The organism is Pauljensenia sp. 20925_1_25 (assembly GCF_041433955.1).
Lineage (GTDB): Bacteria > Actinomycetota > Actinomycetes > Actinomycetales > Actinomycetaceae > Pauljensenia.
The window spans coordinates 1-57,671 of record NZ_JAPWCL010000015.1 but is presented as its reverse complement, the minus strand read 5'-3'; the positions used below and the strand labels follow the sequence as shown (position 1 = coordinate 57,671).

The following is a 57,671-nucleotide window of genomic DNA, read 5'->3' as shown; positions in this document are numbered from 1 at the left end:
CAAGAGGGGCGCTGAGCCGGATCCCTCGCCTGAGCCGAACCCCTCGCCTGAGCCGGATCCCTCGCCTGAGCCGAACCCCTCGCCTGAGCCGGATCCCTCGCCTGAGCCGAACCCCTCGCCTGAGCCGGATCCCTCGCCTGAGCCGAACCCCTCGCCCGCACCGAACCCGAACAACGGTGCGCAGCGGCCCGGCCAGCCCGCGCCCGCTCCGGGCACCTCCCCGTCAACCGGATCACCGTCCACGGGCTCCCCCTCAGCAAGTGCGAGCGCCCCGGCCTCGCCGATCGGGAACCCGACCGCGGCCGCCGCGCGCCTCGCCGAGGGTGCCGGGCAGACCGGAACCCCGGTAACCGGTGGGTCGACCGTATCCGGCTCGCTAGTGTCGTCAAACTCGGCGACTGGCGCGGGGTCAACGAGCTCCGACTCCGGCGTATCGGGCGCTTCCAGCGCCGACGACTCCCAGTCGAGCGGCGTCGCGGGTCTGGACTTCGCGGACTCCTCACAGTCAGGAGCGCCCACGACGCGGGCGCTCACCAAGCCCGCTACCCCCGTGAGCGCCCTGCTCAATCCTGAGCGCGGTTCCGCCTCGTACGGGAGCGGCTCGAACTGGTGGCAGTGGATCCTCGTAGGGATCGGTGGTAGCGGACTCGTCGGGGCGGGCGCCTGGGCGCTTCTCCTGCGCAGGCGGTAAACGGCTGCGCAAGTAGAGTTCGCTGACACGTCTCCCGGATCAGCTACCCAGCCCGTGACTGAGTGAAATGTGAGCGCCGAGCGGCGGCCCGGACCTTCCCGGTTCGAGCCGTCGCTTCGTCGTCTACTTCTTCGTTTGCGCCTCTGTCTACTTCTTCATCCGAACGAGCCGCTGGCGAACTTGACGCTGGCGCCGAGTTTGACTTTGAGTCTGACTTTGGCGCTGACTCTGACTTTGGCACTGGCAAAGCCTCCACCAGCCTCCGTGTTCCCCAAGCAACACCGGCTCTCCTTCGGACGTGCTTCTCCCGAAGCATTTCAGCCGTCGCGCGTGAAATTAAGCCCGTCCCGTAGTGGCCGTGGGCAACGTCCTCCAACATCGCAACCGCTCCATCGGCACCCCAAAGAAAAAGCATGTGCCGTCATAGCGAATGAGGTGCCAACCGAGCCGCTCAGGAGTCGCGAGAGGCGCCAGCGAGCACCACAGCCCGGTGCCTCCTCCCGAACCCGCAAATGCGCACACTGTCTCGGCTCCATCGGCGCTCCGTCCGCAGGCCCCTTTGGAAAACAGGCAGCTCATCGACCTGATGAGTCTGAGGCTTACGAGGAACTGTACGCGTTCTTGCGGGCGAACCGTCCGAGAAGGTCATGCGCGGGCGTCATCGGCTACAACCCCAAATACCAAGACGGATCCCGCCATGGTGGAACGAACACTGCCTCCAACAAGCAATAATAGAAAACAAGGTAAACGGGCTCTTCATAGTTGAGTGTGGGTGGAGGCGTCTAGGCCTCCTGCGATGAGGAGCATTCGGAGTTGGTAGTTGGTGGGGTTGCGGTAGCCTCTGGCGGTGCGTCTGCCTAGTTCGATGATTCCGTTGATGGCTTCTGTTGGCCCGTTGCTGGCTCCGCCGGTATCGAAGTAGGCTAAGAATGCGTCCTTCCACTTGCGTAGGGTCCGGCCCAGGCGAGCGATCTCGGGGATGGGACAGGCTGGTAGGCTCTCGATGAGACGAGCGGCCAGGCGTTGGCCTTGGGCGGGTGTGTCTTGATGGAAGACCTCGCGCACTTGCTGGGTGAGCAGGTAGGCGACTTCAACACTGATATGCGCCTCATCTGCCACGAAGGCCTCACGGAGGCGTTCCTTTTGACGCTTCGTGAGCCGATCACGCGAGGCGCGCAAAAGATTGCGGATCTGATAGAGGGGATCACCCTTGCGCCCGCGGTGACCGGTCGTGTCTTGCTGGACGCGGCGACGCACCTCATCGAGAGCGTCGCCAGCGAGCTTGACAATATGGAAGGCATCGAGGACGCTGGTGGCGTCTTGGAGTTGATCGTCGATGGCGTTCTTGCTGTCCCTGGAAGGGATCCAGTGTCGCGATCTGGATACCGGAGCGAAACTGTTCGCCGCGCTCTTCTAGCCAGTTCTTGTACACAGTGCCAGACCTTCCTGGGACCAGGTCCAACAACCTTGCCGTGGGATGATCCTCCCCGCGTGTCAGGTCCACGATGCCGGTGAGCTCACGGGGCCCTCGTCGGCGTCGGTCCTGGTGATGCCACACATGCTCATCAACCCCCAGCACCTGCACGCCTGCGAAGCGGGCGGGGTCATCAGATGCGGCTTGCAGACACGGCTTGATATGGGACCACACGGTATTCCACGTGGTTGCCAGTTGTCGGGCCAGGCCAGCGATGGTGGCCCCTTCGAAGCGCAGCTGTCGGATCGCCCAGCGGATCGCCCGCACACCCAAACGCGCTCTGGGAGCACACCGAGTGGTTCTGCTCAGTGAAAGTCGCGATCTGGCAGGTGTGTTCGCGGCATATCCATCGGCGCTTGTGCCACCGGATCCTTGTCGGAATCCCGGCCCAGGGCGCGTCAATCACCTCCACCACCACGCGACCGTGGCCTTGTGCGATCACCCCGCAACCAGGGCAGCCCGCCAGCTGGTTGCACGACTCAACATCGAGCACCAGGGCCCCTGGGGTGCGAGCCACGCTCATCAGATGGAAGCCCTCCAAACCGACGAGCAGATCACACCGATCACAACGATCAAGCGACGCACAGCAGCAGCAGGTAGGGTGAGACACCGCCCGAGGTCCCTTGACGACAGCGGGGGTAGAAGTCCGCTCATCATCAAGGACCTCGACCTCTACCCGCAACCCCCGACCAACACCCGGTCACCCACACTCAACTCGGAAGAGCCGTTAAAATTTTGCATCAAACTGAGCGTTCAAGTGGATCCACCTGTGGGAATCGAACCCACGACCTATTCATTACGAGTGAATCGCTCTGCCGACTGAGCTAAGGCGGCGCGCCCACCGTTCCCCGCGAGGGGTGTTCAGACAACGGCGCGAGTCGAATGGCCTCAACGATCCGGGGCAAACTGGTAAGAACGCGCCCTGTCATGGAAAGCCTCACCCCCGAAGCACCCTGGCCACTCCAGAAAGTCCGACCCTTCACACGCACCGAGCAGTCGGCCATACCCGGTTGGCAAGAGCCGATTCCATCGGAGGTAAACTCGGCTCACGGACAGCCTCCCGGTCCGAGAGCGTCCTCTGCCCAAGAGTACCCTCGCTCCGAAGAACGCCCACCCGACCCCACCTTCACTTCCCGCAGGCGAGGCCCGTCTCGGGCACACTTCCCGAGACGAGCCAGCCCTCGACCGCGCCGCCAAGGACGAGGAGGGGCGTTCCCGCAGCATCGGCCGATGCGAATCACCTCGATGAAGTCCTCACACGTCGACGCCTCAATGTAATCGGCGACTGGAGATGGGGGGAATCGAACCCCCGTCCAATAGCCGGCCCCGAATTCTTCTCCGAGCGCAGTCTACGGTTTTATTTCTCGGCCCCCGGCATTGCGTAGACTCACCGCCGGATGGGCTCAGTTGATTGAGTGTCGGAGCCGCCCCACCAACATGGGCGGCACCCAGTGGCTCCCTAGACGACGCCAGACACCGGGCCGGAAGCAACTCCCGGGCTGACGGACTAAAGGTTCAGGCTGCGATATCAGGCAGCGAGAACGTAGTCGGTGCGATTCTGTTCGGCACCTATTGGTTTGCACGCATCGTTTACGAGTTGAGCGTACATTCTCGGCTCGCTTCACTTCGATCGACGACCACTGTCGAAACCGATCATCCCCTTTTGAGTTTTCAACTCCCCGACGCCCCGCGAACACGCGCAAGCCTCGTCCCCACGGGCACCACTGCTCTACAGGAGCTTCGTGGACTCCAGCTTCGCTACCATCCGCCGGTTGCCGCGCACCAGCAGCGGGCGCAGCGCCAGCCCCAGGAACGCCGCAAACAGGATGAAGGAGGCCAGGAGCCACATGGCATCCCCGTACTCGTGGCCCGTATATCCGGCGATTGACGCGCGCAGCGCCGTCATCGCGTGGGTAGCCGGCAGGAACGGCGAAATCGACGAGTAGAAGGATGGCAGGATCGCCAGCGGGAACGCTCCCCCGGCACCTGAAATCTGCAACACCAGCAGCAGCACGCCCAGGGCCTTACCAGCGTTCCCGAACGTCGCGATGAGCGTGTACATGAGGAACGAGAACACGACGGCTGTCAGCCACAGCGTGCCCATGAACTCCAGCGGGTGGACGTGCTGAACCTTCAGGAAATAGAGATCGCCCAGCCCGATCAGCGTCGCCTGTGTCAGTGCAATCGTCCCGAAAATCAGGTAGCGCCCCAGGTACCCGGACGCCAGGCGGATCCGCGAAGCGGTCAACGTAGCGCGCAGCGGATCATCCTCGGGCAAGCCCTCAGCGGCATTCTCGTCGGTCACATCAGAGCGGATGGACACAACCATGAGGACGGAGCCGACCCACAGGGCCAGGATCGAGTACATGGGTGCCATTTGGGAGCCGAAGTTCGCCACCGGATAAACGGGAATCGTATCGACGCCGACGGGTGCGGCAATGGCGGCGGCCAGCGCCTCGGGATTATTCCCGATGATGTCCTTCAGGGTCGTCAGATCGCCGCTGTCCTGGGCCTCCTTGATGGAGGTGTGCAGCGAATCCATTTTCCCGGCGGAATCGCGCATATCCGAGGCCGCCGACGTCAGATTGTCATGCAAGCTCGTGAGCTTATCGCGCACACTGTCGCCGCCATCCGAGGCCGTGGAGACCGAGGAGGACAAGCTAGAACGCGCGGAGGACAGGGATGTTTGCGCCGACGACAGGGTCGAGGCCAGGGAGTCGAGCTTCGGCTTCAGGTCATTGTCGTAGTCGGCTGACAGGTCATCGACAGCCTGGTTTGCGTCGGCAATCAGGGCGGTGATGTTGTCGTGATTGGTTTGCGCGTCCGTGGTCTTCGTGTCGAGGTCGGTCGCAGCGTCACGCAGGTTGGTCGCCAGGGTACGCAGCCGGTCGGCCGCGCTTTGCAGCCTATCCAGGGAGGACTGGGACACGGGCGAGCCTGGCAAGTCCTTGAGCGTCTTCTTGATGTTCTCGTAGGTGGTCGCGTGCGAATCCAGGACATCGGCCTGCGAACGCAGCGACGCTGAGGCGTCGGTTGCACTGGTCGACGCCGTCGAATACACGTTCTCCACGGAGGTGGACAGCGTGCTGAGCTCCGTCTTGGATGAGTCGATGGCGCTGGACACGGAGGCAATCGCACCGGTGGCTGCGGCGGTCAGCCCCGTCGCTCCGGAGTCGGCGCTGCCGACGGCTGACTGCGCGGAGGACTTCGCGGTCCCCACACCGGATACGAGCGTCGTCGTCGAATCGATGAGTGTCAGCGAAGAACTGGCCAGCGCCGCGTACGCGTCCGCGCTGTCGGCGGCGGTACGCAGGCGCGTGGCCACTGACTGCACGCGGTTGTCGAGCGTGGTGACGGCCCCCGTCGCGGTCGTCGAGGACAGTGCGTCCCCCATCGACGAGGCCGTATCCAGCGCAACCTCGGCGAGAGTCTGTGCGAAGGTCTGGTTCACCTGCGCGCTGACAAACTCGGCTCCCTGGCCTGCGAGCTTCGGGCTAATTCCGTTCTTCTTTTCGTTGACGTAGTACGTCATGGGCGCGCTCGAAGCCTCCCCGTCGAAGAAGGTCAGCATGTCCTTCGAAAAGTCTTCGGGGATGACAATGGCCGCGTAGTAGTCGCCCGAGCGTGTCCCTTCGACCGCAGCCTCCTCCGAGGCGATCACCCAGTCGAATTTATCGTTCTTGCGCAGAGCAGAGACGACCTGGTCGCCGATGTTGATATGCAGTGGCACCAGATCGGACTTGTATCCCACATCCGTGTTCGCAATAGCGATACGCAGGGAGCGCGTGTTGCCGAAGGGGTCCCAGGACGCCGCGACGTTGAACCACGTGAACAGCGAGGGAATGACGACGAGTCCAAAGGTCACGACGAGGGCGATGAGTGAGCGGTGCGCCCGGCGCAGGTCCGCGCGGTAGATAGCCCAGATAGTTCTCACTTCGCGTCCTCCTCGTCCTCGGCAGCGTCAGGTTCATCCACGAGGCCGGGGTCCGCCTCGTCGGTCTCGTCGCCTTCCGCTGTCCGTTCCTCACCCACGAGGCCGGGGTCGGCCTCGTCGGTCGTCTTCCCCTGCGCTGAGGACACGGTGTCGGCGGAACCCGTGGAAGCCTCGTCCTCGGTCTCCTCGGAAGCGTGCTCTGCGTCGTACTGTGCGAGCGACGCCGCCAGGGCAGAGGAGATCGACGCGCTCACGGCAGCTGCGCTGAGCGCGATTCGCGAGCGAGCACCCTTGACGCGGCGGGTCAGCAGTGAACGCACGTCGCTCTCTTCCATGGCACCGAGCAGTTGCTGGCGCTCGAGAGCCTCACGCAGGTACTGCAAGCCGATCAGGAACGTGATGACAGCCAGGACCCACACAATCCACGCACCCAGCACGACCGGCACTTCGGCGGCGTTCGTGACCGACAGGACCGCGAGAGCAGCGGGCACGACCACACCCAGCACGATGGCACCGCGCCTCATGCGCGGGTAGCGGCGCTCGAAGCGGGCGGCACGCGCCGACACCGAACGCTGGAAGCCCTCATGGTCAGCCAGGGCCGCCACGATCTGGGTCAGGCGGTAGCGGTTGGAGGGCACACGCGTCGCCTCGGCCACGAACAAGCCCGAGGACGCCAGGTCGCGCGTGATCATCGCGTTGAGGTTGACCAGGAAGGGGCGCAACGCCAGCCCAATGACGAATGCGACCAGCGCGTGAACGCCGAGCGCCCCCAGGGCCAAGAAGTACTCGTGCCGGTAGAAGCCGCCCACCGTCTCGCGCATCGCTTTAATCCCATATGTGAAAGGGAGCACCGGATGCAAGAAACGGAAGAAGGACGGCAGCATCTCAATCGGGTACAGGCCGGCAGAACCGGGAATCTGCATGACCATGATGACGACGCACAGGCCTTTGCCGATGTGCTGGAAGCACGTCGCGAGCATGTAGACGATAGACACGTAGACCATCGAAATAATGATCGACGTCCCCACGAAAGTCGGGCGAGAGACGGTCTGCACGCCAATGATCAGGTCACCGATCGACACGACGAGCGCCTGGATGACGCCGAAGAAAGCGAGCAACATCCACCGGCCCACGTACTTGGTGGCCGAGGAGACGGGGTCTATCCCCTCCTCGTCGACATCGAGCTTGAGGAGAAGAACGAGGGAGAACGCGCCGATCCACAGCGCCAGGTTCGTAAACAGGGGTGCCATCGCCGACCCATAGGCGGCGACCGGGAACACCGTCTGCGTCTGGATCGAGGTCGGCGACGCCATGAAGGAAGCAACCGATTCCGCGTTGGTCCCCAGCGAGGTCGCCAGGTCACGCAGCGTGTTCGACGACGCGATCGACGAGACATCCGTGGACACGCTATCCAGGTCCGTCTTGATGGTGCCCACGTTAGTCGCGCTGTTCGACGTGGCAGTCTTCGCGTCGTCGAGCAGCGAATCCAACTGATCGAGCAGCGTCGACACCTGGTCACGCTGGCCGCGCAGAGTATCGAGCGACGAACGCATCGACGAGGAGGCGCTCGAAAAATCGTCGATAGCCGTCGAGAGTGTAGGAACCTGACCGCTCACGCCCGCTCGCGCGTTCGACACGGCCGTCTGCACGGAGTTGGCGGCGGTCGACGCGGACGTGAGAGCCGTGGAAATCGACGTCGAGGACGCGGACAGGTCCGTGTTCAGAGTCGTCAGGTCGGTAATCGCAGTCGACAGCGACGTGTTGTTGTTCGTCAGATCCGTCAGGGCCGTACCCGCGCCAGGAAGATTCCCGACACCCGCCGTGTCCAGATCACTGAGAATCGTGCCAACCGTCGTGTTGATCGAGTTGCCTTCGACGAGCAGACCATCAAGCCTGCCCGTCGCCCCCTGCACGGCACCGTCGAGGCTGCCCGCGTCTGTCGACAGGTCGGCCAGCGCGTCCGACGTATTGGTCGATAGCCCATCCAGGACCGACCCCATGTCGCCAGAGAAATCAGCCAGCGACGTACGCGCGTCGGTGACGAGTGCGTCGGCCGTGTCCAGTGACGCCGACAGGTCACCCGCCGCAGTATCGAGCTCCCCCAGCGTCGTACGAGCCGAGGCGACGGAGTCCTTCGCGGAGTCAATCGTCTCCCCCATGCTCGACAGGGTATCCGACACGTTCTGCGCCTTCGTCGAAGCCTCCCCAAGCGAGGCCACCGCGTCCGCACGCGCAGTATCAGCCTGATCCGCGATGCCGACCCCGGCCTCGGACGCCTTGTCGGACAGCACTTTGGCGACGGTGGACACGAACGTCGCGTTGATCTTCCGATCCAGCGCCGTCGCACCCGCCCCCGTAATCTTCGGGGCCACCGCGCTATTCTTCTCGTTGACGTAATACTGGATGTTCGGCTTGACGTACGTGCCGTCAACGATGCCCGTCAGATCAGAGGAGAACGAGGCCGGGATGACGAAAGCGGCGTAGGATTCGCCGTGCTCGACCTCAGAGCGAGCCTCGTCCGCGCTCACGAAGTGCCAGCCCAGCTGGTCATTCTGCCGCAGCTGATTCGACAGCAAAGCGCCAACGTTGACGGTGCCCAGTCCGTCCTTCGTCGCCCCCTCGTCCTCGTTGGCCACGGCCACGCGGATCTGCGACGTATGAGCGTAAGGGTCCCAGAACCCCACGATGTTGAACCACGCATAAAGCGCGGGGACGAACGCCATACCGATGATGACGATCCAAGCGGCTGGGACGGTGACCAGCCTCAGAAGATCACGACGAAAAATCCTGACGGAACCTCGCACAGGGTCGCCTTCTTTCCGTTACCGGCGGGCCTGCTTCACGTAGCGGCGCATCGCGCGCTCGGCCTCGCGCTGATCCTGCTTCTCGCGCAGCGCCTGGCGCTTATCCCACTCCTGCTTGCCCTTAGCCAGAGCAACCTCGACCTTGACGCGCCCGCCAATGAAGTACAGCTCCAGGGGCACAATCGTGTAGCCCTTCGCGGCCACGCGATCCTGCATACGGTCGATCTCAGCTCGGTGCAGCAGCAGCTTGCGCTTGCGCGTGGGCGCGTGGTTCGTCCACGAGCCCTGCGAATACAGGGGGATGTTGGCACCGTACAGCCATGCCTCTCCCCCATTGATTTCCACCCACGCATCCACGAGCGAGGCGCGCCCCATCCGCAGCGCCTTCACCTCGGTCCCCATGAGAGCCAGACCGGCCTCCCAGGTGTCCTCAATCGTGTAGTCGTGGCGCGCCTTCTTGTTACGGGCAATCGTCTTCTTCGCGTCGGAGGCAGCCTTGGCACGCTGCCCCTCCGTAGGCTTGGGCTTCTTCCATTCCTTGGGCATGACCTGCCTCCCTCCAGACTCGTTTCCCTGCTCACACAGGAAAGACCCCCGCAGCGAAAACGCTACGAGGGTCCATCCTAACCCGGATTACAGGTAATCCATCGGTTCAACATAGTTTCCGTTCTCAAGAACACCGAAATGCAGGTGGCATCCGGTTGCGTAGCCGGTCGAGCCAACCTCGCCCAGCGCGTCGCCCGCGTTCACGTACTGTCCGGGGGACACGTACTGGGCCTGCATGTGCAGGTATTCCGTGATGACTGAGTTGCCGCCGACAATGCCGTGGTTGATATCCACGTAGTTACCCGCCGACACGTCAGCGGACACCGCGCTGACGTAGCCCGATGCAACAGCGTGGATGATCGTGCCACAGTCGGCCGCCATGTCGGTGCCCGAGTGCCCCTTCATGATGCCCAGCACCGGGTGGTAGCGCATACCGAAGGGGCTGGTGACGACGATCGGGATGTCGAGCGGGTTACGGAAGCCCGAGGACGACGTGTAGGACACGCCCGTGGCCTGGTTCGCCGCATCAATGGCCGCCAGTTCATCGCTGCGCGCCTGGTAGTCGGCCTCAGCCTGGTCGAGGGAGGCCTGGACCTGTCCCTTCTGAGCGTCCCATTCGGTTTGCTTGGCAGACGCCTGATCCTTCAGGTCGTTGAGCTCGGTAAGCTTCGCGTCAGCGTCGTCCTTCGCGGTCTGCGCGTCCGCTTCCGCCTGAGCGGCCTTCTCCTCGAGGTCAGCGATACGATCCGTGATCGCACCCTGGCGCGTGGACTGGGTGCGCTGGGACGAGGACACGTCCAGGGCCGAGGTCATGGTTTGGTTCTCCGTGCGCAGTGCCATGTCGGCCGCTGCGGCGCGCTCCGTAATGGACTCGGTGCCGCCCGAGGTCAGGGCCACCGCGACCGGATCGACGTTGCCATCACGGTACTTGCGGCGCACCAGGTCGGCGATCGCGCGCTGCGAATCGTCGGCCTGCGTGGTCGCGTCGTTCAGCGAATCGTCGATGCGGGTCTGCTCGCCCTTCGCGGCACTCAGCTCACCCAGGATCGTCGTGTGTTCGCGAGACTTCTTGTCGTAGTCGGCCACTGCGTTGTCGTAGGCGGTCTGAGCTTCCGGGATCTGAGCATTGAGGTTCTGCAGGTCGATGTAGACCTGCGCCAGCGATGCGTCGATACCCTCGAGTTGAGACTGCAGGGCATTGACCGTCGCCTGCGCCTCCGCGGCGGCGTTCGCAGCTGCGTCACGGTCGTCGTCCGCGCGCGCGGGCAGCGTCTGGCTCATCGCGATGAACGACGCGAACGCGAGGGCCAGGGCACCTGCGCGGACCACGCCGCGACGGGGACGACGAAGAGAACGGAACATGAGACTCACGCCTTCGTGTACTTGGCCAACGAGAAAGCCGACGCAATAATCGCCAGCGCCACCGCGGCCAGGACGAGGATCGGCGTCATGATTGCCACCTCGCCCATACCAATAAAGTTCGTCCACTTGAAGGCGGGAGCCATCCACCCCTGGACGACGAAGTGCACACCCGCGAACAGGGTGCCGATTGCGAAGGCTGCGCCCACCAGTGCGGCCAGCGCACCCTCGATCATGAAGGGTGCCTGAATGAACAGGTTCGAGGCACCCACGTAGCGCATAATCTGGGTTTCCTGCTCGCGGCTCATCGCGCTCAGGCGGATCGTCGTCGAGATCAGCAGGATCGCCGCGACGACCATGATCGCGCCGAGTCCCAGGGCGGCCGTGCGGGCGGCACCCAACACGCGGAACAGGGGTTCGACGACCTCACGCTGGTCGCGGACCTCGGAGACGCCGGCGGTCCCGGAAAACTCTTCCTTGACCACCGAGTATTGCTCGGGGTTGACCAGCTTGATACGGAACGCGAACTGGAGCATGTCCGGCGTGGTCCACTGCGTGAGCGCGTCGTTGCCGTTGAGGCGCTTGAAGTTCTCGTATGCCTCTTCCTTGGTCTCCTCGTAGACGGTTGCCACGTAGGGCGTCATCTCGGAGGAGGCCAGCTTCTGGCGCACGGCATCGATCTGCGCTTCGGTCGCCTCGGTCGCGTTGCAGTTCGGGGCGGCGTCGTTGATCGCGCACATGTAGACCGTGACCTCGATCTTGTCGTACCACTCCGACTTCATCTTGGACACCTGCATCTGGGTCAGGCCCGCGATGCCGACGAACAGCAGGGACACGAAGGTCACGAGGATGACGGCCACGCTCATCGCGCGGTTACGCGACAAGCCCTTGCCGACCTCGGAGAAAATAAAACGAAGCTTCACTCTCTTTACCTCCCGGCCCCGTAGACGCCGCGGTTCTGGTCGCGGATAACGTCGCCGGCCTCGAGTTCGATGACGCGCTTGCGCATCTGGTTAACAATGGTGGCGTCGTGGGTCGCCATGACGACGGTCGTGCCCGTGCGGTTGATTCGGTCGAGCAGGCGCATGATGCCCAGCGATGTCTCGGGGTCGAGGTTGCCGGTGGGCTCGTCCGCGAGCAGCAGCTCGGGACGGTTCACCATGGCGCGGGCGATGGCCACGCGCTGTTCCTCACCGCCGGAGAGTTCGTGCGGCAGACGCGATTCCTTGCCCGACAGGCCCACGAGGTCCAGGGCGTCGGGGACGGAGGTCTCGATGGCGTGACGAGGCTTGCCGATCACCTGCATGGCCAGCGCGACGTTCTCGTACACGGTCTTGGAGGGCAGCAGGCGGAAGTCCTGGAAAACCGTGCCGATCTGACGGCGCAGTTTCGGCACGGCCCAGGTGGACAGCTTGGATACGTCCTTACCGAGCACCCACACCTTGCCGCTCGTTGCTTTCATCTCGCGCATGACGAGCTGGAGGAAGGTGGACTTGCCAGAACCCGACTTGCCGACGAGGAACACGAATTCTTCGCGTTCCACCTCCAGCGAGACGTGATCCAGCGCGGGCTGGGCACCTGGCGTGTACACCATGGTGACATCATCAAAACGAATCATGGGACCGTCCGATCGGGGTCAATAGTCTCTGTCAGATTAGGTAACGATGGGGTCACGCCCCGGCTGCGACACGCGGAAAACCGGCGGTGTGGTTTGTTCAGCGCCACCCGCGCCAGCTCGGGGATGCGAGCGGCCCCAGCCTCGTTCATGGATTGACGAGGCCGGGGCCGGGTTGCGCGTATGGGCGCTGCTCAGTCCTGAGCAGCTTTCTGCTCGTTCTTGCGCCAGCGAATGCCAGCGTTGATGAAGCCGTCAATGTCCCCGTCAAACACGGACTGGGGGTTGCCGGATTCGAACTCGGTACGCAGGTCCTTCACCATCTGGTAGGGCTGGAGCACGTAGGAGCGCATCTGGTCACCCCACGAGGCCTTGACGTCGCCGGCGAGTTCCTTCTTCTTTGCCTGTTCTTCCTCGTGGCGCAGCACGAGGAGGCGGGACTGCAGGACTCGCAGGGCGGCTGCGCGGTTCTGGATCTGGGACTTCTCATCCTGCATGGACACGACGATGCCCGTCGGGATGTGGGTCATGCGCACGGCCGAGTCGGTCGTGTTGACGGACTGGCCGCCGGGTCCCGAGGAGCGAAAGACGTCGATCTTCAGCTCGGACTCGGGGATCTCGATGTGGTCCGTGGTCTCAATGAGGGGGATGACCTCGACGGCCGCGAAGGAAGTCTGGCGACGCCCCTGGTTGTCGAAGGGGCTGATGCGCACGAGGCGGTGGGTACCGGCCTCGACGCTCAGCGTGCCGTACGCGTAGGGGGCCTGGACCTCGAAGGTCGCCGACTTCAGACCGGCCTCTTCGGCGTAGGAGGTGTCCATGACCTTGGTCGGGTAGCCGTGGCGCTCCGCCCAGCGCAGGTACATGCGCAGGAGGATCTCGGCGAAGTCGGCGGCGTCCACGCCGCCCGCGCCGCTTCGGATCGTGACGACGGCGTTGCGTTCGTCGTACTCGCCGTCCAGCAGCGTACGGATCTCCAGGTCGGACAGATCCTTATGCAGCTTCTCCAGGTCAGCCTCGGCCTCCGCCAGGATGTCAGCGCCCTCGTCGGGATCCTCGGCGGCCATTTCCACCATGGCCTCGAGGTCATCAATGCGCTCGCTCATCTGCGTGACGCGATCAAGCTCGCTCTGGCGGTGGCTCAGCGCGCTGGTGACAGCCTGCGCGGCGCTCGGGTCGTCCCACAGGTCGGGGGCGGCTGCCTTTTCGTTCAGCTCGGCGATCTGTGCGCGCAGCTTGTCCGGCTGCACGACAGCGAGGATATTCTCCATCGTGGTGCGCAGGGACGGGATCTCTTCAGAAAATTCAATGGCCACACACCCAGGGTAGCCGATTCGCGCCCTCACCAGGGGCGCGAGGAGTGGTCGGTGTCGGGCGTTTCGCAGACCGGGCCACAGATCCAGGCCAGAATACGGCAGTGCCCCGACGCCGCGAGGACGCCGGGGCACTGACAGGAATCGGATCAGATGAGACCCATCGCGACCATCGCGTCGGCCACCTTACGGAAGCCAGCCAGGTTCGCGCCGGCCACGTAGTCGCCAGCCACGCCGTATTCCTCGGCGGTGGCAACGGTGTTGGCATGGATGTCGACCATGATCTGGTGGAGCTTCGCGTCGGTCTCCTCGAAGGGCCACTGGGTGCGGCCGGAGTTCTGCTGCATCTCGAGGCCGGAGGTGGCCACGCCACCCGCGTTGGAGGCCTTGCCGGGGGCGTAGGCCACGCCCGCGGCCTGCAGGGCCTCGATTGCGTCAGGAGTGGTGGGCATGTTCGCGCCCTCGGCGACCAGCTGGACGCCGTTCTTGATGAGGCTCTGGACGCCGGACAGCGGCAGCTCGTTCTGGGTGGCGCACGGCAGGGCGACGTCACAGGGGACGTCCCAGATGGAGCCGTCAGCCACGAAGGTGGCGCTGGGACGCTCGGCCGCGTAGTCGGAGACGCGTCCACGACGCACCTCCTTGACGTCCTTCAGCAGCGCAACGTCGATGCCAGCCTCGTCCACGACGTAGCCGGAGGAGTCGGACACGGCCACGACGGTCGCACCCAGCTGCTGGGCCTTCTCGGTCGCGTAGATCGCAACGTTGCCGGAGCCGGAGACGACGACGCGCTTACCGTCGAAGCTCGTGCCCTTCGCGGCCAGCATTTCGGCGGCGAAGTAGACCAGGCCGTAGCCGGTGGCCTCGGTACGCGCGAAGGAACCGCCCCACGTCAGGCCCTTGCCGGTCAGGACGCCCGCATCGAAGCGGTTCTTGAGGCGCTTGTACTGGCCGAACATGTAGCCGATCTCGCGGCCGCCCACGCCGATGTCACCGGCGGGCACGTCCGTGTCGGGGCCGATGTGGCGGGAGAGTTCAGTCATAAAGGACTGGCAGAAGCGCATGACCTCAGCGTCGGACTTGCCCTTGGGGTCGAAGTCCGCGCCGCCCTTGCCGCCGCCCATGGGCAGGCCGGTCAGGGCGTTCTTGAAGATCTGCTCAAAGCCGAGGAACTTGATGATCGACAGGTTCACGGAGGGGTGGAAGCGCAGGCCGCCCTTGTAGGGGCCGAGAGCGGAGTTGAACTGGACGCGGAAGCCGCGGTTCACGTGGATGTTGCCCTTGTCGTCGGCCCACGGGACGCGGAACTGGAGCTGGCGCTCGGGTTCAACGATGCGGTCGATGATGGCCAGGTCGGCGTACTCGGGGTGGCGCTCAGCCAGCGGGGCAATCGTCAGGAGGACCTCGTAGACGGCCTGGTGGAACTCGGCCTGGGCGGGGTCACGGCGCTGGACAGATTCGAAAACGGAAGCCAGTGCAGGGTTAAGTCGCGATGTATCAAAGCTGCTCATGGCCTAAAGTTTACGCTTCGTTTACTCAGGCGCTATCAGCGTCCCACGATGTGACCGTCGCGCAGAACACCTTTTTCGCACAGATCAGAGGCCTCTCATTCGTGCGCTCGATGTCCGCTCAAGCTCAGGAATGACCACTCCGCGCAAGGCCGGAGGCACCAGGGACACTCGCGGACGAGCCTTGACACTCACCTCGACTTCCCCTCCCTGAACGCTCACTCTCGTCACCACCACGCCCTCCCCCACGCGGCACGTCGTCGTCGCCATGGCACCAAGCGCCACGTCAACGCGAGAGGCCGCCCCGGCCTCGTCCGTGCCCGAGGTCTGCCCCACCAGGACCGACGACGCAGACGCTCCGCCCACCCCGGCGCCGGCCAGCGCATCCGCGCACGAGACCAAGCGCCGGTCCTGCATCGCGACCTGCGTCAGCGCCATCGTCACGAACAACAGCAGGCAGACGAAGGCGCAGCCCGCGCACATGAGGATTCCGACGCGCCCCTCCTCACCCACCGGAGACCACCTCCCGCACGGGCGCGCTGGCGCTCGAAGAAACGTCCACGCCGACACCGCCGAGCCACGCGGGCAGGAAAGGCAGCGGAACGCGCACCGAGACACTGACCTCAACCATGCCGTCAGCGCTGCCGCACGCCCCGCACGTGGACGACATCGAGGGGGAGGAATCCACGCCGAAGTCCTCGACGATAAGGGCGACCGCGTGCTCGGCGTCCGCCTGGCGCTCGACATCCTCAGCGAGGATGCGCGCTGCCTCACGCGCACCCGCGTCTGCCGCCATTGCCCCCGCGCTGACCTGGCCGACCGCCAAGACGATGTAGAGAACAGGGATCACGAGGACAACCAGGATGCCCAGGAATTCAACGCTGGCGTCCCCGCGCTCGCTCACGGCCCCTCCACGAGGCTGCGACCGTGTACCGTCAGCCAGCGCGGCCCAAGCCCGCCCACGAGCGGCAGGCGCGTGCGCACGGTGACGACGAGAATGTCCGTGCCCGCGTCGGACTCGCGGGTCACCGAAATCTCGCGGTCGTGCGAGGCCCCCACGAGGGAATCCAACAGCTCGCCCGTGCGCTTGGCCGCCTCATCCTCGTCTCCACCCAGCAGCCCGCCGCGGCGCGCACCCTCAGATGCAGCGCTCACGCTCATCGTGCGCACGTGCGACGCGAAAGCCACTTGGATGAGCAGGAGGATGACGAGAACCACGAGGCCTTGGACGAGGACCGTGGAGACGACCTCGGAGCCGCGTTCGTCGCCGTCAAATGCCCGCAACGGAGTCCATCGCACGGTTGAAGATCTCGACGAGACGGTCTGAGGCGACGCCCCAGATGACGACGACCAGGGCGGCTGTCATGAGCGTAATGAGCACCCAGCCGGGTACATCCCCGCGCTCCCCGAGCGGCTGAGGCTTGCGTAACCACTTCTTCATGGCGTGTGTTCCTTTCGTGTCTGCTTCATTTACGGGGTGAAATCCAGGGCGATGAGGCCCGGATAGAGGGCAAAGATGACGGTGACCGGCAAAATGAGGAAGACGACGGGCAGGAGCATCGCAATCTCGCGTCGCCCGCCTTCCTCCATGAGGGCCGCGAGAGAGCGTTCGCGCTGGTCGCGCGCCTGGTCGTGCAGGACCGAGGCCAGGGGTGAGCCGCGCTCGATGGCCGTGGTCAGCGTACGGGCCAGGCGCGTGAGTGCCGGCGAGTCGGTGCGGTCGACCATCTCGGCGAGCGCCCGCACTGAGGGCATGCCGTTACGGATGTGTCCCGCCGTGAGCCCGAGTTCCATCCCCAGGGGGCCTCCCGCGCACCCCGCGACGCGTTCAATGGCGGCAGGAATCGACTCTCCCGCGGCGACCGCGAGCGCCAGCAGCTCCGAGCAGTCGGGGACGGCAGCATCGATGGCGCGTTGGCGTCGGTTGGCGGTCAGCGTGAGGTATCGGTCCATGCCTGCGACGCCGAGGAGGGTGCCGACGAGGGCACAAACGATGAGCGGGATGACCGACGCGCGCAGCGAAGCGGCCGGGCGGGCCGTGAGGACGAGGCAAGCGCCGATGAGTCCGGCGATTGCGGCGGCGGCTTGACGTAGACGGAACACGGACACCTCGGGGGCTGCCCCGGCCAAAATGAGGCGGCGGGCGACGGATTCGCTGGTGGATCCCAGGGAGTCCAGGGCCGAGGCTCCCATGCGCCTGAGCCATCGGGTGATCTCGGGTGTGGTGTCCTCTTGGACGCGCCCCTGGGCGACGCGGGCGGCGAAGGAGAGGTGGCGCGTGGCCAGGGATCGCACGATGAGGGTGATGCCGCCGACGGCGAGGCATGCGGTGATGACGTCGAAGGCGAGCAGGATCCAGGGACTCATGACGCGCCTCCCAGGTTTCGAGGATCGGTGCTCAGGCGTCCGATGGCTTTCATGAGGAGGTAGGCGATGACGCATGCGCCGGCACCGCCGAAGAGGACTGCAATTCCTCCGGGCGAGTTCCATACGTGGGCGCTGGCACCCCCGCCGGAGAGCAGGAGCAGGACGATCCAGGGGGCGGCCAGGCCCAGTCGGGCTGCGCCCACGGTCCAGGACTGGCGGGCCTCGAGTTCTCCTCTCACGCGCGCGTCCTCGCGCAGGAGGGTGGCCAGGTCTTGGAGGAGGCGGGTCAGGTCGGCACCGCCGACGGATCGGGCGACGCGCAGGGCCTCGACGATGCGGTCAGCGACCGGGTCGGCGACTGTCTCTTTCATCTTGTCCAGGGCGAGTTCGAAGCGCCCGTTAGCGCTGTAGTCGCGCGAGAATGCTTCGAAGGCGAAGCGTACGGGGGTGGGTCCCTCGTCGGCGAGGTCGCACAGGACCTGGGGCAGGGAGGTTCCGGCACGCACGCCGGAGACCATGGCGTCGATGACCTCGGGCCAGGCGGCGCGCACGGTCTTGGCGCGACCGGCCACGCGGGAGACGACCCACGCGTAGGGCAGGAAGGCCACGCCGATGGAGACGATGAGGGCGACCGGCCAGGCTCCCGTCGCGAGCAGGACGGCGAGGGCAACGACCACGCCGAGGCCGAGGCTGACCGCGATGAGTCGCACGGCATTGAGCCCGGGGACGCGGGCGCGCGCCACATCGTCGGAGAGGCGCTTCCACGGCCCCCAGGGCGAGCGTTTCGGTGGCGGGGTGAACCACGGGGACAGGGCCATGACAAGGCCGATCCCGAAGATAAGGCCACACACGATGGCGATCACAGCGTCCCCCAATCCAGCAGAGAGGCCAGGTCGAAGCCCGCAGCAGCGAAGCGATCATGCAGGTCGAGGGAACCCGCTCCTCGTTCGCAGCGGCCACCGTCATAGGTGAAGAGCGAGGCCGTCTCGATCCGGTTGCCTTCGACCCGCCCGGGCACGGCGAGCACCTCGGAGACGTAGCGCTGTCCGTCCCGGCTGCGCTCGACGTGGCACACGAGGTCGATGGACGAGGCCAGGGTCGGGGTCACGAATCCCGTCGTGACGTTCTCACCGGCCAGGAGAGGCAGAATCGAGAGCTTGTCGAGGGCCTCGCGCGCCGAGTTCGCGTGCACAGTCGCCATACCGGGCACGCCCGCGTTGAGGGCCACGAGGAGGTCAAGGGCTTCGGGGCCTCGTACCTCGCCGACGATCAGGTACTCGGGGCGCATGCGCAGGGATTCGCGCACGAGGTCTCGCAGCGTGATCTCGCCCGTGCCCTCGGCGGCCGCAGGGCGTGTCTGCATGGCCACGTGGTCCCAGTTGGCCAGGCCCAGCTCGAAAACCTCCTCGCAGGAGATAACGCGCCGCGAACGCGGCAGCTCACCGGCGAGCGCGCGCAGGAGCGTCGTTTTGCCTGCCTGCGTGCCGCCCGAGACTAGGACCGACAGTCCAACGCAGACGGCTGCCGCCAGGAAGTCGCGCATCGGCGGGGGCACCATGTCGACGGCCACCAGGTCATCCAGGGTGCGGGCGCGCTGAATGTGCTTGCGGATGTTGACACTCCAGGACTGTCCGGTGACCGGCGGGATGACGACGTGCAGGCGCTCTCCCCCGGCGAGCATCGCGTCCACGAAGGGGCTGGACAGGTCGAGGCGTCTCCCCGAGTGGTGCAGCATCCTCTCCACGAGGGTGCGCACGTCCTCGTCCGTGAGAATGAGGCTGGTCAGCTCCGCTACCCCGCCGCGGGCCACAAACACGCGGGAGGCCGAATTGATCCAGATTTCCTCCACGCTCGGATCGTCCATGAGGACTTGAAGGGGGCCGAGGCCGCAGATGTCGTCCATTAGGTCCGCCTCGACCTGCTCACGCTGAGTGGGGAGCATATCGGGGGCATGGGTGTCAATGGCGCGGTCGATGAGGGCACGCACGGCCCGGGGATCCCGCGCGGCATCGATGCCGCCCGCTGCCAAACCCTCTCGTACCCGCGCGGCGAGTGCACGCGTGATGGCTTCCATCGCTGAGCCTCCTCGCTCCAAACAGAACCATTGTGTCGAAAGTAACAGGGTTATTCAGGAAGGAGCAAACCGCTGTCCCACAATCGGACGCTTACCCGCGCGGGGGGCCACAACCGGGCGGTCGGAGCGATACATTCAGAGAATGACAAGTCCCAAGAGCGCCCTCGAACTGGCCGCGCTGGCCACCTCCGCAATGCCCGGGTTGCGCGTGAGCGCCCTGCGCCCGCCGAGTTACAGCGACGAACTGGCTTCCGTGACCGGCATCGAAGACGTCGCCGGCAACCGCTGGATCGTCACATGCCCCCACGAGGAGGTCTCCGGCCCCGCTCTCGAGGCCACGTCGGGGATTCTGGACCGCCTAGGCCAGGCCTACGAGCACGACTACATCCCCTTCGACGTGCCGCGCCTGTCCGGGCAGGCCAAGATCCGCGGCGGAGGCAGCGTGTACGTGCACCGCGATCCAGGCGGGCGCGCACCCACGGACGAGGACCTCGACACGGACCTGCTGCTGCCGGCCTCGCTCGGGCGCGCTCTGGCAGCCCTGCACAACCTGCCGCAGACGGTCTTTTCCTCGATTGGACTGCCCACGTACACAGCGATGGAGTGCCGCGACCGCAACCTCGCTCTGCTCGACGAGGCCGCCCGCGAGGTCACGATTTCGCCGTCCCTGTGGAACCGTTGGGAGGCCGCCCTCGAGGACGTGTCACTGTGGCGTTTCCCGTCGGCCCCCGTCCACGGCGACATCCAGGAACGCAGCCTGTCGGTTAATCGCGGATCGGTCGTCGCTATCGGCGGGTGGACCAGCGCGCACGTGGGTGACCCAGCCCTGGATATTGCGTGGATTCAGGCCACCGCCTCCGATGCGTTCCTTGAGCGTTTCTGTGAGACCTATGGACATGAGCGCCGCGCCATCGACCTGCACGTCTTCACGCGAGCCCAGCTCCTCTCCGAGATCGCTCTCGTACGCTGGCTGGTCCACGGCCTGCACGCCGAGGACCAGACCATCGTCGATGACGCCCGCGCGATGCTCGCCGACCTGGCCGTCGACCTGAATGGGGAACCCCTGCTGCCCTCGCACGCTGCCGCCATGGGATCCGCCTCCATCAACGAGGTCTTCCATGCCCCCTCCGAATCGGTGTCGTCCCGCTCGTCCTCCCACGGTTCTGCCTCCAATTCTCGGCCCATCAAGTGGCGGGATCGCGCTGCTCACGCCGCGCAGGACGGTCCCGAGACGGGAGCGTCGACACAGCCCGTTGCGCGCAAGGAATCTGCCGTGGCCCGCAAGCTCGCCGAACGCGAAGTGGACCCGGCTGCGCCGACCGAACGCCTGCGCCTCGGCCCCGACGGGACGCTTATCTCCTAGGCGATCCGGGTGCGGCGACCGCCGCGCACCCCTCGCGAGCGCGCCGACACGCATGCCACGCTCCCACCCATGGGCGTGCCCACCGACACGAAGCGGGGTCCGTCAGGCATCTCAACCTGACGGACCCCGGCCTCGTGCATCAAGGCAGCGGCTGGCCGCTCAGCGCTTCTTCTTGTGCTTCTTCCCCTGAGGAGCGGCCTTATCGCGAGAGGGCGACGCCGCCTGAGAGGCACCAGACTCGCCCTGCGAGGACGCACGCCCCTCGAGGGCTTCGACGCGACGTTCCAGGCGCTCAACCTGGAGGCGCAGGATCGCGGCCTCCTCAGTGAGGCGGCGACGATCCTCATCCGCTCGCGACAGGTCCACCGAGAAACGCAGGGACAGGAGCAGCAGGACCACGCCCGCCACAAAGAAGCCCAGGTTCAGCGGAACGACGACACCCAGGTGGAAAGCCGTCCACTTCAGGATCGGCGGGAACAGGGACAGGAGCGCCGTGAAGAACGCAATCCAGTACCACCACAGGCCGTAGCTTTCCTTCAGACCCGAGTTGCGCATCTTGACGAACACGGTGACCAAGATGATGCCCGCGAAAACCAGTCCGAGCACATAGGTGGGACTCATGCGTTCTCCTCCTCAGCCTGGGCAATCTTTTCGCCGGGTCGAGTCAGCGCGACGGTGAGGGCGAGGGTCGCGCGCACCAGGAACAGCGCCGACTTGATCGGGTTGTGCGAGGGTTCACCGCCCGCACGCGGATGCATCTGCACGCCAACCTCACGCACCACCAGGTGGGAGCGGGCCGCGATGACGAGAGCGCCAATCGTGTCACCCAGGTACTCCGCCGGATAATTGTGCGCGAACAGCGACAGGGCGCGCGGCCCGTAGAGCTTGAAGCCGCTGGTCGTGTCACTCAGGTGGGTGTGACACACGCGCGAGAGGATGAACGAGAACAGGTTCATCGCCCACTTGCGCGGGCCTCGGGCCTGGTAGTCGCCCTTACCCGCGAAACGCGAGCCAATGACGACGTCGGCGTGCTCACTCGAGGCCGTCTCGATGAGCGTCTCGATCTCCGTCGGGTCGTGCTGGCCGTCCGCATCAAGCTGGCAGGCGTAGTCGTAGCCCATGCGCTGCGCGTACTGGAAGCCGGCGCGCATCGCGCCGCCGACACCCAGGTTGAGGGGCAGGTCGAGCACGGCCACGTCGGCCGCGCGCGCAATCGCCGCGGTGGCGTCCGTGGACCCGTCAGACACGACCAGGATGTCCGCGAAGGACGGTTTTTCGACCTTCACAGACTCCAGGACGTCTCCCAGCACCGCCTCTTCGTTCCACGCGGGGATGACGATCAGGAGGCGAGAGTTAGCACTCGGGCGCGACACTCAGTTGTCCTCACGGTTGAGAAGCTCGAGCAGGTAGGCCCCGTAACCCGACTTGACCAGAGGCTCGGCGCGCTGACGCAGGCCCTCGTCATCGATGAAGCCCATGCGCCACGCGACCTCTTCGGGAGCGCCGATCTTCATGCCCTGGCGGGCCTCGACCGTGCGCACAAACGCGGTGGCGTCGGCGAGAGAGTCGAACGTGCCCGTGTCGAGCCACGCGGTGCCGCGCGGGAGGACCTCAACCTTGAGCTTGCCGGCCTCCAGGTAGGCGCGGTTGACGTCGGTGATCTCGTACTCGCCGCGCGCGCTCGGCTTGAGGTTACGGGCGATGTCGACCACGTCGTTGTCGTAGAAGTACAGGCCGGGGACCGCGTAGTTCGACTTGGGCTTCTCGGGCTTCTCTTCGATCGAGAGGGCGTTGAATTCCTCGTCGAACTCGACGACGCCGTACGCACGCGGGTTGGACACATGGTAGGCGAACACGGCACCACCGTCGGGGTCGACGTGGCGGCGCAGCTGCGCGCCCATGCCGGGGCCGTAGAAGATGTTGTCGCCCAGGACCAGCGCCGCGGCATCGTTGCCAACGTGGTCCGCGCCGAGCACGAAGGCCTGCGCCAGGCCGTTGGGCTCGTGCTGGACGGCGTAGGAGATGTTCACGCCCAGCTGGCTGCCATCACCGAGCAGGCGGTGGAACGACGGCGCGTCGTGCGGCGTGGTGATCACCAGAACGTCGGAGATGCCTGCCAGCATGAGGGTCGACAGCGGGTAGTAGATCATCGGCTTGTCGTAGACGGGGACCAGCTGCTTCGATGTCCCCAGCGTGATCGGGTTCAGTCGGGTGCCGGACCCGCCTGCCAGGATGATGCCTTTCATGTTGCCTCCGCTTCCCGGCGCGTCCTCGTGTGGGTCGCGCATCACTAATAATTATCCCTATATGACGATATTTTTGCACATCTGTGGTCCCACACACGCCAATGGGACGCAGTACCCCCACTGGTGGTGCGCGGATCGGATAGTATCTTTATGGATTGTTACGTCCGTACGATACCCACGCACATAGAGGAAGAACAATGGCGCCCACTGCTAAGCCCCTGGGGATCACGACTACGCCGATCCCCGGCTTTTTGCGCATCGACCTGACTGTTCACGGCGATAACCGAGGCTGGTTCAAGGAGAACTGGCAGCGCGAGAAGATGGTCGCGCTGGGTCTGCCGGACTTCCAGCCGGTGCAGAACAACATTTCTTTCAACGACGAGGTCGGGGTGACCCGGGGCATTCACGCGGAGCCGTGGGACAAGTTCGTCTCGGTCGCGACCGGTCGCGTGTTTGGCGCGTGGGTGGATCTGCGTGAGGGACCCTCGTTCGGCACGGTGTACACGACGATCATTGATCCGAGCGTCGCGGTGTTCGTGCCCAAGGGCGTGGGTAACTCGTATCAGACGCTGGAGCCGAACACGGCGTACACGTACCTGGTGAACGATCACTGGTCCCCGGACGCGAAGTACACGTTCCTGAACTTGGCTGATGAGACGGCGGCCGTGGATTGGCCGATTCCGCTGGAGCGGGCAATCCTGTCGGATAAGGACAAGGCTCACCCGCGCATGGCGGACGTGACGCCCTTCCCTGCGCCCACCCCCGCGGGTCGCCGCGCGCTCGTGACGGGTGCGAACGGCCAGCTGGGCCGCGAACTCATGCGCGTCCTGCCCGAGGCGGGTTTCACGGTCACGGGCGTGGACCTGCCGGAGGTGTCTATCTCGAACGCCGAGCAGGTGGCTGCCCTGCCGTGGGACGAGATCGACGTGGTCATTAACGCGGCCGCGTGGACGAACGTGGACGGTGCGGAGACCCCGGAGGGTCGCCGCTCGACGTGGGAGGCGAACGCGACGGGTCCGGCGGTTCTGGCTCGCGAGGCGACGGCGCACGGCGCGACGCTCGTGCACATTTCGACGGAGTACGTCTTTGACGGCACCCAGGAGGTGCACGTCGAGGACGAGGCCCCCTCCCCCTTGAGCGCGTACGGCCAGTCGAAGGCGGGCGGCGACGCGGCGGTGGCCTCGACCCCGAAGCGTTACATCGTGCGCACGTCCTGGGTCGTGGGCGACGGTAAGAACTTCATCAAGACCATGGCGTCCCTGGCGGATCGCGGTATCTCCCCGTCGGTCGTGTCGGACCAGGTGGGCCGCCTGACCTTCACCGCCGACCTGGCGCAGGGCATTATTCACCTGCTGACGAATGAGGCACCCTACGGCGTCTACAACCTGTCGGGCGAGGGGCCGGTCATGAGCTGGGCACAGGTCGCTAAGCGCGTCTTCGAACTGTGCGGCCGCGACCCCGAGGATGTCACGGAGGTGACCACGGAGGAGTACTTCGCGGGCCGCGAGGCTGCGCCTCGTCCTCTGTCCTCGACGCTGGACCTGTCGAAGATCGAGGCTACGGGCTTCACGCCTGCGGATTCCTCGCAGCGCATCGACACCTACGTGGCGTCGCTGCGCAGCTGATTGCGTGGCTCGGCCCCGGGCGCTTCGTTCTCGCGAGCGCCCGGGGCCTTGCTGTGTCTGCGTTCGTTGTGCGCTCGTTCTGTGTACCTCGGGGTGGCTCGCGGTAATCTCGGGGACTCACGGCGACGAGGCCGTGGTTGGGTCACCGGGGCGCGCGCACGCGGATAGGTAACGCGCACGCGGATAGGTTACGAACACGCGGATAGCTTATTAAGCTATCCGCAAGCGCATAACCTATCCGTCTGCGAACAACCTATCCGAGAAAGCACGGGATAGCAGCACTCCACGCTGCCGATGCTGCGCTCCGCACACGGCCACGACACCGCCCACCTTATAACGCTCCGTGCTTTCTGACGGATCCGATCACGGGCGACCTGGAATTCAAGGCGTTCGCGTCTTAATGCACCTTATGGTGCTCCGCGCTTTCTGACGCGACACGATCAAGCCGGAGCGCGAGACCGACTCTGCGGGTCTTAATGCACCTTATGGCGCTCCGTGCTTTCTGACCCGCGAGGACTATCAGTCGGGGATGAGCCAGACGTGGGGTCTTAATGCACCTTATGGTGCTCCGTGCCTCTGACAAGGAACAGTACAATAGGACAAGGGAAGAATACTTGCCGCCTTAATGCACCTTATGGCGCTCCGTACTTTCTGACAGTGTTGGGATTCTTCCTATCCGTTCCCATCTCTCACCCTGTCTTAATGCACCTTATGGCGCTCCACACTTTCTGACCGCCGATGACAAGAAGTTCGAGTTCACCGTCACATGGGGTCTTAATGCACCATATGCTGCTCCGCGCTTTCTGTCTGAAGCGCAAGAATCAGATCGCGCTCCGCCTCGAGCTGTCTTAATGCACCGTATGGCGCTCCGTGCTTTTTGACCAAGATCCCCACCATGCTCGGAGTTGGAGCGGCGTACTAGTCTTAATGCACCTTATGGCACTCCGTGCTTTCTGATACGGCTAACGTGTTCGCGTCGGCACTCGCTCTTCGGTCTTAATGCACCTTATGGCGCTCCGTGCTTTCTGACATGGGTGTGGATCTGTACTTCACGAGCTTCTCGCACATCATGTCTTAATACACCTTATGGCGCTCCGTGCTTTCTGACGATGAAGGAGCGTTCTGCGTCGTCTCGGTTCTTCGCGTCTTAATGCACCTTATGGCGCTCCGTGCTTTCTGACAGGCCGTTACACTCTTCGCCCTCGCGGCCATGGGCATTCTGTCTTAATGCACCTTATGGCGCTCCGTGCTTTCTGACAAGACAAAGTCAAGACTGCATATCGCAAAGCCCAAGCCGCGTCTTAATGCACCTTATGGCGCTCCGTGCTTTCTGGCGCGTGCAGGATGGTGTGAATCGTGTGTCAGTTCGGGTGTCTTAATGCACCTTATGGCGCTCCATGCTTTCCGGCATGTCGAGACGGTCACTGTGGGCGTGCTCGCGCGCTGGTCTTAATGCACCTTATGGCGCTCCGTGCTTTCTGACCGGGCAGTTGAACGACATCATGGGCATCGCATAAGGGTGGTCTTAATGCACCTTATGGTGCTCCGCGCTTTCTGGCTGCGCGGCCTCGACAATCCCGGAGGCTGGCCCGAGTGGTCTTAATGCACCTTATGGCGCTCCATGCTTTCTGACCCGTCGTATGGTGAGGATTACGTGAACCTCGGTGCTGTAGAGTCTTAATGCACCTTATGGCGCTCCATGCTTTCTGACACCGCAAAGTTAGGAGTTGCACCGTGAGTAACACCAATGCGTCTTAATACACCTTATGGCGCTCCATGCTTTCTGACGTGAAGGCTACACGTTCCTGCGACGCGGGACTGTCAAGTCTTAATACACCTTATGGTGCTCCGTGCTTTCTGACCGGCCTCGGTAAGGGCGTGGTGGGTGAGCCTGTCACGTCTTAATGCACCTTATGGTGCTCCGTGCTTTCTGACGGGCGGCGCTATCTCCTTCGCTTGGTAAAGGACGCGTCTTAATGCACCTTATGGCGCTCCGTGCTTTCTGACTTCAAGGCATTCGCTGATGAGACGGCAGGCACTGCCTGGTCTTAATGCACCTTATGGTGCTCCGTGCTTTCTGACTTCCAGGCGATCGCCGATCAGATGACAGGGCCGATGCGGTCTTAATGCACCTTATGGCGCTCCGTGCTTTCTGACACGTCGCCGACTTCGACGGGTGGGCAACCGTCGCAGGGTCTTAATGCACCTTATAGTGCTCCGTGCTTTCCGACTCGACGAAACAAACTACACCATCTTCGTCATGGTAGACGGGTCTTAATGCACCTTATGGCGCTCCGTGCTTTCTGACGAGTCTGAGTACCGGAAGATGAAGTCTCCATTCAATCCTGCGTCTTAATGCACCTTATGGCGCTCCGTGCTTTCTGACGTTCGTGATGTCGTCTCCGACGCGAGAGGTCTCAGAGTCTTAATGCACCTTATGGCGCTCCGCGCTTTCTGACGCCCACTACGGTATTCTTCGACGCTCTGGCCGGTATCCGTCTTAATGCACCTTATGGCGCTCCGTGCTTTCTGACGTTTTCCCGCGCAAGTCACGAACAGCTCAAATACTGGTCTTAATGCACTTTATGGCGCTCCGTGCTTTCTGGCCGTAATGGGGCCACAACCAGTGAAGTAGCGGATGCTGTCTTAATGCACCTTATGGCGCTCCATGCTTTCTGACGATATGTACCTGTCGTACCGCCGTAACCTGAACGGCATCCGTTTTAATGCACCTTATGGAACTCCGTACTTTCTGACAAGGTGTTGCTGGCTAAGCGAGAGTGCATGGCTTGCCCCGGTCTTAATGCACCTTATGGCGCTCCGTGCTTTCTGACGCTCAGCACGCACCCCACGAAGCAGGAGATCATGAAGTCTTAATGCACCTTATGGCGCTCCGTGCTTTCTGACGCCCGGCGTGTCGCACCTGCTGTGACCAGGGGAAACGACGCCTCGGATCGCCAGGGGTCGAAAAAGCAGGAATCCGGCCCTCAAGCACGACGTCAGATTAGCAGACTTTTCGTTGCAATACGGCGCATCGCCGCCGACGGCCAACAACACTCGTCCCGCCCCGAACACTCACGCTCACGCCGGCGCGTCGCGCCACTCCACGCATACACCGCCCCACACGCCAAGCAGCCGACTAACCGCGCCCACGCCCGAATGCCGCCCACACGCCCAATCCCACACGCAGAGGCCGGGGCCCACCGCACTGTGCAGCGCGACGGACCCCGGCCTCGTATTGGAGCGTAAACCCCTTAGAAGTACGCGTTCAGCATGGACACCAGGTCGTAGCCGTACCCGCGGGCGGCCGCCCAGCCGGTGTGGTTCGGGTTCTCCTGGATGCCCAGGTACTCGACCACGGGGGCCGCGCCCTTACGCACGTAGGAGAAGCGCGGATCCACAACCGGGTAGGCCAACGAATCGGCGGACGCGGACGGGTCCGCGTAGGCGCGCAGGTGCTGAACCTGGGCTCGGATGCCGGTGCGCACGTCCGGGAAGTCGGCTCCCGCAGCGCCGCCGCCAACAGCGCCGATGCCGGCGAAGTTGAACTGGTCCACCTCGACGTCGCCGCCGTACTGCAGCCAGCCGGTCTCCTTCATGGACTGGACGAACACCAGCTCGGGAGACACGCCCTCGGCCACGGCCTCGTCGTAGACGATGCCCGCGAACTCGCGGATCGTGCTCGCGCCGCCGTCAGCGAGCTCCGACGGGTAGGGGCGGCCCGCGTCGTTCCACGCGGCGACCATGTCGTCGATAACCTCAGAGCGCGAGGCCATGGGCGCGGTCATGATGAGGCGCTGGCCCTCCGCGTTCGTCACCGCACCGCGCGAGCCGGATTGGGAGTCGGCATTCGCGGCGGGAGCGCCGCTGCCGTCCGTGTAGCCCAGCCACGCGCCGGAGGAGGCGAAGGAAGACTCGCGGCCATCAACGGTCTTCGTGCCGGTCGCCATGGCACCCGAGGCCGGGTCCAGCCAGTACCAGGAGTTGCCCGACTTGAGCCAGCCGGTGCTCATGACGCCCGAGCTGTTCATGTGGAACCAGTCGGCTCCGACCTTGACCCAGCCGGTCTTCATGATGCCTTCACTGTCAAGGTAGTACCACTTGCCGCCATCGAGGAGCCAGCCGGTGGCCATCACGCCGTTGGCGCGCATGTAGTACCACTCCTGGTCATCCTCGGTGAGCTGCCAGCCGGTGAGCATACGACCGTCATCCTCGAAGAGGTACCAGTCGTTGCCGATATTCGTCCAGCCAACAGCCATAGCGCCGGAGTTGTCCAACCAGAACCAGCTGCCGCGGTACGGGAGCCAGCCGGTGACCATGGTGCCCTGGCCATCCAGGTAGTACCAAGAGCGGCCATCCTTGACCCAGCCGGTGGCCATGTCGCCCTGGGGACGCAGGTAGTGCCACTTGCCGTTGTCCTTCTTCCAGCCCGTTACCATCGCGGTGGAGTCGTCGAAGAAGTATCGGCGTCCGTTGATGGTGGACCATCCGCGGATCGTACGACCGTCGGAACCCGCCCAGTACCAGCGGCCACCCGCCGAGAACCAGCCGGTCTTGGCCTTGCCGTCGCGCATGAAGCGCCACGAGTCGCCCGACTTCTCCCACGTGCCCTTGCTCAGGCCGTAGGTCTGGGCAATGCCGGTCGCGTCAGCGACACCGAGGGAGCGAACGAACGCGGGGTCGTGCAGCTTCTGTGCGTCCGACGAGGACGTCACGAAGGCGTGCTCGACGATGATGCCGGGCATGTTTTCCTCGCGCGCCTGACGGATGATCGCGTAGTAGTCGCCCGTGGATCCGTCCGGGTAGTCGTAGTACTCGTTGTCGCGGGTCTTGATGCCGCGGTCCGCGAGGCCCAGCGCGGTGAGCTGGTTTTGGATGTTGCTGGACAGCGTCCGGCCCTGCGTGTGGGTCCAGTAGTTGTAGGACGAGGAGTTGCCGTACCAGACTTCCGCGCCGTGCGCGATGGGCGAGGCGGAGTTGAAGTGGATCGACACGAGCGCGTCAGCGTCGGCGGCTGCTGCCGTATCGACGCGGCTCGACAGGTCGGTGCTGAGGTTTTCGGACGGACGGACATCCGTCTCGCGAGTCATGACGACGGTGACGCCGTCGTAGGACTCGAGTTCTTCTTTGAGAGCCAGGGAGACCGCGAGGGTCAGGTCCTTTTCTCGCAGGCCGTTGGCGACTGCGCCAGGGTCGGAACCCCCGTGCCCGGGGTCGATGGCGATGATAATGCCGTTGGCCGCGTGCGCGGGCGGCGCCAGGGCCGCGACAGCAGCGCCGAGCGCCAGGGCAAGCCCGGCTGCGAGTGTCCTCCACGAAGATCGCATAGTCATCCTTCAGGTTGCTAATGTGACACTCGGGATTGTAGTTACTTGTGTTGTAACTGTAAATGTGAAAAGGGATGCACGGATGGACTGACACGAACCGCACCCATACTTTTGCTTGTTATGAGACACGGTCGTCGCGCTGCCACGCCCTCGTGTAAGGGACACTGGAACGAGGCCTGGGCCGGGTCGCGCTCATCCAGCGAGGACAACGGCACCCGGGGCAGCGCACGCGCCTCACCGTTGAAGCACGCTGCGCGTGCGACAGCACCCCAATCCGCAGAAGGCCGACTTCAGAGGGACGACCACACCGCCGCAGCCGCCGCCCGCGAGGACGCGTCGACGGAACGATTCTCACGCACCCAGGCGCGCGCCTGCTCAGCCCCCACCCAGTGCACGGAATCGGAGGCGAAGGCCACCATGGCCTCGGCGACCTGAGAGGGGTCGAGGGCACACGCTACCCCGAGTCCGCCCTCGCGCACGTCGCGCGCGGCCTGCCCGGGTCCGGCGTAGATCACGGGCGTTCCCTGCGCCAGGGAGGCCAGGATCTTCGTCGGGTAGGCGTAGTCGTAGCCGCCCGGGCGCAGTGACGCCAGCGTGGCGGTGGCGCGGGCCATCCACCGGTCGGCCTCGTCGGCGCTGACGGCGGGCAGTAATCTCACCCCCGCGATGCCTCGGGCGCGCGCGGCCAGGTCCTCCCAGCCACTCCCCTGCCCGACGAACACGAGGCGTGCATCCCCCAGGCGCTCGCGAGCGAGCTCAAAGGCGTCGATGAAAACCTCGGGGGCCAGCCAGTGGGCGACCGTGCCCGCGTAGACGAAGACGGGACCGGAGCAGGTGGGAAATCCTGCGGGAAAACCGGAGGCCACGGCCTCGGGCACGCGCACGCCATTGGGAACGACGGTGACGCGGGCGGCACCCAGCTCGCTCGCGCGGCGGGCTACCCCGTCGGACACGGCGATGACGCGGCGAGCGCCCCGCAGCGCGAAGGCCTCCAGCGCGGCGACTGCTCGCACGACCGGTCGCGCCACACCGGCCAGGGCGGCGGCGTCGGAAACGATGTCCGCACAGTAATAAACGTAGGGGATGCGCCGGGCCGCGCAGGCCAGGCGCACGGCCGCGCCGGTCGTGGGCGGGGGTTCGGAGACGACCACGTCCGGGCGCGGCCCGGTCAGCAGCCGCGCGATGAGCGGCACGTCGAAGGACAGATAGGACACGTACCCGCGCACGGCCCCGGTGCGGTCGCGCAGCACGGGCGCTCTCCTTATTTCGACGAGGCCGTGGCCGCCCTCGTCGCATCCCGCATCCGTACGTGCACCCGGGGTCGCGCTGCCCCCAAGGCGATCAGCCGGGACAGGAGAGAGGGCGTGGTTCGCGGCAGCGGCGGCGTCGCGGGCGACGCTGGGGGCAAGCCGCGAGGTGAGGACGCGCACGCGGTCTCCACCGGCTGCGAGTGCCCGTGCGAGCGCCCCGAGGCGCAGGGCAGCGGCGGTCGGTTCCGGCGTGAACGTGCGGGTCGCGAGGGTGACTAGCATGCGGGCGAGGCTCCCCCACCGATGGTGATGCGCGGGGTGCCAGCCCAGGCCTCGGGGGACGTGATGGCGCGACCGTCGACGAGGAGGCGCACGCCGGGCAGGTCGGCGGGGGCCAGGTCACGATATGACGCGTGGTCGGCCTGGATGATGGCGACGTCCACCGGTTCGCCGAGGTGGTAGGCGTCCCACCCGAAGGATGCCAGCTCGTCGTCGGAATACAGCGGATCGTGAACGCTCACCTGCGCCCCGGCCTCGCGCAGCGCGCTGACGACCCCGAAGACGCCGGAGAACGCGGTTTCTTTGACCCCACCGCGGTAGGCGGCACCCAGGACCGCGACACTCAGACCCGACAGGGAGCCGAGCAGGGAGGCCGCGCGGGAGACCGCGTAGGCGGGCATCGCGGCGTTCGCGGCGCGCGCGGCGGACACGACGGTCGCGTCCGGGTCGCCAGCCAGGTACAGGCGCGGGTAGACGGGGATGCAGTGCCCGCCGACCGCGATGCCGGGCCGGTGAATGTGCGAGTAGGGCTGCGAGTTGCACGCCTCAATGACGCGCGCGACGTCGATGCCGACCGCGTCCGCGTAGCGCGCGAACTGGTTGGCCAGGCCGATGTTGACGTCCCGGTAGGTGGTTTCGGCGAGCTTGGCCATCTCCGCGGCCTCCGCCCCACCCATGGGCCACACGCCGTTGGGGCGCGGCAGGTCGTCACGCTGATCGAAGGAAAGGACGGCCTCGTACAAGCGGACGCCGCGCGCCTCGCCGGATTCGCTGAGGCCCCCCACAAGCTTCGGGTAGCGGGCCAGGTCCGCGAAGACGCGCCCTGTGAGGACGCGTTCGGGCGAGAAGACCACGTCGAAATCGCGGCCCTCGACCAGGCCGGAGACCTCTTCGATGAGGGGCTTGTATCGTCCGCGCGTCGTGCCCACGGGCAGGGTCGTCTCGTAGGAGACGAGGGTGCCGGGACTCAGGTGCGCGGCCATGGAGCGCGTCGCAGCGTCCATGATGGTGAAGTCGGGGCGGCTCTCGGCGTCCACGACGAGGGGCACGACCATGACGACCGTGTCGGCACCGGGGATCGCCTCGGCGTAGTTGGTTGTGGCACGCAGGACTCCGGAGGAGATAAGCGGGGGCAGGTACTCGGCCAGGTGGGCCTCGCCCGGGAAGGGTTCGGCTCCCTCATTGATGAGGGCGACCGTCTGCGGGTTCACGTCCACGCCGACGACGCTGTGCCCGCGGCGCGCGTAGTGCACCGCCAGCGGCAGCCCGATCTTGCCCATCCCGACGACCGCGATCCGCATGCGGCTCCCCTTTCTGGCTCTGGCCTCGTCAATCACCCCCAGTGTAGTGCCCCGCCCCACCTACAATGGGGGCGTGGATCGCGCGCTCAATCTCCTGCTCTACCCGTCCAACCTGGCTTCGCCCGGGCGGCTAGTGAAGATCGCGCGTTCACTATCCCCGCTTTTCTCGCAGACGCGCATCGTCGGTATCGATCAGGGCGGCCTGCCCACGGACGAGGCCGTGGCCCCCACCGTGCGCCTCACGCGGATCCGGGGTGCTTCGCTGGGTGCGCCCCTGGGCGGGGTGAGGGTCGTCGGGGCGTGGGGCGCTCGCGTGTACCGGCGGTTCGCGAGGCAGCAGGTCGCGGCCGTTTCCGCGCAGAACCTGTTCCTCCTGCCCCTTGCGCACGCGTTGGCGCGGCGCACGGGCGCGGTGTTTGCCTATAACGCACACGAGTTGGAGACAGAAACGGTGGGGTCGGCGGGGCTGCGTCAACGCCTCCAACGCGTGATCGAGCGCCGCTACATTCTCCGAGCGGACGTGGTGTCCGTGGTCAACGAGTCGATCGCACAGTGGTACCGCGACACCTACCCGGGCGTAGATCCCGTGGTGGTGACGAACGCGCCGACGGGCGCAGACGGAGTCATTGATCTGCGCGCGCAGCTGGGCATCCCGAAGGATGCGCTCTTGTACCTGCACTCGGGATACCTGGCACCGGGGCGCAATATTGCGCTGATTCTGCGTGCGTTCGCGCAGGTGGAGGACGTACACGTCGTGTTCGTCGGCGCGGGTGCCCTGCTGCCCGAGGTCGAGCGGGCCGCAGCGACACACCCAAACATCCACCACCTGCCGCCCGTGGAGCCGGACCAGGTGCTCGCCATGACGCGCGGGGCTGACGTGGCGCTGTGCCTCATCGAGTCTGGGTGTCTGTCGCACCGTTTGTCCACGCCCAACAAGATGATGGAAGCTTTCGCGGCCGGTGTGCCCGCGCTGTGCTCTCCCCTGGCCGAGGCCCGCCGCTACCTGGGTGATCAGGCTGACACGTGGGTGCTGGAGGACCCTGAACGCGACCTCGTATCCGCTTTAGAGCGAATCACGCGAGAGGACATCGATGCCTTCACTTCCCCCGAGATCCCCACGTGGGAGGAGGGGGCCGCGCGTCTGCGAGAGGCCTACGAGCGGGCGCTCGCCGCGCGGGCCCGCTAAGGCACCTGTTTCACGCGCGTTTCACGCGGCTGGGGCGGCGTTTCACGCCCGTTTCACGGGCGTTTTACGAGGTCAGCTAGGCATTTTACGCGACCTGGGGCCGCGTCCCGTCCCCGCGGTCATACTGGCGCGCCGTCACCCAGGCCATGACGAGCATGCCCACCAGCAGGACAGCCATGAGAGCGCCGAGAATGGCGACCGTCATCTCGATCCCGTAGGGGCTGACCGCGAGCCACGCCAGCGGCGCGGCGCAGTAGACGCACGCGAAGGCCAGCATCCGGCGCTGGTGATAGGTCGCGACGAACACGTTCGACAGCGGCGAGGTTGCGACGGTCAGGGCCAGCCACGGAGCCAGGGAGCGTGCGAAGTACCCGGCGGCCTCCCAGCGCGTGCCAAACACGAAGGGGAAGAGCCAGGGGCTGATCCACGCGAGCAGCGCGAAAACGGGAATGGAGAGTCCCAGGGCGGTGCCGCCGACTCGCTCGACGACGCGGGTCATGTCCCCGGGCGGGGTATCCGATAGGCGAGGCAGGTAGACCTGCGACAGGGCACCGGCGATGAGGGCGACGGGAGCCTGCAGGGCCATCCACGCCATGTTGAACTGCCCGAGGGCGGCCACGGAGTAGGAGGCGATGAGCATGGGGATCGCGCTCGTGCGCAGTGCGTCGACGACGACGTTGGGCACGCCGACGAGGGCCATCTTCCGGTAGCGGGAGGCCACGGTACGCAGGGAGGGATCCGAGGCCTCGGCCGCGCGGGCGTCACGGGCGCGCCAGGAGAGGTAGGCGACGGCGATGCCCTGCCCGGCGATGGTCGCGCCAATGGCGGCACCCAGGCCGCCGGATGCCACACACCCACACACCACTTGCAGCGCCGCGATACCGAGGGAGCGCACGACCGACGAGCTCGCGATCGATTGGAATCGCCGGTGCCGGGTCAGCCAATAGGAGCACACCTGCCCCTGCGCCAGGAACAGGACGGACACGCCGACGGCGAGCATCCAGCCCGCGAGCGCGCTCCCGTATCGCGAGGACACCCACGGCCACGCGCAGGCGGCGGTGAGGGTCGCCAGCGCGGAGGTGGCCAGCACGCAGCGCGAGGAGAGGCGGACGAGGGAGCGGGCCGAGGCCTCGTCGCCGGGCGCGGGCAGGACGATGCTGAGGTCGAAGCGTGCGCCTGCGATGGCCGCGCCGAGCGTGGCCGCGGAGGTGAAGATGCCCAGGTATCCCAGGTCCGTGTCGGTGTAGAGGCGCGCGATGCCGATCTGGGCGACGAACGCGATGACCTGCGCGAGGATGGTGCCGCTCAGGAGCGTGAGCACCTGGCGTAGCACGCCCGTGTGCGCGGGCGGGGCGGGGACGTTCGTCATGCGTTCATTAAATCACCGGGTCGCGCTGCGCAGCCCGTAGGATGGGGGCATGCCCTCCCCCGTGTCCGCGCCGCGCGCCCACAGTTTCGTAGGCGTCGCGTGAAGGTCGCTCTGACGAAGGGAACTCTGCTGGTTCCCCCGACGTACTTCGCACTCGCGCACGCAGGCGCGATGCCGGAGCGGGAGTGGCGGGTGTTTACACTCGCGGCTCGGGTGAGTGATCCGAGCGTGACGCTCCCCATCCACGAGGCCGCCCCGGGCGCGCTCTCCCCCGCCCTGCCGCTTCGGGTGGCCTCGCAGGCACGAGGCCTGGGGGCGATGCGCCGCGCTGTTTCCTCGTGGGGACCCGACGTCATTCACCAGCATCAGGCCACCTGGTCCCTGCCGGCCGTGGGGGCGGCGCGGGAGACGGGTGTGCCGCTGGTCGTGACGCTGCACGGAGGGGATGCCTACCCGAGGTTGGGACGAGGCCTGGGTGCAGCTTGGAACGCCCGCAATCGCCGCGCGGCCTTCGAGGGCGCAACCCGCCTCCTCGCGGTGTCGCGCTACCTGGCGGATGTGGCGCTTCGTGCGGGCGCGGATCCGGCGCGGCTGAGCGTGCACTATCAGGGCGTGGACACGCAGTGGTGGACCCCCTCCCCCGGCGCGGCCCCGGGAACGCGCCCCGACCTCGTCCCTGAGGGGAACCCTGGCCTCGCCGCCGAGGGGGCCGACTCGCCCGAGGTTCCCATCGTCCTGTTCGTGGGGGCGTTCAGCCGCCTGAAGGGAGTGGATGACTTAGTGCGCGCCTCCTCGTCTCTCGTCGAGCGCCGCCCGCACCGCCTGGTGCTGGTGGGCGACGGCCCGCTGGCTCCCTCCCTGCGCGCGAGCGCCCCTGCGCACGTGACGCTGACCGGCCCGCTTGCGCGCGAGCGCGTACGCGAGTGGATGCGACGCGCCCGCATCCTCGCGCTGCCGACGAAGCCGACGCAGGGGCGACAGGAGGCGGCAGGCCTCGTGCTGCTGGAGGCACAGGCGTGCGGCGTACCCGTCGTCGCGTATCGCACGGGCGGAACGCCGGAAATGACCGCGCCAGGAGCCTCGCTGCTCACCGGCGAACGCACGCCGGATGCCCTGGCTCGCGCCATCGACGAGGCCTTGGCGTGGTCGGACGAGGAGCGCGCGGATCGCGCGGCGGCGTGCCGCGCGTGGGTGGAGGCTGAGCGCTCACTGCGCGGGTCGGTGGATCAGCTGCGCGCTGTCTACGATGAGTTAACGGGTTCGTCGCTGCGCGGCTGTCGTGCAGCGTCAGACGAGTAATACTGCGGAGCGCGTGACGTCTACGGGCCTCATGCTTCGACCTGTCAAGATTCGTCAGACCACGAGCCGAACATCGACCTTGTGGAAACCACCACCATATGTTCATAATTAGCACCGTGAGTGCTACGCTCGAACATGTAGCGCTTAGCTATCTCTCGTGAACGAAAGGTGATCGCATGCCCTCGACGAACGTTGGCACTCTCAGCGAACCCCAATTCAACATCCTGACCGCTCTTGCTCGCGAGGGCGCAGCCCTCACGCAGCGCGCGCTGTCCGTGGCCACCGACATGAGCCTGGGCCGCGTCAACACAGCGACACGCGAGTGCGAGGCCGCCGGTTACATCGAAGACCGCGCAATCACCGACGCGGGACGCGCAGCACTGGAACCCTATCGCGTCACGGGTGCCGTCATCATGGCCGCCGGCCTCTCCTCACGATTCGCCCCCATCAGCTACGAGCGCCCCAAGGGCACGCTCAAGGTGCGCGGCGAGATCCTGGTCGAGCGTCAGATTCGTCAGCTCCACGAGGTCGGCATCACGAATATCGCGCTGGTCGTCGGCTACAAGAAGGAATACTTCTTCTACCTGGCCGACAAGTACGGCGTCGACATCGTCGTCAACCGCGAGTATGCCACGCGCAACAACAACGGGTCACTGTGGCGCGTGAGGGAACGCCTGGACAACACCTACGTGTGCTCCTCGGACGATTACTTCACGACGAACCCCTTCGAACCCTACGTCTACAAGTCCTACTACTCGGCCAACTACGTCGAGGGTCCCACCGACGAGTGGTGCATCAAGGTGGGCGCGGGCGACCGCATCACGGGCGCGACCGTGGGCGGCGAGGACGCGTGGGTCATGCTCGGCCACGTCTACTTCGACCGCAACTTCTCCGCAACGTTCCGCGAGATCCTCGAACAGGTCTACGACAAGCCCGAGACAGTCTCGAAGCTGTGGGAATCCATCTACCTGGATCACATCAAGTCGTTCGACATGGTGATCCGCCGCTACCCCAACGGCGTTATCCACGAGTTCGATTCGGTCGACGAGCTGCGCGACTTCGATCCGCTGTTCATCGAAAACGTCGACTCCGAGGTGTTCGACCACATCGTCGAGACTCTGGGCTGCGCAAAGTCGGAGATCCGCGACTTCTACCCCCTCAAGCAGGGCATCACAAACCTGTCGTGCCACTTCACGGTGGGCGATGACGAATACGTCTACCGTCACCCCGGCATCGGCACGGAAAAGATCGTGGACCGCAGCGCAGAGTTCGCCGGCTTGCACCTGGCCGCCGAACTCGGCATCGACGATACCTTCATCACGGGCGACCCGGCGGCGGGATGGAAGCTCTCACGTTTCGTGCGCGACGTGCGCAACCTGGACGTGACCCGCCCCGAAGAACTGAAAGCGGCCATGGAGATGGACCGCGCCCTGCACACCTCCGGCCAAGTCCTGGACCGCTCCTTCGACTTCGTCACCGAAGGCTTGCGCTACGAGGGCATCCTGAAGACCTTCGGTCCGATCGACGTGCCCGGATACTTTGAGCTGCGCGACAAGGTCCTGCGTCTGAAGGCCTTCGCGGACGCGGACGGCTTCGATAAAGTCCCCTCGCACAACGACTTCTTCCCCCCGAACTTCCTGGTGGACAAGGACGGCAACATCAGCCTCATCGACTGGGAGTACGCGGGCATGTCGGACATGGCAGCCGACTTCGGCACGATGACCGTGTGCACGGCAGAGATGACCCGCGAGCGCGCGGCCGCCGCTCTCGAGTACTACCTGGGCCACACCCCCACCGAGCGCGAGGCACGCCACTTCTTCGCCTACGAGGTCTTCGCCGGCTGGTGCTGGTACCTATGGGCGCTAGTCAAGGAAGCCGAAGGCGACGACGTGGGCGAATGGCTCTACATCTACTACTCGCACGCAACACGCACAATCGATTCCCTGCTCGCTTCGTACGAGGCCACCTCGACCTCGGGCGCGCAGGTTTCCCAGGAGGGTGAGCTGGCATGAAAACTCAGCACGGCGGCAAGCGTTACGGCTTCTTCTCAGGCGTACTATGGGGCCTCGACACGGTCGTGTTAGCGATCGCGCTGGCGATGACCCCCTTCCTCAACTTCGGCCAGTCGGCGCTCGCGGGCGCGGTCCTGCATGACGTCGCGTGCGCGCTCATCCTGGTCGTCTATATGGCTCTCCGAGGCCGCTTGAAGGACACCGCGGCGGCGCTGCGCACGCGCCCGGGTAAATCGGTCATCGCTGCCGCGCTCCTGGGTGGCCCGATCGGCATGAGCGGCTACCTGATCGCGATCGACAACATCGGCCCCGGCTTGACGGCTATCATCTCGACGTTCTACCCGGCTCTGGGAACGCTGCTGGCATTCGCCCTCCTGAAGGAGCGGATGGCCCCTCGCCAGATCATTGCTCTGCTGGTCGCGCTCGGTGCCATCGTGGTGACGGGCTTGTCGGCGACCTCCGACCCCGTTGAGGGCGGCAACGCTCTGCTCGGTGTCGCGGGTGCCCTGGCCTGCGTGATCGGCTGGGGGTCCGAGGCCGTGCTCCTCACGTGGGGTATGCGCGACGAGGCCGTGGATAACGAGGTGGCCCTGCAGATCCGCGAGACGACATCGGCCATGGTCTACCTCTTCATCGTCGCCCCCATCGCGGGCGTCTTCGGATTCACGCTGCACTCGCTGGCCACCCTGTCCGCGGGCGTGGTGGCCCTGGCCGGCCTGGCTGGAACGGCCTCGTACCTCTTCTACTACAAGGCCCTGTCGGCCATCGGCGCCTCGCGCGGCATGGCCCTGAACATCTCCTACTCGGCGTGGGCGATCATCTTTGCCCTGGTGCTGCAGGGAACGATCCCGACGGCCACCCAGGTCCTGTGCTGCGTCGTCATCCTGGTCGGCACGGTCCTGGCGGCCACGTCCAACTGGGGTGACCTGCTTCCCAAGCGCACGGAGAAGGTCACCAGCTCCCAGGCATGAGACAATGGCGGGTGGGCGCGCTTGCGCCCACCCGCTTAGTCGTATTCGGAGGACTTATGACGACGCCCGACGCCGACCTGCGCAAGGTCCAAAAACTCCTGACGCTGATCCTGGCTGAATTGGACCGGGTGTGCCGACGCATCGGAGTGTCCTACGCGGTCTACGGCGGCACCGCGATTGGCGCGATTCGACACGGGGGCTTCATCCCCTGGGACGACGACATCGACGTGATGATGACGCGCGCCGACTATGAGCGTTTCCTGGCGGAAGCTCCCGCGCTGTTGGATGAGCGTTTCCGCCTGGACAACACGCGCACGCGCGAGGACTTCCCCTTCATGTTCACGAAGATGGTCATGCCGGGCACTCTCCTGATCCCCGAGGCGGACAAGAACTCGAAGTACCGCATGCCGTTCTTCCTGGACATTCTGCCCCTGGATGAGATTCCTGCCGACGAGAAGGCGTTCCGGAAGATGTCTCGCCAGTCGTGGCTGTGGGGCCGCCTCCTCTTCCTGCAGGGCACGCCTCGCCCCCACCTGATTAACACGCCCACGTGGAAAAAGGCGCTGATCTTCTCCGCGACGACCGTGGCACACCTGGGTCTGAAGGCCGTGCGTGCGACCCCGCGCAGCCTGCAAGAACGCTGGGAGAAGGCGGTTCGCCGCTACGAGGGAACGGGCACGGGCGTCTACGCAGACTTCACGATGCGTGACCCGCAGAACTGGATCGTGCGCGAGGAAGAGTTCTTCCCGACGCTGGATGTCCCCTTCGAAGACATCACCGTCATGATCCAGCACGAGTACGACTCGCTCCTGCGCGCCGGATACGGCGACTACATGCAGCTGCCCCCGCCGGAGAAGCGGTACAACCACGAGGCAGCCGTCATCGACTTCGGCCCCTACGCCGACTCCCTGTAAGCCCCAGGTCCCATCGAAGGATCGGAGAGATATGAGCGCGGCAGATCCCGCAACTCTGGCAGCTATCCAGCGCGTCACCAGGCGATGCCTGGCTGAGATTGACCGCGTATGTTCCCTCCTGGGCGTGCGCTACGTCGCCTACGGCGGCACAACGATCGGCGCTGTGCGTCACCAAGGTTTCATCCCATGGGACGACGACGGGGACGTATGCATGCCGCGCGAAGACTACGAGCGTTTCATTGCCGAGGCCCCCGCGCTCCTCGGGGACGAGTTCTTCATCGCGTCCCCGGCCTCGCACCCCAACTATCCGATCAGCTTCGGCGTGCTGGGGCTGAAGGGTTCCGAGTTCGTCTCGAAGGTCGCCAAGGACCGCCCTTTCCGTATGCCGATCGGCGTGGACTTGTTCGTCCTGGACCAGATCGCGGCAGACCCGGCGCGCTTCCGCTCCCAGTCGCGCGGCACGTGGCTGTGGGCGCGCCTCATGTTCCTGCGCTCGATCCCCAACCCCCCAACGGGGCTGCCCACGCCGGCACGCCAGCTGGCCTCGGCGGCCATGGCGTGCGCGCACTGGGGGATGCGGGCGCTGCGCGTGAACGAGGCCTCGCTGTACCGCCGCTGGCTGCGATCCGCCCTGAAGGGGCGCGAGAACCCGCAGATGGCTCCCGACGGCACGACGCTGTACGGCGATTTTTCGACGCGCGATCCCCGGCGTTGGAGCGCGTCGGAGGGCGAGTTGTTCCCCGCGAAGTCCGTCCCCTTCGACGACATCACCGTGCGCATCCCGGCGGCCTACGACGTCGTGCTCACCCGCGGCTACGGCGACTACATGCGCGTGCCGGACCCGCAGGACCGTGAAACGCACGAACCCTTCCACATCGTGTTTGGCCCGTGCGACCCCGGCCCCGCCTCGCAGGACGGAGCAGACGAGTGAGCGAGAAGGACACCACGGCCTCGTCCCTGCCCGAGGCCTCGGACCCGGACACCGCAGTCGAAACCACCGAGGAAGCACTCGACTCACGCGGGCAGCTGGGACGCGACTACCTGTGGAACACCGCCGCCTCCCTCATGTCGAGCCTGGCCGTGGTCATCATGGGCGTGGCGATCATGCGCTCGGGCGCAACCGACACGTTCGCGCGCGCCCAGTACGGCCTGTTCACACTAGCCCTGGCGATCGGCCAGCAGTACCAGACCGTCGGCCTGTACGAGGTGCGCACCTTCCACGTCACCGACGTGCGGCGGCGCTTCGACTTCGGCACCTACCTGTCGACCCGCCTGCTCACCTGCCTGGTCATGGTCGGCCTCATCGCCTACCACTCGTGGACCGCGTCGACGAAAGACCCCTACCCGGCCTTCACCGTCATCGCGGCCATGGCACTCCTGCGCATCTTCGACGCCTTCGAAGATGTCTACTACTCGGAATTCCAGCGTTCGGGCCGCCTCGACATCGCGGGCAAAGCCTGCTTCGCGCGCATCTTCACCACGACCTTCCTGTGGTCGGGCCTGTACTGGTTCACCCAGGACCTGCTCCTGTCCACGCTCGTCACCTTCGCGGTCACCTGCCTCGTGCTGGTCGTCGCCTACGGGCTGCCCGCGCGTGGCCTCTTTCCCCTGCTCCCCTCGTTCAACCTGCGAGGTATCGGCGGGATCCTGTGGGAATGCCTGCCCCTGTTCATCGCCGCATTCCTCAACCAGTACCTGGCCAACGCGCCGCGCTTCGCGATCCACTCGACCCTCGGCGACGAGCAGCTCGGCGTCTTCGCGATCATCTACATGCCGGCGGTCGCGATCAACATGCTCTCCCTGTTCGTCTTCCGCCCGCTGCTGACCCGCATGGCGCTGCGCTGGACCGAAGGCAAGCGCACCGAGTTTTTCGCCATCGTGCGCCGAGGCCTGGTCACAACCGCGGGCGCATTCGTGCTCGTCGCCGTCGTCACCTACTTTATCGGCGCTCCCCTGCTGACCCTCGTGTACAGCACGGACGTGTCCGACTACCTGCCCGAACTGATGGTGCTCGTCCTCGGTGGCGCCCTCAACGCAGCCGGCGTCATCCTCTACTACGCGCTGGCGACCATGCGTCGCCTGCGTGCAGTCCTCGTGGCGTTCCTGATCGCGGGAGGAACCGCCTACCTGGCAGCCGCGCCGCTCGTGCGCTCCTTCGCCATGATGGGCGCATCCCTGGCCTATGCTTCAACCATGGCCCTGCTCGCGATCCTCTTCGTCGCGTTCATGCTCATCCCCGTCCGCAACGCGCCCATCGAAACGGAGTCCGTCAATGGCTGACCGCTCTCATTCCCCCGTCAAAGTTGCCATCTTCATGGAATTCTTCCTGCCCTACCTGGGTGGGATCGAACGCTACCAGGATCGCCTCAGCGAGCAGCTGCGACTTCTCGGCTACGACGTCTTCATCGTCACGTCCCTGCACGACGAATCCCTGCCCCGCTTCGAGGACAAGGACGGCCTGCGCATCTACCGCCTGCCGACCAAAGGCCTGTTCAAGCAGCGTTACCCCTTCTTCAAGCGCGATGAGCGTTTCAAGGAAACGATGGCCGCGGTCGAGGCCGAGAACGCCGACTTCTACATCGTCAACACGCGCTTCCACCTGACCAGCCTGCTCGGCGCACGCCTGGCGCATCGCCTGGGCCGCCCGGTCGCCCTGATCGAGCACGGCACCGCACACATGAGCGTCGGCAACCCGGTCCTCGACTTTTTCGGCGGCATCTACGAGCACGGCCTCACCCACTTCGTCAAGAAGCACGTGACCTCCTACTATGGGGTCTCCCGCAACTGCAACAAGTGGCTAAAGCACTTCGGGATCGAGGCCTCGGGCGTGTGGTACAACGCGGTGACCCCCGAGGACACGGCGGTGGCCGACGACCGCTACGAACGCCAGTGGCCACGCGGAGTCAAGGGTTCCGAGATCGTCATCTCCTACGCGGGCCGCCTCATCGCCGAAAAAGGCATCGTCGCGCTACTCGACGCCTTCGCGCGCCTGCGCGCCGAGCTGCCCGACGTTCCGCTCCGCCTCGCCGTGGCTGGTTCGGGCCCCATCGAGGACGAGCTGCATGCCCGATACGGCTCAGACCCCGCGGTCTCTTTCCTCGGCAAGCTCGACTTCCCCGGCGTCATGAGCCTCTACCGCCGCTCCGACGTGTTCGTCTACCCGTCCATGTACCCCGAAGGCCTGCCCACCTCCATCCTCGAGGCAGCCCTGGGCGACTGCGCGATCATCGCGACGCCGCGCGGCGGCACCGAAGAGGTCATCACCTCTCCCGCCCTCGGCTGGATCGTCGACGGCGCGTCGTCCGCGCAACTCACGGATGCCCTCGTACCCGCCCTGCGCGAAGCCGTCACCGACCCCGTGCGCCGAGCGTCCTGCGCCGCCGCCGTCGGGGCGCGCGTGCACGAGCACTTCACCTGGGCGTCCGTCGCACGCGAAGTCGCCTCCGTCATCGACGAGGCCGTGGCGCGCGAAGCGGGACCGTCAGACCTGGGGCGCTGACCTGCGTCCTAAATTCTTGGACGCGCTCATTCGTAGCCATTATGCGGCTTCCTATAGGGCCTGATCTCGGAATGACGCTGGGATCAGGCCCTTGGGCTTGACGTCGATGCCCAAGCGGCCCATTGTCGGGATATCTACATTGCGACGATCCAGCAACATGTTGGCCTTTTCTCCCCATTGGGGCGCCTCTCAAGCCCGACCTACCACATATGCCTTATCGACACACAATCACCTCACTTTGTCCATACAATACAGCTCGACGCGCCGCTACTCCACCTCCCTATGGATCCTGATACCATGTAACTGTATTTATCTCACGAGGCCAAAGTCCTGCCATACTGAAGGTCACCTATGCCCAACGCATCCAAGGCTGCCACTAGCACGCCTTACATCCCGGACATTACGCTGGATCGCTCTTCTCCCGTTCCGTTGTACTTTCAGATCTCCGAACCCATCGCTGAACTCATCAACACCGGAGCGTTGCCCGCAGACACTCGACTCGAAGACGAGCTATCGATGGCTGCTCGCTTGCGCGTCTCACGCCCAACCGCGCGCCAGGCCCTGCAGCGTCTCGTCGACCGCGGCCTACTGACACGACGCCGCGGCGTCGGCACGATCGTCTCCCCGAGCCAAGTTCACCGCCCCATGGAACTCACCTCCCTCATGAAGGACCTGGTTGAGGCCGGCCACAAGGTCCAGACGACGATCCAGCGCTACGAGGCGCACCCCGCCACGGAGGCCGAGGCCGAGGCGCTGAAGATCGAGGCAGGAACGCTGATCGTTCACATCGAACGCACGCGCTTTACGAACAACGAACCGATCGCTGTACTCACAAACCTCATTCCAGCGGACATTGCCCCCACGATGCAGGAACTCGAGTCTGGCTCCCTCTACGACCTCATGCGCGAGCGAGGCGTCACCCTCACCTCAGCCCGACAGGTCATCGGGGCGCGCAGCGCGACCACCAAGGAGGCCAAGCTTCTGTCCGAGCATCGCGGTGCTGCCCTGCTTACGACGCAGCGCACGACATACGATCCCTCCGGACGCATCGTGGAGTACGGCGACCACATCTACCGAGCATCGCGCTACTCCTTCGAGGCCAATCTTTTCGCGCAATAACAAGGAATTTGATAATTCGTCCTCACAGAACGCGGATACTGCTCGTAACATCCGGTGGTGTCAATGGATGGTAGTAATGAGTTCGTTGAATGCTTCTGTTGGGGTGCGGTAGCCGAGGGTGGCTCTGGGGCAGTGTGCCACACGCCTCCGCGCGCAAGCGTCCGCTGATCCGCGGGGAGCGCGCCCCTGGGACAAACCCGCCTCCAACCCCGCCATGATCACCGCGCGATCCTCGACTCCAAGCATCCGACGACACCCCACAACCAACCTCCAAACAGCCACACCGCCACACAAAATTGCTGACACCCAATGACACCGCCCACCAACATTGACGAAACACTTCACAATGGTTAGAGTCGGCATGATGGTGAGACAAGGGAGACGCACATGGGCTGGTTCTCGAACTACGTGTCAGACCCACCTGGGAACGCTGACGCGATCGCAGGCGTGAGAGATGGGCTTAGCGACGCGGCAACGAATGCAAATGCTGCTGAGAACGACCTCTCTTCAATTAAGTCCTCAATCTCGACATGGGCTGGACAAGCCCGCGACAACTACGATGAGGCGTGCCTACGAGGGATAAGACGTCTCTACAATTTCAACGAAGGCCTCCAGTCCGCGAAAAGCGACGTTTTCAATTCGATTCCTCATTGCGACGCCCCAACGCCCGACGGAGAGTTCACGATCTCCTGGGACGATTTCGAGAAGTACTACGGAGACGTCGCGATCGGATCCCTCTGGTGAAAAACATCCTCAAACGCGCCATAACATTAATCGCCACGACAATCCTCACTATAGGCCTGATCGGCGCATGCACCCTTAGAGAAGAAGAACAGAAAATGGAACAATGCGGCGGAACAATAATTGATCTTCCCTCTGCAATTTGGACACCTGTCATTGATGGCGTTCCGTTTCTCGTTGTCAACGGGGCTAAAGCAACTGTCATGAACGGTACCCCCCAAGCAGATATTCGCGTCTATTGGCTCAACGGTGATAATGCTCCATCCAACCTGAATGAGACGCTGAAGCTCGGTGAGAGCGCAACCCTCGAGAAGGTCGGGACCTTTACGCTCATCGACATGGAACCTCCTGCCCACGGCAAGCGCTGGCCAACGCCCGTGGTGTGCTTCGAGCAAGATCCCCAGCTCATGGACACCGCACGCCAATACGCCGCCGACAACGACCTCTATTTCCGCCCCGATGACGAGGAGGCACGCCAGCCATGACAACATCATTTGCCTGCGACCCCGCAGAGATGACTCGACGCAAGGACAGGCACGACACCCTGCGAGGTGAAGTTGACGAGATCACTCTCCCATCGGGCAGTATCAACTGGGGATTTCTGGTTGTTTCCTCCGGCTATAGCAAGCTCGAATCAGACGCCAAAAGACGCCGCGATACCATGCACGAGTGGTGCGACCAGATGTCCGACGCTATCTCGAAAACATCGAGCGACGCTGAGGCGGGCGACTCTCACTGGGCATCCGTGATCGAGAAGGACCGGCGTACATCCCTGTAGCGCGTTGCCCCAACGACAGGAGTTTTGCCTCCACGCGGACATGGCGCTGCGCCAGCGTCAGCTCAGTGCCCCCTTCACGGCCTCGTCCAGCGGCTGCACACCGCCGCCAAGCATCCGCTCAAGCGATTCCAGCGTGTAGTGCGACGGCCCCGCCAGGAACGCGACCATCGCGCCGACCTCTGAGGGATCGACGCCCATGCGGGCAGCCCATGCACGCCGGTACAGGCGTAGCTGCGTCGCAAAATAGGCCAGCTTCTCCGGTTTCGTCTGACGCGTAACCGGCTGACCACTCTTCCAGTCGACTACCAGGAAGCGCTGTCCCTCCCCGCTCACGCGTTCGAAGACGGCGTCGATGCGGCCCTGCACGGACACGCCACCCACCTCCACAGAGAAGGCCTCTTCGATGGCGACGGCCTGGTAATCCGCCAGTTCCCCCGCGACGAACGCGCGGAAGTTCTCGCGCAGCCTCTCGAGCAGCTCGCGTTCCTTCATCGTCAGCAGGGCCTCGTCTGCACCGTCGTCACCGCCAGCCAACGCGACGTCCTCGCCGGACGCGACCGCAGAAGGATCCACGGCCTCGGACGCAGGATCGGCTCCCGCGACGTGCAGCTCGCGCTCGGCCCACGCATGAAAAACCGTGCCCAGGGCGGAAAACGAGCTGGGTTTAACCGGCATCGGTCGGCGCATATCGCGCGCAAACTCATCCGCGTCCTGCAGCATCGCTGACACCGACGTCGCCGGCACGCGCTCGGCCCACAGGTCCACGACCGGCACCTGACGCCCCAGTCGATCCTCCTCAATGAGGGCAACCGTGTCCCTCACCGCGGGGTCATCACCCAGCTCGGCCAAGGCCTCGAACACATCCCGATCCTGCGCGAGCTCCCGCATCTGAGCGCGCACAGAAGCTGCCGCCGCCGCGACACGCTGACGCGACGGGCCGGGTGCCGGTGGGAAAGCCTCCGATGTCTGCGCCCCACCGAGGCTCGCCTGCTCCTCCTTCGACGGCGCCGGAGCAAGCACGCACACGGCTGAACCGTCGGCCGACTCCACCCCCACGTCGCGCCAAGAACCTGAGGACCACGCGGCCCCCTGGCCCAACCGCTCAACAACATCCTCCGAGACCGTCTCCGTCTGACCCACCAACTCGGCACAGGCCTCCATGAGGTAGCGCGACGGATGCCTGACCTTCTTGTCCATCTGCGAGGTCCACGAACCCACGAGCAACTGCGCGCTGCGCGCACGCGTCATCGCCACGTACGCAAGGCGACGCTCCTCACGCTCCGCATGCTCGCCGAGGGAGGCACCGTACTCGCCCTCCAACCACTTCTTAAACGCGGTCGACGGCTTCTTCTCGCCCTCGACATCGAACTCGAAGGGAGGCAGATCGGCCTTATCCCCGCGCCACGGGTGAGGAAACGCGCCGTTATCCGTCACCCAAGCCGTCGACTTGGGCGGCTCATCCCGCCACGACCGCGTCTTGCTCCGATGCGACGGGAACACGCCGTCACTCATACCAAAGACGACGACGCCGTCCCACTCCAGGCCCTTCGAGCCGTGAATCGTCAGGATCTGCACGGCCTTGGGATCCGGCTCACCCAGCGGCGCATCGAGTCCGTCCTCGCGCTTATCCGCCATATCCAGATAGGCCAGGAAAGACCCGAGGGACGCGCCGGGCGTCTCCTTCTCGTAGGCCGCGGTCACGGCGATGAACTCGTCCAGTGCGGCACGCCCACCCATCGATAGAGGATCCGCGATGACGTCATCCAGGGTCCCCATGATGAGGATCGCGCGCTCGACCTGCTCCGTGATTGAGCGCCCCACGCCCTCACGGACCTGCTGCAGGCGCTCGCCCAGCAGGCGCACGCGGCGCACCGCCTCCTCGCTGATCGCAGGACGGCCTTCGTCGGCCCACCCGGGCGTCGGCGGACGATCCACAGCATCGAGAAGCACGGCCTGATGAGGATTCAGCCCCTCCGCACGCGCCAGGAAGCGCGCCCAGTCCCCCAGCGCCATCAGGTCGGCGGCCCCCAGGTCGATGCCCGCCAGGAGGCGCGCCAGCCACGGGGAGGCCGCCACGTCGTACGCCAACTCCAGGGCCGCACGCACGTCCTGCACAGCGGGCTGATCCAGCAGGCCACCCAGCCCCACAATCTCCGTGGGGATACCGGCCTCCCGCAGGGCGGCATCAATCAGCGGGAAGTCCTTGCGACGCCTGCTGAGGACTGCGACCGTTCGCCGCTTGCCGTCCTTGACCGGCTGCGAGCGCACCCGCTGCACGAAGTCGACCATCGCCGCCAGGGCCTGGTCGTAGGCCTGCGTATAGGCGATCTCAACCCTGCCCTGCCCCGCGCCCGGACGAGGCACCAGAACAGGCGACTGCGCCTTGAGTGCATCCTTACCCTGCTGATAGGAAGCTACCTCCCGCAGCGGCGCTGCCACGCGATTCGCCGCGTCCAAAATCGACACGTCGTTGCGCCACGCGGTGGACAAGGTGAGGGTCTGGTCCTCCTCGGCGACCCCCGTCTGGAAGCGCTCCAGGAACGTCTCCAGGGACGAGGCCGAGGCCCCCCTCCACCCGTAAATCGCCTGATTCGGGTCGCCCACCGCAGTAACAGCGTGGTCGCCGAACAGCGTGGAGAGCAGCTCCATCTGGATGACGGACGTGTCCTGGAACTCGTCGAGGAGGACCGCGCGGAACTCGTCGCGCAGCGCGGCGCGCACGGAGGGTGCCTCGCGCACGATGCGCGTTGCCAGGACCAGCTGGTCCGAAAAATCGAGAACACCCATGTCGCGCTTGCGCTGCTGATAGGCCTCGATGGGACCGAGGAACGCGAGACGGCGGCGGTTCGCATCAATGACATTGCGAGCCGCTTCGTTTCCCCGGCCCACCTGCTCAAGCTCCCGGCCGAACTCCTCCAGGGCCTCGCGCGCAGTCTCGACCGTGTAGCCGTGCTCAGCGATCTCACCGGCGAGGTGCAGGATCTTACCCACCACGCCGGTGGGGCTCAGGGTCTCGTCCAAGTCGGTGGGCCACGCCTCGACGATCTGCGTCATCAGGTCGAGCGCACCGGCCTCGGAAAGCATAGCGAAATCGGGGTCGATGCCGATCCTCATCCCGTGCTCGGACACGATGCGCTCCGCGAAGGAGTTATATGTCAGGGCCACCGGGTCTTCGTCAAGACGCTCGCGCATCTGCGGCATCTCACGCGACAGCAGGCGGATACGCTCGCGCAGGCGGTCGCCCAGCTCCCCCGCGGCCTTGCGGGTAAAAGTCAAGCCCAGGATCGAGGCCGGGGTCAGGTCCGGGTAATTGGCCAACAGCCAGAGCACCCTCATCGACATGGTCTCGGTCTTACCCGACCCGGCACCCGCGACGACCAAGAGGGGGCGGCGTGGGGCCTCGACGACGCGTACCTGCTCCGGCGTCGGCGTCTTCGTCGCGTCGACGATTGCCTGGATCTGCATCGCGCTTAGCTTCATGGCGTTGTCCTTTCCCACGTCACTCCACCACCTTGCGGCCGCGCTCACGCGCCGGGCACAGCCGGTCAAAGGAACAGTACCGGCATGCATCCTCCGAGGGGGTCGCCTCGAAGTAAGGGCCGCGCGCAATGGCAGCAACCTCGCGTACCTTGCCCCGCCACTCCTCCAACGTCTTCCCCTCCAGGGGCTTCTGATCGAAAGTCTTCGGTTTGTCCCCACCGAGCAGCGCGATGCGCGCCCCGGCCACCTGCGCCCCCGAGGCGAGGAGTGCCATCTGGTAGGCCGCCAGCTGAGGATTGTCCGGGACGGTCTTCGCGCTGTGTCCGCTCTTGCCCGTCTTCAAGTCCGTGACGCGCACTCCCTCGTCGACGTGCTCGAGGCGATCCATGCGGCCACGAATCGTCACGCCCTCGACCTGGGCCTCCACCATCTGCTCGACCTCAACCCGGCCGGGCACGCCCACCAGGTAGGAAGCCAGATTGTCGACGATGGCGTGCGCACGACGATCCGCGTGTCGTCCGGCCCACGTGTCCAGGTTGTAGCCCAGCTCCTCGATACGCGCCTCAAGCGCCTCGGTCAGTTCCTCCGGCGTCCCGTGCGGGTTCTCCTCCGCCAGCGCGTGAACGAGGGTTCCCAAACTGGCCGCCGCATTCGACGGCCCGTCAGCGCCGATAGTCGTAAGGAACCAACGCAGAGGGCAGGCCAACGCCCGCTCGAACTGGGACGGAGAGAGTTTCACGTCACCTTGGCATTCCTCGTTGGTCGTGGGTGTGCCACCCGCGCCCAGCCAGCGCTCCGGCTGCGCCGACGTGATGCCCTCACGGGCCATGAGAGCCAGGAGCGTCGCCGCAAGCTGGGCGTCCACCGTGTCATCGGAGGAAGCCGCACGCGCACGCAGATCCGCGATGTGCCCAGGCAGGGACAAGGGCGCCTCCACAGCATCGAGCGGCACCACGTCGTTCTCTCGAGGCGTACCCGCCAGGCGCGCCACCAGGTCGAAGAACACGGAGGGCGCGGCATCCTCCGAGCGCACAGCCCCCGCGTGCAGGTAGCACCGCGAGCGCGTCACAGCAGCCACGAACAGGCGGTACTCGTCGTCCAGCACGGCTCGGCGCGCGGCCCGCGTAGAGTCGATGAGTTCCTCACGCCCGTCGTCGCCGATGACCGTGCGGCCCGCGCCCGCGTCCGCGAGCAGGTCAGCGCGCAGAATCCGGTCACGCAGCCGCATGTTCGGCCATGCCCCATCCTGCAGGCCCGCGAGAACCACGACCTGCCAGTGGCGGCCCATCGCCTGCGCGGGTGTGAGGACCTCGACACCGCCGGGGCGCACGCCCACGCGTGAAATCGTGTCGATAGGAACCGATCCGGAAAGCAGCTCCGAGGCGAAATCACGCGCGGAACCAGCTGGGTTGCGCTGCTCCCACACGTCCGCGACACGCAGGAGAGCCACGACCGCGTCCAGCTGATCGTCAAACCACGCCGAGGCCTCGTCCGATCGGATGGCCCGCGAGCGCCAGTCCTCGGCGACGCCGCACGCCTCCCACAATTCCCACAAGCGTTCCTGCGGGCGCGTGTCGCGCTGGCGGGCCAACTCCCACATGCGCGCTGCCTTCGTCAGCACACGCGCCAGGGCTCGGTCGTTCCACCCGCGCCGCCCCGGGGCCTCGGCCCCCTTCTCGAGCGTGGGTCGCCACGTGTCGGGATCATCAACGAGGTCGGCTACCGTCAGCGGGATAACCGCCACCTCGTCGCCCACCTCCTCGGCGGCCAAGGCGCGCGCAGCATTCAGGCGACGCAGCAGCCGATGGACCGCCAGGGCGTCCGCCCCGACCAGAGCCGACGGCAAGAGGCGCTCGGCCAGCTCCCGCCGAACGGCCACGTCCGTGTCACTCTCCCCCGTCGGAATAGTCACGAGGTCCAAGAGAAGGCGCGTCGTGGACTGCGACGCGAAGTCGAAAGCACGCCCGCCACCGGCCAGGGGAACGCCGCCGCGCGCCAAGTAGCGCCTGGTTTCAGCAACCATGGAGGAGCTGCGCACAATGACGACCTGGTCCGCAAAATCGATGCCGTCATGCAGGTGCCGGGCACGCAGGGCGCGGGCGATGAGTGCGCCCATCTGCGAGGGCGTGGCACCCAGGTGCGTCACCAGAGCACCCGTGGGCGCATCCTGGGCGACGTCCGCGTCGCGTCGCGCGGGCGACCCCGACTGCGCGATACGCGAGCAGGCCTGTCGAGCCAAGTCACGCACGACGCGGGACGTGTCATACACCTGACCCAACTCAGCGATCTCGACGCCGAGGGCGCTAGCGAGCCTGCGGTCCAGGTGCGGCTCTCCCCCACGATACCCAGCCACGGCCACGTCCGAATCCGAGAACGCGACGATGCGGGCACCCGCGCCCCGGCACGCAGTCAGGAGCGTCAGCGTTGAGGGCGTGCAATCCTGCAGGTCATCCACGATGACAACATCCGGCACCGGGCACGGAGCCTGCACGCCACGCACCTGAGAGTCCCCCTCCCACGCGCCAATCAGGTCCGCAGCCAGGGACTGGATGCGCGACAGGTCCACGCGCAGCGTCTGCGGATACTCCGGGGACCGCTCGGGTCCCTCCTCCAGGGCGGCAACAATCGCACCCGCCCCCTCCCACTCGGGATGCCCGAAACGTGCTCCGGCCTGCGTCAGCTTCTCCGAGTCCATTCCGGCCTCGCCCACGCGCGCCACCAGGTTACGCAGCTCCGCGCGAAACGCCGGCATCGCGCGCATTTGCTCGCCAATATCCTCGGGCCAGGGTGCTTCCACAGTCTGCAACAGCTCTGCCAGCAGCTGATCCTGAGCCGCGCCCGTCACCAGCTCCACGCCCTCCAGAGGAACCTCGCGCTGAGTGCGCCACGTCGCCACCACCTGATACGCAAACGACGCGGGCGTGCGCACCGGACGTACCACCGACGGGCCGAGCGCCTGCGCGCGCGGCGTCAATACGTCAGCGCGCGTGCGATCAGGAGCGAGAATCAACGCGGAATGGCCCCGGGCGACCGCCTGCTCGAACACCGCGAGCGCACACGTACTGCGCCCCGACGACGGTGCCCCGCGGGCAATCACATCCGAGTGCTGCGCTCCCTCGACAACCGCGCGTTGCGCCTCATTCAGCGCAGGAAGACGCCACCAACCCTCCGGGCGACGCCGCAACCTGACCTTGATTTCGCTCATGACGCAATACTGGCAGACCCCACCCACATCTGCGGCACATATGATGGGCGTGACGACATTTTCCAGCAAGGAGTCAACATGGAGATCTTCATCGGCATTCGCGATAACACGCGCCAGCTCGGTCTCGACGTCGACATGACCGAAGGCGAGCTCATGGCCAAAGTTCACGAGGCCCTGACCACCCCCAACGGCGTCCTCGACCTCACCGACACCAAGGGCCAGCGCACCCTCGTTCCCGCCAACGCCCTCGGCTACGTGCAGATCGCCAGCAAGACCGAGCGTCGCGTCGGCTTCGCGATCCACTGACCCGCACAGACGAACGAGGCCGGGGAACGAACTGCGGAACTGAACCGCTCGCGCTCCCCGGCCTCGTCTATCCCCTGTAGCCTCAGGCCTTCAGGTGAATGTCCTTCATACGTTCACCGTGACGCTTGATCACGTACTCCGTGATCTCATCGACATTGTCCGGCGTCATCGCCAGCTGCGGATAGGTGAACAGCGTGGCTCGCACGAGGCCGAGGGCCTCACCCGCCACGCGTCGACCCCACAGAGACAGGCGGTCCGCCAGCTGCGGGTCCGCCTCAATCTGCGGTCCCAGGTGCGCGCGCACCCAATGCCCCTGCTCGAAGGGCCACACGTCCTCGATGCCCTCAAACAGGCCATGGACGCGGGCAACACGAATCAGCATGTCACCGAGCATGCCGCGCGTAATGAAGGTCTTCACCGAGCGCTCCGCGAACGTCGTCGGACGGGTGCGCGCATCCAAATCGTCATACGCGCTCGTAAACGCACTAGCGGCTTCCATCAAGTCAAAGTCACGGTGCTCGCACCACACCTCCAGCTGCTGATACAGCGCGAAACACTGCGCAGCCATGCGCGCGTGCTCCACGTGTGCCTCAAACGTGGGGGCCTGCTCTCCGTCCTTCGCCAGGCGCGTCATAAACGCGAGCGAAGAATACGCGAGAATACCAAGGACATCAGTGTCGTCGGCCGGGACAGAAACATATTCATGAGCCATGAGTCCAGCATAGTGCCTGACAAGCGCCCTGGCTCCCACTGTCCACACAATCCACACGTTCTCACTCCCTCTGTGACCAGCACCTCCCCCGCTCGCCCGCTTCACACGATTACACTGAAAAGCGACCACCGGACGCCCGGTCGCATTCTTTTTGCACATCACACGTTCGCGCGGACGAGAATCCCCGCGCTAGACATTGCGCGATCGGCACCGACCCCAACCCCGGAAAAGCCCGGGAGACAAGGCAGATCGTGACCACCACAAACACCGAGGCCCTCGAACCCACCCCCGACAACGACACCACCACGCAGGCCGCGCCCTCCGCGCAGGCCCCCGCCCAGGCCTCGTCCGTCGAATACTCCGCAGGCGTCGTCCGCCTCGGCAACATCCAGCCCGCAGCACCCGAGGTCGAAGAGGCCACCCCTGACATTACTGACAAGGGCGGCGACAACCTCGACAAGAAGTCCTTCGCAGATTTCGGCGTCACCGACCCAATTGTTGACGCCCTCGAAGACAAGGGCATCACGCACCCCTTCCCGATCCAGGCCCTGACCCTGGGCCCCGCGCTGGACCGCCACGACATTATCGGCCAGGCCAAGACCGGCACCGGCAAGACCCTCGGCTTCGGCATCCCCGTCCTCGAGGACGTCATCGCGCCAGACGAAGAGGGCTACGAGGACCTGCTCAACCCCAACCAGCCGCAGGCGCTCATCATCCTGCCGACCCGAGAACTCACCAAGCAGGTCGCCCAGGACCTGCGCGAGGCCGCCAAGTACCTGTCGACCCGCATCGTCGAAATCTACGGCGGCGTCGCCTTCGAACCCCAGATCGAAGCCCTCCAGCGCGGTGCCGACATCGTCGTGGGCACGCCCGGCCGCCTCATCGACCTGCTGCGCAAGGGCCACCTGCACCTGTCCGGCGTCGAAACCGTCGTCCTCGACGAGGCCGACGAAATGCTCGACCTGGGCTTCCTGCCCGACGTCGAGACCCTGCTGAGCCGCGTCCCCGAGAACCGCCACACCATGCTGTTCTCCGCGACCATGCCCGGTCCCGTCGTGGCCCTCGCACGCCGCTTCATGGTCCATCCGACCCACATCCGCGCGCAGGACCCCGACGACCAGAACCAGACCGTCAACACGGTCAAGCAGGTCATCTACCGCGTTCACGCCATGAACAAGGTCGAGGTCATCTCCCGCATCCTCCAGGCCGAAGGCCGCGGACGCACCGTCATCTTCTGCCGCACCAAGCGCACCGCCGCCCGCCTGGGCGAGGACCTGACCGCCCGCGGCTTCGCGGTCGGCGCGCTGCACGGCGACCTGGGCCAGGGTGCCCGCGAGCAGGCGCTACGCGCCTTCCGTAACGGCAAGGTCGACGTCCTGGTCGCCACCGACGTCGCCGCGCGAGGCATCGACGTCGACGACGTCACGCACGTCATCAACTACCAGTGCCCCGAAGACGAGAAGATCTACATCCACCGCATCGGCCGCACGGGCCGCGCGGGGCATTCCGGCACAGCCGTCACCTTCGTCGACTGGGACGATACACCGCGCTGGTCGCTCATCTCCAAGGCCCTGGGCCTGGGCGTGCCGGATCCGCTCGAGACCTACCACACCTCCCCCCACCTGTTCACCGACCTGGACATTCCGGAGGGCACGACCGGTCGCCTGCCGCGCGCCAAGCGCACGCGCGCGGGCCTGGACGCCGAGGTCCTCGAAGACCTGGGCGGCTCCGCTCCCCGCTCCGAGGGACGAGGCCGTGGCGGCCGTTCCGGGGCGCGTGGCGGTTCGCGTGGTGGCTCGCGTGGCGGCCGTGGGCGTTCGTCGCGTGGTGCTTCGCCTTCTTCCTCGGACGCGTCGCGTTCGCGCGGGTCGCGTCGCGGCTCCCAGGACGGTGATCGCACGCTGAACGCCGGCAAGGGCGGTCGCTCCGACCGCGGCACGCGTGGCCGCGGCCGCGGCGAGCATTCGCAGCGTTCGGGTTCGGCTGATGGTGGTGCTGCGGGTTCTGCTGGCTCCGGTTCTGCTGGTGCCGGTTCTGAGCGCGCGCCCCGCACCCGCAAGCGCATCCGCCGCCGCAAGAACGCAGAGTGAGGCAGTATCGCGCCGCGTTGCTTGCTGCTGACACTCAGGGTTGACGCATAGCCGATCCGTCATTGGGCACGCTGCACAGCTGATGTACACGCCGATCGTCGTAGCGCTCACGCGGAGATATTACCGCGCTGATACGACATGAGGAGGGGTCCGAGCCGCAAGGCTTGGCCCCCTCCCCTGTTTGTTTTTCCTACGGCGAAGCCCTGCTACGCCGTTGACGCACGTAGCTCCGGCTCGCGCACACGGGTACGGTGAGCACTGGACTCGTTACGCGCTGCACTTGTTATGTGGCGCTACACCCGATCCGTGGCGCTACACCCGATCAGAAGGGGTGTAATGCCTACGGATCGGGTGCACCGCCTCCAACAACAAGCACAACCGCGAGCATTTTCTCCCGACACACCCAAGCGGCAGCATCAGACGCAGCCACACAACCTCGAAATACCCGCCCGGCTCCGAACAAGAGGCGCTACACCCGATCCGTCGCGCTACACCCGATCAGAAGGGGTTTAATGCCTACGGATCGGGTGCACCACCTCCCACAACAAGCCCAACCGCGGGCATTCCCTCCCGACACATCCAAGCGGCAGCATCAGACGCAGCCACGGTGGTGTCAATGGGTGGTAGCAATGAGTTGGTTGAATGCTTCTGTGGGGGTGCGGTAGCCGAGGGTGGCTCTGGGGCAGTTGTTCAGTTCGTAGGCGATGGCGTCGAGGTAGGGCTGGTGGCTGGTGATGGGGGTTCCTTTGGGAAGGTAGCGGCGGATAAGTCGGTTGGTATTTTCGTTTGTTCCTCGCTCCCAGGGGCTATGGGGGTGAGCGAAGAACACCTCCACGCCGGTATCTTGGGTGAGGCGCTGGTGGCGGGCCATTTCCCGTCCTTGGTCCCATGTCAGTGTTCGCATCGCTCCTTCG

General features: G+C 65.4%; 45 protein-coding genes, 1 other RNA gene and 1 CRISPR repeat array (1 of these 47 running past the window's edge). Of the genes, 17 read left to right on the top strand and 29 right to left on the bottom strand.

The window, feature by feature from the left end; translation table 11 throughout:
* Positions 1–691: the final stretch of a choice-of-anchor M domain-containing protein gene (locus O3932_RS07605; RefSeq protein ID WP_371537469.1), read on the top strand. It extends 2,420 nt beyond the left edge of the window; the window shows 691 of its 3,111 coding nt (coding positions 2,421–3,111); its start codon lies beyond the left edge, outside the window; its stop codon occupies positions 689–691.
* 756 nt (positions 692–1,447) lie between these two features.
* Here O3932_RS07605 and O3932_RS07600 read toward each other — a convergent pair.
* The 18 genes from O3932_RS07600 to O3932_RS07515 all read right to left on the bottom strand — a co-directional run bounded on the left by O3932_RS07600 (position 1,448) and on the right by O3932_RS07515 (position 19,685).
* Positions 1,448–1,981: a transposase gene (locus O3932_RS07600; RefSeq protein ID WP_371537479.1), complete on the bottom strand. Its 534-nt coding sequence runs from the start codon at positions 1,979–1,981 to the stop codon at positions 1,448–1,450.
* Between the two features lie 317 nt (positions 1,982–2,298).
* Positions 2,299–2,688 (bottom strand): transposase family protein, encoded by a 390-nt coding sequence (locus tag O3932_RS07595; protein ID WP_371537466.1) that lies wholly within the window; start codon positions 2,686–2,688, stop codon positions 2,299–2,301.
* Between the two features lie 760 nt (positions 2,689–3,448).
* Positions 3,449–3,826, bottom strand: a transfer-messenger RNA (tmRNA) gene (ssrA, locus tag O3932_RS07590).
* 68 nt (positions 3,827–3,894) lie between these two features.
* Positions 3,895–6,099, bottom strand: coding sequence for a YhgE/Pip family protein (locus O3932_RS07585; RefSeq protein ID WP_371537462.1), 2,205 nt, complete (start codon positions 6,097–6,099; stop codon positions 3,895–3,897).
* Entirely contained in the window at positions 6,096–8,903 is a 2,808-nt protein-coding gene (locus tag O3932_RS07580) for a YhgE/Pip family protein (protein ID WP_371537459.1), read from the bottom strand. The genes O3932_RS07585 and O3932_RS07580 overlap by 4 nt, the downstream gene beginning before the upstream one ends.
* An 18-nt stretch (positions 8,904–8,921) precedes the next feature.
* Positions 8,922–9,449, bottom strand: coding sequence for an SsrA-binding protein SmpB (gene smpB, locus O3932_RS07575; protein WP_009648379.1), 528 nt, complete (start codon positions 9,447–9,449; stop codon positions 8,922–8,924).
* An 87-nt stretch (positions 9,450–9,536) separates the two neighbouring features.
* Positions 9,537–10,811 (bottom strand): peptidoglycan DD-metalloendopeptidase family protein, encoded by a 1,275-nt coding sequence (locus O3932_RS07570; protein ID WP_296503760.1) that lies wholly within the window; start codon positions 10,809–10,811, stop codon positions 9,537–9,539.
* A gap of 5 nt (positions 10,812–10,816) precedes the next feature.
* Positions 10,817–11,731 carry a permease-like cell division protein FtsX gene (gene ftsX, locus O3932_RS07565; RefSeq protein ID WP_009648384.1) on the bottom strand — a complete coding sequence of 305 codons (915 nt, stop codon included), beginning with the start codon at positions 11,729–11,731 and terminating at the stop codon, positions 10,817–10,819.
* A 5-nt stretch (positions 11,732–11,736) separates the two neighbouring features.
* Positions 11,737–12,426 (bottom strand): cell division ATP-binding protein FtsE, encoded by a 690-nt coding sequence (gene ftsE, locus O3932_RS07560; protein ID WP_009648381.1) that lies wholly within the window; start codon positions 12,424–12,426, stop codon positions 11,737–11,739.
* Positions 12,427–12,617: 191 nt separating this feature from the next.
* Positions 12,618–13,739 carry a peptide chain release factor 2 gene (gene prfB, locus O3932_RS07555; protein ID WP_009648387.1) on the bottom strand — a complete coding sequence of 374 codons (1,122 nt, stop codon included), beginning with the start codon at positions 13,737–13,739 and terminating at the stop codon, positions 12,618–12,620.
* Between the two features lie 146 nt (positions 13,740–13,885).
* On the bottom strand, positions 13,886–15,247 hold the full coding sequence (gdhA, locus tag O3932_RS07550; RefSeq protein ID WP_009648371.1) for an NADP-specific glutamate dehydrogenase: 1,362 nt from the start codon (positions 15,245–15,247) through the stop codon (positions 13,886–13,888).
* An 84-nt stretch (positions 15,248–15,331) separates the two neighbouring features.
* Positions 15,332–15,757, bottom strand: a complete 426-nt coding sequence (locus O3932_RS07545; RefSeq protein ID WP_009648367.1) for a hypothetical protein — start codon at positions 15,755–15,757, stop codon at positions 15,332–15,334.
* Complete coding sequence (locus tag O3932_RS07540; protein WP_371537456.1) at positions 15,750–16,148, bottom strand: 1-hydroxy-2-methyl-2-(E)-butenyl 4-diphosphate synthase; 399 nt, start codon at positions 16,146–16,148, stop codon at positions 15,750–15,752. Before O3932_RS07540 ends, O3932_RS07545 begins: the two co-directional genes overlap by 8 nt.
* Positions 16,145–16,528, bottom strand: a complete 384-nt coding sequence (locus O3932_RS07535) for an ABC transporter (RefSeq protein ID WP_371537453.1) — start codon at positions 16,526–16,528, stop codon at positions 16,145–16,147. Before O3932_RS07535 ends, O3932_RS07540 begins: the two co-directional genes overlap by 4 nt.
* A complete protein-coding gene (locus tag O3932_RS07530) occupies positions 16,515–16,685 on the bottom strand; it encodes a hypothetical protein (RefSeq protein WP_299239259.1) in 171 nt (56 codons plus the stop codon). The genes O3932_RS07535 and O3932_RS07530 overlap by 14 nt, the downstream gene beginning before the upstream one ends.
* Before the next feature lie 29 nt (positions 16,686–16,714).
* Positions 16,715–17,611 carry a type II secretion system F family protein gene (locus O3932_RS07525; RefSeq protein WP_371537451.1) on the bottom strand — a complete coding sequence of 299 codons (897 nt, stop codon included), beginning with the start codon at positions 17,609–17,611 and terminating at the stop codon, positions 16,715–16,717.
* A complete protein-coding gene (locus O3932_RS07520; RefSeq protein WP_371537448.1) occupies positions 17,608–18,474 on the bottom strand; it encodes a type II secretion system F family protein in 867 nt (288 codons plus the stop codon). Before O3932_RS07520 ends, O3932_RS07525 begins: the two co-directional genes overlap by 4 nt.
* On the bottom strand, positions 18,471–19,685 hold the full coding sequence (locus O3932_RS07515; protein ID WP_314736555.1) for an ATPase, T2SS/T4P/T4SS family: 1,215 nt from the start codon (positions 19,683–19,685) through the stop codon (positions 18,471–18,473). Before O3932_RS07515 ends, O3932_RS07520 begins: the two co-directional genes overlap by 4 nt.
* Before the next feature lie 142 nt (positions 19,686–19,827).
* Here O3932_RS07515 and O3932_RS07510 point away from each other — a divergent pair, with 142 nt between their 5' ends.
* Positions 19,828–21,048, top strand: a complete 1,221-nt coding sequence (locus O3932_RS07510; protein WP_371537445.1) for a phosphotransferase — start codon at positions 19,828–19,830, stop codon at positions 21,046–21,048.
* Between the two features lie 159 nt (positions 21,049–21,207).
* Here O3932_RS07510 and O3932_RS07505 read toward each other — a convergent pair whose 3' ends face one another.
* Genes O3932_RS07505 through rfbA form a run of 3 tightly spaced genes read right to left on the bottom strand, consistent with a single transcriptional unit; the run spans position 21,208 to position 23,294 of the window.
* Entirely contained in the window at positions 21,208–21,669 is a 462-nt protein-coding gene (locus tag O3932_RS07505; RefSeq protein ID WP_371537442.1) for a DUF2304 domain-containing protein, read from the bottom strand.
* Positions 21,666–22,421 carry a glycosyltransferase family 2 protein gene (locus O3932_RS07500; protein ID WP_371537439.1) on the bottom strand — a complete coding sequence of 252 codons (756 nt, stop codon included), beginning with the start codon at positions 22,419–22,421 and terminating at the stop codon, positions 21,666–21,668. The genes O3932_RS07505 and O3932_RS07500 overlap by 4 nt, the downstream gene beginning before the upstream one ends.
* Complete coding sequence (gene rfbA, locus O3932_RS07495; RefSeq protein ID WP_034505100.1) at positions 22,422–23,294, bottom strand: glucose-1-phosphate thymidylyltransferase RfbA; 873 nt, start codon at positions 23,292–23,294, stop codon at positions 22,422–22,424. It lies immediately after the preceding gene.
* Positions 23,295–23,491: 197 nt separating this feature from the next.
* Between rfbA and O3932_RS07490 the strand changes: the two genes are divergently transcribed.
* Positions 23,492–24,919 (top strand): sugar nucleotide-binding protein, encoded by a 1,428-nt coding sequence (locus tag O3932_RS07490; RefSeq protein ID WP_371537437.1) that lies wholly within the window; start codon positions 23,492–23,494, stop codon positions 24,917–24,919.
* A gap of 318 nt (positions 24,920–25,237) precedes the next feature.
* Positions 25,238–27,826: a CRISPR direct-repeat array (repeat unit 25 nt; unit sequence GTCTTAATGCACCTTATGGCGCTCC).
* 347 nt (positions 27,827–28,173) lie between these two features.
* Here the strand turns inward: O3932_RS07490 and O3932_RS07485 are convergent.
* The 3 genes from O3932_RS07485 to O3932_RS07475 form a co-directional block, all read right to left on the bottom strand.
* On the bottom strand, positions 28,174–30,246 hold the full coding sequence (locus tag O3932_RS07485; protein WP_371537434.1) for an N-acetylmuramoyl-L-alanine amidase: 2,073 nt from the start codon (positions 30,244–30,246) through the stop codon (positions 28,174–28,176).
* A gap of 290 nt (positions 30,247–30,536) precedes the next feature.
* The gene (locus O3932_RS07480; protein WP_371537430.1) at positions 30,537–31,778 is read right to left on the bottom strand and encodes a glycosyltransferase family 4 protein; all 1,242 of its coding nucleotides are present in this window, start codon (positions 31,776–31,778) and stop codon (positions 30,537–30,539) included.
* The gene (locus tag O3932_RS07475; protein WP_371537427.1) at positions 31,772–33,076 is read right to left on the bottom strand and encodes a nucleotide sugar dehydrogenase; all 1,305 of its coding nucleotides are present in this window, start codon (positions 33,074–33,076) and stop codon (positions 31,772–31,774) included. The genes O3932_RS07480 and O3932_RS07475 overlap by 7 nt, the downstream gene beginning before the upstream one ends.
* Here O3932_RS07475 and O3932_RS07470 point away from each other — a divergent pair.
* The gene (locus tag O3932_RS07470) at positions 33,069–34,262 is read left to right on the top strand and encodes a glycosyltransferase (RefSeq protein ID WP_371537476.1); all 1,194 of its coding nucleotides are present in this window, start codon (positions 33,069–33,071) and stop codon (positions 34,260–34,262) included. The genes O3932_RS07475 and O3932_RS07470 overlap by 8 nt on opposite strands.
* Positions 34,263–34,347: 85 nt before the next feature.
* On the opposite strand, the gene O3932_RS07465 is transcribed toward O3932_RS07470, so the two are convergent.
* The gene (locus tag O3932_RS07465) at positions 34,348–35,631 is read right to left on the bottom strand and encodes a lipopolysaccharide biosynthesis protein (RefSeq protein WP_371537424.1); all 1,284 of its coding nucleotides are present in this window, start codon (positions 35,629–35,631) and stop codon (positions 34,348–34,350) included.
* Between the two features lie 99 nt (positions 35,632–35,730).
* On the opposite strand from O3932_RS07465, the gene O3932_RS07460 reads away from it, so the two are divergent.
* From O3932_RS07460 to O3932_RS07410, 11 genes are all read left to right on the top strand, one after another.
* Positions 35,731–36,930, top strand: coding sequence for a glycosyltransferase (locus O3932_RS07460; RefSeq protein WP_371537422.1), 1,200 nt, complete (start codon positions 35,731–35,733; stop codon positions 36,928–36,930).
* A 176-nt stretch (positions 36,931–37,106) separates the two neighbouring features.
* Positions 37,107–38,942, top strand: a complete 1,836-nt coding sequence (locus O3932_RS07455; protein WP_371537419.1) for a phosphotransferase — start codon at positions 37,107–37,109, stop codon at positions 38,940–38,942.
* Positions 38,939–39,913: a DMT family transporter gene (locus O3932_RS07450; protein WP_371537416.1), complete on the top strand. Its 975-nt coding sequence runs from the start codon at positions 38,939–38,941 to the stop codon at positions 39,911–39,913. The genes O3932_RS07455 and O3932_RS07450 overlap by 4 nt, the downstream gene beginning before the upstream one ends.
* A gap of 56 nt (positions 39,914–39,969) precedes the next feature.
* Complete coding sequence (locus tag O3932_RS07445; RefSeq protein ID WP_314568267.1) at positions 39,970–40,827, top strand: LicD family protein; 858 nt, start codon at positions 39,970–39,972, stop codon at positions 40,825–40,827.
* 31 nt (positions 40,828–40,858) lie between these two features.
* Positions 40,859–41,758, top strand: a complete 900-nt coding sequence (locus O3932_RS07440) for a phosphorylcholine transferase LicD (protein ID WP_371537414.1) — start codon at positions 40,859–40,861, stop codon at positions 41,756–41,758.
* A complete protein-coding gene (locus tag O3932_RS07435; protein WP_371537411.1) occupies positions 41,755–43,107 on the top strand; it encodes a lipopolysaccharide biosynthesis protein in 1,353 nt (450 codons plus the stop codon). Before O3932_RS07440 ends, O3932_RS07435 begins: the two co-directional genes overlap by 4 nt.
* A complete protein-coding gene (locus tag O3932_RS07430; RefSeq protein ID WP_371537409.1) occupies positions 43,100–44,326 on the top strand; it encodes a glycosyltransferase family 4 protein in 1,227 nt (408 codons plus the stop codon). Before O3932_RS07435 ends, O3932_RS07430 begins: the two co-directional genes overlap by 8 nt.
* 351 nt (positions 44,327–44,677) lie before the next feature.
* On the top strand, positions 44,678–45,445 hold the full coding sequence (locus tag O3932_RS07425; RefSeq protein WP_296503697.1) for a GntR family transcriptional regulator: 768 nt from the start codon (positions 44,678–44,680) through the stop codon (positions 45,443–45,445).
* A 387-nt stretch (positions 45,446–45,832) separates the two neighbouring features.
* The gene (locus O3932_RS07420; protein ID WP_314570131.1) at positions 45,833–46,189 is read left to right on the top strand and encodes a hypothetical protein; all 357 of its coding nucleotides are present in this window, start codon (positions 45,833–45,835) and stop codon (positions 46,187–46,189) included.
* Positions 46,186–46,671 (top strand): hypothetical protein, encoded by a 486-nt coding sequence (locus tag O3932_RS07415; RefSeq protein WP_371537406.1) that lies wholly within the window; start codon positions 46,186–46,188, stop codon positions 46,669–46,671. Before O3932_RS07420 ends, O3932_RS07415 begins: the two co-directional genes overlap by 4 nt.
* The gene (locus O3932_RS07410; protein WP_314570126.1) at positions 46,668–46,964 is read left to right on the top strand and encodes a hypothetical protein; all 297 of its coding nucleotides are present in this window, start codon (positions 46,668–46,670) and stop codon (positions 46,962–46,964) included. The genes O3932_RS07415 and O3932_RS07410 overlap by 4 nt, the downstream gene beginning before the upstream one ends.
* 57 nt (positions 46,965–47,021) lie before the next feature.
* On the opposite strand, the gene O3932_RS07405 is transcribed toward O3932_RS07410, so the two are convergent.
* Positions 47,022–50,444, bottom strand: a complete 3,423-nt coding sequence (locus O3932_RS07405; RefSeq protein WP_371537473.1) for a UvrD-helicase domain-containing protein — start codon at positions 50,442–50,444, stop codon at positions 47,022–47,024.
* A 19-nt stretch (positions 50,445–50,463) separates the two neighbouring features.
* On the bottom strand, positions 50,464–53,649 hold the full coding sequence (locus tag O3932_RS07400; protein WP_371537403.1) for a PD-(D/E)XK nuclease family protein: 3,186 nt from the start codon (positions 53,647–53,649) through the stop codon (positions 50,464–50,466).
* 78 nt (positions 53,650–53,727) lie between these two features.
* Here O3932_RS07400 and O3932_RS07395 point away from each other — a divergent pair, with 78 nt between their 5' ends.
* On the top strand, positions 53,728–53,955 hold the full coding sequence (locus tag O3932_RS07395; protein WP_009647269.1) for a DUF3107 domain-containing protein: 228 nt from the start codon (positions 53,728–53,730) through the stop codon (positions 53,953–53,955).
* Between the two features lie 82 nt (positions 53,956–54,037).
* Here O3932_RS07395 and O3932_RS07390 read toward each other — a convergent pair whose 3' ends face one another.
* Positions 54,038–54,667 (bottom strand): ferritin-like fold-containing protein, encoded by a 630-nt coding sequence (locus O3932_RS07390; protein ID WP_009647260.1) that lies wholly within the window; start codon positions 54,665–54,667, stop codon positions 54,038–54,040.
* 251 nt (positions 54,668–54,918) lie between these two features.
* Here O3932_RS07390 and O3932_RS07385 point away from each other — a divergent pair, with 251 nt between their 5' ends.
* Complete coding sequence (locus O3932_RS07385; protein WP_371537400.1) at positions 54,919–56,757, top strand: DEAD/DEAH box helicase; 1,839 nt, start codon at positions 54,919–54,921, stop codon at positions 56,755–56,757.
* 613 nt (positions 56,758–57,370) lie between these two features.
* Here the strand turns inward: O3932_RS07385 and O3932_RS07380 are convergent.
* Positions 57,371–57,671 (bottom strand): IS30 family transposase (locus tag O3932_RS07380; protein ID WP_371537397.1); only part of this gene is annotated, 301 nt, incomplete at its 5' end.

Coding starts and splice junctions, on each gene's coding strand:
- O3932_RS07595 (WP_371537466.1), bottom strand. CDS start 2,688: ATGAGCGTGGCTCGCACCCCAGGGGCCCTGGTGCTCGATGTTGAGTCG.
- smpB (WP_009648379.1), bottom strand. CDS start 9,449: ATGCCCAAGGAATGGAAGAAGCCCAAGCCTACGGAGGGGCAGCGTGCC.
- O3932_RS07570 (WP_296503760.1), bottom strand. CDS start 10,811: ATGTTCCGTTCTCTTCGTCGTCCCCGTCGCGGCGTGGTCCGCGCAGGT.
- ftsE (WP_009648381.1), bottom strand. CDS start 12,426: ATGATTCGTTTTGATGATGTCACCATGGTGTACACGCCAGGTGCCCAG.
- gdhA (WP_009648371.1), bottom strand. CDS start 15,247: ATGAGCAGCTTTGATACATCGCGACTTAACCCTGCACTGGCTTCCGTT.
- O3932_RS07530 (WP_299239259.1), bottom strand. CDS start 16,685: ATGAAGAAGTGGTTACGCAAGCCTCAGCCGCTCGGGGAGCGCGGGGAT.
- O3932_RS07525 (WP_371537451.1), bottom strand. CDS start 17,611: ATGAGTCCCTGGATCCTGCTCGCCTTCGACGTCATCACCGCATGCCTC.
- O3932_RS07515 (WP_314736555.1), bottom strand. CDS start 19,685: ATGGAAGCCATCACGCGTGCACTCGCCGCGCGGGTACGAGAGGGTTTG.
- O3932_RS07510 (WP_371537445.1), top strand. CDS start 19,828: ATGACAAGTCCCAAGAGCGCCCTCGAACTGGCCGCGCTGGCCACCTCC.
- O3932_RS07505 (WP_371537442.1), bottom strand. CDS start 21,669: ATGAGTCCCACCTATGTGCTCGGACTGGTTTTCGCGGGCATCATCTTG.
- rfbA (WP_034505100.1), bottom strand. CDS start 23,294: ATGAAAGGCATCATCCTGGCAGGCGGGTCCGGCACCCGACTGAACCCG.
- O3932_RS07490 (WP_371537437.1), top strand. CDS start 23,492: ATGGCGCCCACTGCTAAGCCCCTGGGGATCACGACTACGCCGATCCCC.
- O3932_RS07485 (WP_371537434.1), bottom strand. CDS start 30,246: ATGCGATCTTCGTGGAGGACACTCGCAGCCGGGCTTGCCCTGGCGCTC.
- O3932_RS07480 (WP_371537430.1), bottom strand. CDS start 31,778: ATGCTAGTCACCCTCGCGACCCGCACGTTCACGCCGGAACCGACCGCC.
- O3932_RS07475 (WP_371537427.1), bottom strand. CDS start 33,076: ATGCGGATCGCGGTCGTCGGGATGGGCAAGATCGGGCTGCCGCTGGCG.
- O3932_RS07465 (WP_371537424.1), bottom strand. CDS start 35,631: ATGACGAACGTCCCCGCCCCGCCCGCGCACACGGGCGTGCTACGCCAG.
- O3932_RS07455 (WP_371537419.1), top strand. CDS start 37,107: ATGCCCTCGACGAACGTTGGCACTCTCAGCGAACCCCAATTCAACATC.
- O3932_RS07450 (WP_371537416.1), top strand. CDS start 38,939: ATGAAAACTCAGCACGGCGGCAAGCGTTACGGCTTCTTCTCAGGCGTA.
- O3932_RS07445 (WP_314568267.1), top strand. CDS start 39,970: ATGACGACGCCCGACGCCGACCTGCGCAAGGTCCAAAAACTCCTGACG.
- O3932_RS07440 (WP_371537414.1), top strand. CDS start 40,859: ATGAGCGCGGCAGATCCCGCAACTCTGGCAGCTATCCAGCGCGTCACC.
- O3932_RS07430 (WP_371537409.1), top strand. CDS start 43,100: ATGGCTGACCGCTCTCATTCCCCCGTCAAAGTTGCCATCTTCATGGAA.
- O3932_RS07425 (WP_296503697.1), top strand. CDS start 44,678: ATGCCCAACGCATCCAAGGCTGCCACTAGCACGCCTTACATCCCGGAC.
- O3932_RS07420 (WP_314570131.1), top strand. CDS start 45,833: ATGGGCTGGTTCTCGAACTACGTGTCAGACCCACCTGGGAACGCTGAC.
- O3932_RS07410 (WP_314570126.1), top strand. CDS start 46,668: ATGACAACATCATTTGCCTGCGACCCCGCAGAGATGACTCGACGCAAG.
- O3932_RS07405 (WP_371537473.1), bottom strand. CDS start 50,444: ATGAAGCTAAGCGCGATGCAGATCCAGGCAATCGTCGACGCGACGAAG.
- O3932_RS07400 (WP_371537403.1), bottom strand. CDS start 53,649: ATGAGCGAAATCAAGGTCAGGTTGCGGCGTCGCCCGGAGGGTTGGTGG.
- O3932_RS07395 (WP_009647269.1), top strand. CDS start 53,728: ATGGAGATCTTCATCGGCATTCGCGATAACACGCGCCAGCTCGGTCTC.
- O3932_RS07390 (WP_009647260.1), bottom strand. CDS start 54,667: ATGGCTCATGAATATGTTTCTGTCCCGGCCGACGACACTGATGTCCTT.